Origin of the sequence: Phenylobacterium sp. LjRoot219 (assembly GCF_964252995.1) — a bacterium.
Taxonomy (GTDB): Bacteria; Pseudomonadota; Alphaproteobacteria; order Caulobacterales; family Caulobacteraceae; genus Phenylobacterium.
In genome coordinates this window covers 1986405-2042550 of sequence record NZ_CAXUQI020000001.1, presented here as the reverse complement: position 1 = coordinate 2042550, position 56146 = coordinate 1986405, and the positions used below count along the sequence as shown (strand labels likewise).

The 56146-nt window shown below is 69.6% G+C and carries 52 protein-coding genes (2 of these 52 only partly in view); 36 read left to right on the top strand and 16 right to left on the bottom strand.

The genetic code is table 11. The features are described 5' to 3' along the window. The 11 genes in view from uppS to lpxB are tightly spaced (at most 30 nt apart) and all read left to right on the top strand, a layout consistent with a single transcriptional unit that may run on beyond the window. Positions 1-490, top strand: the 3' portion of a protein-coding gene (gene uppS / locus ACSQ14_RS10030) for a polyprenyl diphosphate synthase (RefSeq protein WP_436012237.1). Its footprint begins 305 nt before the window's first position; the window shows 490 of its 795 coding nt (coding positions 306-795); its start codon lies off the left edge, out of view; its stop codon occupies positions 488-490. Continuing rightward, positions 468-1334, top strand: coding sequence for a phosphatidate cytidylyltransferase (locus ACSQ14_RS10025; RefSeq protein WP_436012235.1), 867 nt, complete (start codon positions 468-470; stop codon positions 1332-1334). Before uppS ends, ACSQ14_RS10025 begins: the two co-directional genes overlap by 23 nt. Continuing rightward, positions 1322-2521, top strand: coding sequence for a 1-deoxy-D-xylulose-5-phosphate reductoisomerase (locus ACSQ14_RS10020; RefSeq protein ID WP_436012233.1), 1200 nt, complete (start codon positions 1322-1324; stop codon positions 2519-2521). Before ACSQ14_RS10025 ends, ACSQ14_RS10020 begins: the two co-directional genes overlap by 13 nt. A 19-nt stretch (positions 2522-2540) precedes the next feature. Next, positions 2541-3758, top strand: coding sequence for a M50 family metallopeptidase (locus ACSQ14_RS10015; RefSeq protein ID WP_436012231.1), 1218 nt, complete (start codon positions 2541-2543; stop codon positions 3756-3758). A 29-nt stretch (positions 3759-3787) separates the two neighbouring features. After that, positions 3788-6268 (top strand): outer membrane protein assembly factor BamA, encoded by a 2481-nt coding sequence (gene bamA / locus ACSQ14_RS10010; RefSeq protein WP_436012229.1) that lies wholly within the window; start codon positions 3788-3790, stop codon positions 6266-6268. Between the two features lie 5 nt (positions 6269-6273). Further along, a complete protein-coding gene (locus tag ACSQ14_RS10005) occupies positions 6274-6909 on the top strand; it encodes an OmpH family outer membrane protein (RefSeq protein WP_436012227.1) in 636 nt (211 codons plus the stop codon). 30 nt (positions 6910-6939) lie between these two features. Continuing rightward, a complete protein-coding gene (lpxD, locus tag ACSQ14_RS10000; RefSeq protein ID WP_436012225.1) occupies positions 6940-7956 on the top strand; it encodes a UDP-3-O-(3-hydroxymyristoyl)glucosamine N-acyltransferase in 1017 nt (338 codons plus the stop codon). Continuing rightward, positions 7953-8423, top strand: coding sequence for a 3-hydroxyacyl-ACP dehydratase FabZ (gene fabZ, locus ACSQ14_RS09995; protein WP_436012223.1), 471 nt, complete (start codon positions 7953-7955; stop codon positions 8421-8423). Before lpxD ends, fabZ begins: the two co-directional genes overlap by 4 nt. A gap of 4 nt (positions 8424-8427) precedes the next feature. Continuing rightward, on the top strand, positions 8428-9225 hold the full coding sequence (lpxA, locus tag ACSQ14_RS09990) for an acyl-ACP--UDP-N-acetylglucosamine O-acyltransferase (RefSeq protein ID WP_436012221.1): 798 nt from the start codon (positions 8428-8430) through the stop codon (positions 9223-9225). Beyond that, the gene (gene lpxI / locus ACSQ14_RS09985) at positions 9225-10064 is read left to right on the top strand and encodes a UDP-2,3-diacylglucosamine diphosphatase (protein ID WP_436012219.1); all 840 of its coding nucleotides are present in this window, start codon (positions 9225-9227) and stop codon (positions 10062-10064) included. The genes lpxA and lpxI overlap by 1 nt, the downstream gene beginning before the upstream one ends. Continuing rightward, positions 10061-11230: a lipid-A-disaccharide synthase gene (lpxB, locus tag ACSQ14_RS09980; protein ID WP_436012217.1), complete on the top strand. Its 1170-nt coding sequence runs from the start codon at positions 10061-10063 to the stop codon at positions 11228-11230. Before lpxI ends, lpxB begins: the two co-directional genes overlap by 4 nt. A gap of 124 nt (positions 11231-11354) precedes the next feature. Here the strand turns inward: lpxB and gltA are convergent, their stop codons facing one another. Continuing rightward, positions 11355-12638: a citrate synthase gene (gene gltA, locus ACSQ14_RS09975; protein ID WP_436012215.1), complete on the bottom strand. Its 1284-nt coding sequence runs from the start codon at positions 12636-12638 to the stop codon at positions 11355-11357. A gap of 56 nt (positions 12639-12694) precedes the next feature. Further along, positions 12695-14116 carry a glutamate--tRNA ligase gene (gltX, locus tag ACSQ14_RS09970; RefSeq protein ID WP_436012213.1) on the bottom strand — a complete coding sequence of 474 codons (1422 nt, stop codon included), beginning with the start codon at positions 14114-14116 and terminating at the stop codon, positions 12695-12697. A gap of 154 nt (positions 14117-14270) precedes the next feature. On the opposite strand from gltX, the gene ACSQ14_RS09965 reads away from it, so the two are divergent. Then, positions 14271-16310: a ComEC/Rec2 family competence protein gene (locus ACSQ14_RS09965; RefSeq protein ID WP_436012211.1), complete on the top strand. Its 2040-nt coding sequence runs from the start codon at positions 14271-14273 to the stop codon at positions 16308-16310. 4 nt (positions 16311-16314) lie between these two features. On the opposite strand, the gene ACSQ14_RS09960 is transcribed toward ACSQ14_RS09965, so the two are convergent. Next, entirely contained in the window at positions 16315-16686 is a 372-nt protein-coding gene (locus ACSQ14_RS09960) for a hypothetical protein (RefSeq protein WP_436012209.1), read from the bottom strand. Positions 16687-16762: 76 nt separating this feature from the next. Beyond that, a complete protein-coding gene (gene lexA, locus ACSQ14_RS09955; protein ID WP_436012207.1) occupies positions 16763-17452 on the bottom strand; it encodes a transcriptional repressor LexA in 690 nt (229 codons plus the stop codon). Positions 17453-17680: 228 nt separating this feature from the next. On the opposite strand from lexA, the gene ACSQ14_RS09950 reads away from it, so the two are divergent. Then, positions 17681-18154 carry a VOC family protein gene (locus ACSQ14_RS09950; RefSeq protein ID WP_436012202.1) on the top strand — a complete coding sequence of 158 codons (474 nt, stop codon included), beginning with the start codon at positions 17681-17683 and terminating at the stop codon, positions 18152-18154. Here the strand turns inward: ACSQ14_RS09950 and trpC are convergent. The 3 genes from trpC to ACSQ14_RS09935 are packed head-to-tail and all read right to left on the bottom strand — an operon-like array spanning position 18151 to position 20583. Further along, entirely contained in the window at positions 18151-18960 is an 810-nt protein-coding gene (gene trpC / locus ACSQ14_RS09945; protein ID WP_436012200.1) for an indole-3-glycerol phosphate synthase TrpC, read from the bottom strand. The two genes, ACSQ14_RS09950 and trpC, sit on opposite strands and share 4 nt — an antisense overlap. Next, positions 18957-19982, bottom strand: a complete 1026-nt coding sequence (trpD, locus tag ACSQ14_RS09940) for an anthranilate phosphoribosyltransferase (RefSeq protein ID WP_436012198.1) — start codon at positions 19980-19982, stop codon at positions 18957-18959. Before trpD ends, trpC begins: the two co-directional genes overlap by 4 nt. A gap of 10 nt (positions 19983-19992) precedes the next feature. Then, on the bottom strand, positions 19993-20583 hold the full coding sequence (locus ACSQ14_RS09935; protein WP_436015397.1) for an anthranilate synthase component II: 591 nt from the start codon (positions 20581-20583) through the stop codon (positions 19993-19995). Positions 20584-20661: 78 nt separating this feature from the next. On the opposite strand from ACSQ14_RS09935, the gene ACSQ14_RS09930 reads away from it, so the two are divergent. Then, entirely contained in the window at positions 20662-20862 is a 201-nt protein-coding gene (locus tag ACSQ14_RS09930; protein ID WP_436012196.1) for a hypothetical protein, read from the top strand. A 145-nt stretch (positions 20863-21007) separates the two neighbouring features. On the opposite strand, the gene trpE is transcribed toward ACSQ14_RS09930, so the two are convergent. After that, positions 21008-22543: an anthranilate synthase component I gene (gene trpE / locus ACSQ14_RS09925; RefSeq protein WP_436012194.1), complete on the bottom strand. Its 1536-nt coding sequence runs from the start codon at positions 22541-22543 to the stop codon at positions 21008-21010. After that, positions 22540-24456: a SurA N-terminal domain-containing protein gene (locus ACSQ14_RS09920; protein ID WP_436012192.1), complete on the bottom strand. Its 1917-nt coding sequence runs from the start codon at positions 24454-24456 to the stop codon at positions 22540-22542. Before ACSQ14_RS09920 ends, trpE begins: the two co-directional genes overlap by 4 nt. 122 nt (positions 24457-24578) lie before the next feature. Between ACSQ14_RS09920 and tpiA the strand changes: the two genes are divergently transcribed. Then, positions 24579-25322 carry a triose-phosphate isomerase gene (gene tpiA / locus ACSQ14_RS09915; RefSeq protein ID WP_436012190.1) on the top strand — a complete coding sequence of 248 codons (744 nt, stop codon included), beginning with the start codon at positions 24579-24581 and terminating at the stop codon, positions 25320-25322. Between the two features lie 85 nt (positions 25323-25407). Here the strand turns inward: tpiA and ACSQ14_RS09910 are convergent, their stop codons facing one another. Further along, a complete protein-coding gene (locus ACSQ14_RS09910; protein ID WP_436012188.1) occupies positions 25408-25971 on the bottom strand; it encodes a TetR/AcrR family transcriptional regulator in 564 nt (187 codons plus the stop codon). Between the two features lie 159 nt (positions 25972-26130). Here ACSQ14_RS09910 and ACSQ14_RS09905 point away from each other — a divergent pair, with 159 nt between their 5' ends. From ACSQ14_RS09905 to ACSQ14_RS09895, 3 genes are read left to right on the top strand one after another with little or no spacing between them, the layout of a single operon-like run. Continuing rightward, positions 26131-27540 (top strand): efflux transporter outer membrane subunit, encoded by a 1410-nt coding sequence (locus ACSQ14_RS09905; protein ID WP_436012186.1) that lies wholly within the window; start codon positions 26131-26133, stop codon positions 27538-27540. A gap of 25 nt (positions 27541-27565) precedes the next feature. Beyond that, positions 27566-28711, top strand: a complete 1146-nt coding sequence (locus ACSQ14_RS09900; protein ID WP_436012184.1) for an HlyD family secretion protein — start codon at positions 27566-27568, stop codon at positions 28709-28711. Further along, positions 28708-30243, top strand: a complete 1536-nt coding sequence (locus tag ACSQ14_RS09895) for a DHA2 family efflux MFS transporter permease subunit (RefSeq protein ID WP_436012182.1) — start codon at positions 28708-28710, stop codon at positions 30241-30243. The genes ACSQ14_RS09900 and ACSQ14_RS09895 overlap by 4 nt, the downstream gene beginning before the upstream one ends. Before the next feature lie 29 nt (positions 30244-30272). On the opposite strand, the gene ACSQ14_RS09890 is transcribed toward ACSQ14_RS09895, so the two are convergent. Both ACSQ14_RS09890 and ACSQ14_RS09885 read right to left on the bottom strand, forming a co-directional pair. Next, a complete protein-coding gene (locus tag ACSQ14_RS09890; protein WP_436012180.1) occupies positions 30273-30689 on the bottom strand; it encodes a VOC family protein in 417 nt (138 codons plus the stop codon). Positions 30690-30826: 137 nt separating this feature from the next. Beyond that, positions 30827-31366 carry a GNAT family N-acetyltransferase gene (locus ACSQ14_RS09885; RefSeq protein ID WP_436012178.1) on the bottom strand — a complete coding sequence of 180 codons (540 nt, stop codon included), beginning with the start codon at positions 31364-31366 and terminating at the stop codon, positions 30827-30829. Positions 31367-31482: 116 nt separating this feature from the next. On the opposite strand from ACSQ14_RS09885, the gene secG reads away from it, so the two are divergent. The 10 genes from secG (at position 31483) to lpdA (ending at position 41946) form a co-directional block, all read left to right on the top strand. Continuing rightward, positions 31483-31917 carry a preprotein translocase subunit SecG gene (secG, locus tag ACSQ14_RS09880; protein WP_436012176.1) on the top strand — a complete coding sequence of 145 codons (435 nt, stop codon included), beginning with the start codon at positions 31483-31485 and terminating at the stop codon, positions 31915-31917. A 72-nt stretch (positions 31918-31989) separates the two neighbouring features. Next, positions 31990-33627: a CTP synthase gene (locus ACSQ14_RS09875; RefSeq protein WP_436012174.1), complete on the top strand. Its 1638-nt coding sequence runs from the start codon at positions 31990-31992 to the stop codon at positions 33625-33627. A 165-nt stretch (positions 33628-33792) separates the two neighbouring features. Further along, the gene (gene rpmF, locus ACSQ14_RS09870; protein ID WP_257818058.1) at positions 33793-33975 is read left to right on the top strand and encodes a 50S ribosomal protein L32; all 183 of its coding nucleotides are present in this window, start codon (positions 33793-33795) and stop codon (positions 33973-33975) included. Positions 33976-34274: 299 nt separating this feature from the next. Further along, positions 34275-35558 (top strand): phosphopyruvate hydratase, encoded by a 1284-nt coding sequence (gene eno / locus ACSQ14_RS09865; protein WP_436012171.1) that lies wholly within the window; start codon positions 34275-34277, stop codon positions 35556-35558. Positions 35559-35776: 218 nt separating this feature from the next. Then, complete coding sequence (locus ACSQ14_RS09860) at positions 35777-36073, top strand: FtsB family cell division protein (RefSeq protein ID WP_436012169.1); 297 nt, start codon at positions 35777-35779, stop codon at positions 36071-36073. 48 nt (positions 36074-36121) lie between these two features. Further along, the gene (gene pdhA / locus ACSQ14_RS09855; protein WP_436012167.1) at positions 36122-37201 is read left to right on the top strand and encodes a pyruvate dehydrogenase (acetyl-transferring) E1 component subunit alpha; all 1080 of its coding nucleotides are present in this window, start codon (positions 36122-36124) and stop codon (positions 37199-37201) included. Further along, the gene (locus ACSQ14_RS09850; protein ID WP_436012165.1) at positions 37198-38613 is read left to right on the top strand and encodes a pyruvate dehydrogenase complex E1 component subunit beta; all 1416 of its coding nucleotides are present in this window, start codon (positions 37198-37200) and stop codon (positions 38611-38613) included. The genes pdhA and ACSQ14_RS09850 overlap by 4 nt, the downstream gene beginning before the upstream one ends. Continuing rightward, the gene (locus tag ACSQ14_RS09845; protein WP_436012163.1) at positions 38610-39017 is read left to right on the top strand and encodes a GFA family protein; all 408 of its coding nucleotides are present in this window, start codon (positions 38610-38612) and stop codon (positions 39015-39017) included. The genes ACSQ14_RS09850 and ACSQ14_RS09845 overlap by 4 nt, the downstream gene beginning before the upstream one ends. A 105-nt stretch (positions 39018-39122) precedes the next feature. Next, the gene (locus ACSQ14_RS09840; RefSeq protein ID WP_436012161.1) at positions 39123-40451 is read left to right on the top strand and encodes a pyruvate dehydrogenase complex dihydrolipoamide acetyltransferase; all 1329 of its coding nucleotides are present in this window, start codon (positions 39123-39125) and stop codon (positions 40449-40451) included. 88 nt (positions 40452-40539) lie between these two features. Next, positions 40540-41946: a dihydrolipoyl dehydrogenase gene (lpdA, locus tag ACSQ14_RS09835; RefSeq protein WP_436012159.1), complete on the top strand. Its 1407-nt coding sequence runs from the start codon at positions 40540-40542 to the stop codon at positions 41944-41946. Between the two features lie 140 nt (positions 41947-42086). Here lpdA and ACSQ14_RS09830 read toward each other — a convergent pair whose 3' ends face one another. Beyond that, complete coding sequence (locus tag ACSQ14_RS09830; protein WP_436012157.1) at positions 42087-42482, bottom strand: DoxX family protein; 396 nt, start codon at positions 42480-42482, stop codon at positions 42087-42089. A 72-nt stretch (positions 42483-42554) separates the two neighbouring features. Beyond that, a complete protein-coding gene (locus tag ACSQ14_RS09825; protein WP_436012155.1) occupies positions 42555-44111 on the bottom strand; it encodes an AMP-binding protein in 1557 nt (518 codons plus the stop codon). 168 nt (positions 44112-44279) lie between these two features. Here ACSQ14_RS09825 and lipA point away from each other — a divergent pair, with 168 nt between their 5' ends. Together lipA and ACSQ14_RS09815 are read left to right on the top strand one after the other, a co-directional pair. Further along, on the top strand, positions 44280-45239 hold the full coding sequence (lipA, locus tag ACSQ14_RS09820; RefSeq protein ID WP_436012153.1) for a lipoyl synthase: 960 nt from the start codon (positions 44280-44282) through the stop codon (positions 45237-45239). Between the two features lie 13 nt (positions 45240-45252). Continuing rightward, positions 45253-45762: a type II toxin-antitoxin system RatA family toxin gene (locus ACSQ14_RS09815; RefSeq protein WP_436012151.1), complete on the top strand. Its 510-nt coding sequence runs from the start codon at positions 45253-45255 to the stop codon at positions 45760-45762. Positions 45763-45827: 65 nt separating this feature from the next. Here the strand turns inward: ACSQ14_RS09815 and ACSQ14_RS09810 are convergent, their stop codons facing one another. Further along, the gene (locus tag ACSQ14_RS09810; RefSeq protein WP_436012149.1) at positions 45828-46319 is read right to left on the bottom strand and encodes a CinA family protein; all 492 of its coding nucleotides are present in this window, start codon (positions 46317-46319) and stop codon (positions 45828-45830) included. Positions 46320-46407: 88 nt separating this feature from the next. Between ACSQ14_RS09810 and ACSQ14_RS09805 the strand changes: the two genes are divergently transcribed. Then, positions 46408-48660, top strand: coding sequence for a spermidine synthase (locus tag ACSQ14_RS09805; protein WP_436012147.1), 2253 nt, complete (start codon positions 46408-46410; stop codon positions 48658-48660). Between the two features lie 7 nt (positions 48661-48667). Here ACSQ14_RS09805 and ACSQ14_RS09800 read toward each other — a convergent pair whose 3' ends face one another. Next, entirely contained in the window at positions 48668-49813 is a 1146-nt protein-coding gene (locus tag ACSQ14_RS09800; RefSeq protein WP_436012145.1) for a bifunctional 2-C-methyl-D-erythritol 4-phosphate cytidylyltransferase/2-C-methyl-D-erythritol 2,4-cyclodiphosphate synthase, read from the bottom strand. 90 nt (positions 49814-49903) lie between these two features. Between ACSQ14_RS09800 and dusB the strand changes: the two genes are divergently transcribed. The 5 genes from dusB to ntrX all read left to right on the top strand — a co-directional run. Continuing rightward, entirely contained in the window at positions 49904-50911 is a 1008-nt protein-coding gene (gene dusB / locus ACSQ14_RS09795) for a tRNA dihydrouridine synthase DusB (protein WP_436012143.1), read from the top strand. Next, positions 50908-52026 (top strand): two-component system sensor histidine kinase NtrB, encoded by a 1119-nt coding sequence (locus ACSQ14_RS09790; RefSeq protein WP_436012141.1) that lies wholly within the window; start codon positions 50908-50910, stop codon positions 52024-52026. The genes dusB and ACSQ14_RS09790 overlap by 4 nt, the downstream gene beginning before the upstream one ends. Beyond that, positions 52023-53444 carry a nitrogen regulation protein NR(I) gene (ntrC, locus tag ACSQ14_RS09785; protein ID WP_436012139.1) on the top strand — a complete coding sequence of 474 codons (1422 nt, stop codon included), beginning with the start codon at positions 52023-52025 and terminating at the stop codon, positions 53442-53444. The genes ACSQ14_RS09790 and ntrC overlap by 4 nt, the downstream gene beginning before the upstream one ends. Before the next feature lie 146 nt (positions 53445-53590). Next, entirely contained in the window at positions 53591-55750 is a 2160-nt protein-coding gene (locus ACSQ14_RS09780; RefSeq protein ID WP_436012137.1) for an ATP-binding protein, read from the top strand. Between the two features lie 12 nt (positions 55751-55762). Then, positions 55763-56146: the start of a nitrogen assimilation response regulator NtrX gene (gene ntrX / locus ACSQ14_RS09775; protein ID WP_436012135.1), read on the top strand. 1008 nt of this gene lie beyond the right edge of the window; the window shows 384 of its 1392 coding nt (coding positions 1-384); its start codon is at positions 55763-55765; its stop codon lies off the right edge, out of view.

The following is a 56146-nucleotide window of genomic DNA, read 5'->3' as shown; positions in this document are numbered from 1 at the left end:
CGAAAGCGACATCGTCCGGCTCGAGCGCGACGGCGTGCGGGTGAGGGTGCTCGGCCAGCGAGAGGGGCTGTCGCCGGACCTGGTGCGGATCATCGAGGACGCCCAGGCGCGCACGGCGAAGAACGACCGCTTCGCTCTCAACATCGCGTTCAACTACGGCGGCCAGGCCGACATCGTCGAGGCCGCCCGCCGGTTCGCCGAGGAGGTCGCGGCCGGTCGAGCCCGGCCGGAGGATCTCGATACGGCGCTGTTCTCCAGCCGCCTGGCGACCGCTGAGTCGCCGCCGCCGGACGTGGTGATCCGCCCGTCGGGCGAGCAGCGCCTGTCCAATTTCCTGCTCTGGGAATCCGCCTACGCCGAGTTCGTCTTCCAGGACGTGCTCTGGCCGGACTACGGCCCCGAGCATCTCAAAGCTGCGCTTCAGGCCTTCGCCGGGCGCGAACGCCGCTATGGCGCGGTGCTGCCCGATGACGTCCTTGCCGCAGGCTAGACGCTTCGACTGGACCAACCTGGGCCTGCGCGTCGCCTCGGCCCTGGTGCTCGTTCCCGCGGTCGTCGCCGCGATCATGATCGAGGCGAGCTGGCTGTACCTGCTGCTGATCTCGATCGGCGTGGCGCTGCTGGGGATCGAGTGGGGCGGGATGAGCGCGCCGCGCTCGCCGCTGCGGGTCGCTGCGGCGGTCACCGCAGCCGTGCTGGCGGCGCTGTTCCTGACGCATCTGCAGCACCCGCTCTGGGCGTGGATCGCCATGGTCGTCGGCGCCGCGGCCGCCGCCCTGGTCGCCCGCGGGGTCGCTGAGCGGCCCGCCGACGCGGCCTTCGGGGTGATCTACCTGGCGCCGGCGGCGATCTGCCTGGTCTGGCTGCGGATGACCAACCAGGGCCAGTGGTGGACCCTGATGCTGTTCCTGGTCACCTGGTCGGCCGACATCGGGGCCTTTGCGATCGGCAGCGCCCTGAAGGGGCCGAAGCTGTGGCCGCGGTTCTCGCCCAACAAGACCTGGTCAGGCTTCTTCGGCGGGCTGGTATGCGCCAGCCTGATGGGCGTGCTGATCGCCGCGCCGTCGGCCCTGAACATCGACCTGCCGCGCGCCGTGATGCCGGCGTTCTCGCTGAATCTGTGGGCCGCCGCGCTGATCGGGGTCGCGGTCGGCCTGGCCACCATGGCCGGCGACCTCTGGGAGTCGGCCCTGAAGCGGCGGTTCGGCGTTAAAGATTCCGGCGATCTGATTCCCGGCCACGGCGGCCTTCTGGACCGGGTGGATGGTTTGATGTTCGCCGTCGTGGTGATGGCGCTCGCGCGTCTCGCCAACCAGTGGGGATGGGGTCATTGAACCTGCCGCGTAAGGTCACAGTCCTGGGCTCGACGGGCTCCGTCGGGGTCTCGACGCTCGATCTGTTCGCGCAGGCTGGCGCGCCGGTCGAGGTCGTGGCCCTGGTCGCCGGCCGCAACGCCGACAAGCTGGCCGAGCAGGCGCTGCGCTGGCGGCCCGAAATCGCGGTGATCGAGGACGAGGGGGCCCTGCCGCGGCTGCGCGAGCTTCTCGCCGGCAGCGGGATCGCGACCGCCGCAGGCCCGGCCGCGGTGACCGAGGCGGCGACGCGCGAGGCGCAGTGGGTGATGTCGGCGATCGTCGGGTTCGCCGGGCTGGCCCCGACCCTGGCGGCCGCGCGCACCGGCGCGGTGATCGCGCTCGCCAACAAGGAAAGCCTGATCTGCGCCGGTCCCGAGCTGCTGCGGACCGCGAAGCGCGCGGGCGGGGCGGTGATCCCGGTCGATTCCGAGCACTCGGCGATCTTCCAGGTGTTCGAGCCGCAGAACGCCGCCCAGGTCAGCCGGCTGATCCTGACGGCGTCCGGCGGGCCGTTCCGCAGCTGGTCGCGCGAACAGATGGCGGCGGCGACGCCGGAGCAGGCGCTGGCCCATCCCAACTGGAGCATGGGCGCGAAGATTTCGGTCGATTCCGCGACCATGATGAACAAGGGCCTCGAGGTGATCGAGGCCGCCTACCTGTTCGCCATGCCGCCTGAACGCGTCGACGTCCTGATCCACCCGCAATCGATCGTCCACAGCCTGGTGGAGTACGCCGACGGCTCGACCCTGGCGCAACTCGGCCCGCCGGACATGCGCACGCCGATCGCCTGCGCCTACGCCTGGCCCGACCGGCTGTCCTGGCCGGCCGAGCGCCTCGACCTGGCGCGGATCGGCCAGCTGACGTTCGAGACCCCCGACCCGGTCCGCTTCCCGGCGCTGGCGATCGCCAAGGCGGCGCTCGAGGCGGGCGGCGCGGCGCCGGCGGTGATGAACGCCGCCGACGAGGTCGCGGTGGCGGCCTTCCTTCAGCGCCGGATCGGCTTCCTGGACATCGCCCGGGTGGTCGCCGAAACTCTCGAGCGGATGAGTGTCGAGGGATGGGGGCGTCGCGACGAAGGCGACGTGCTCGAAAGCGCCCGGGCCGCGGATGCGACGGCCCGTCGCGTGGCGGAAGAGGTCGCGAACGGTCTTATGGCCTCTGCGTGAGGCAGACGGAGTAGCCCCCATGTTCGGCTTCCTCGACGACCTGCTGCTCTACATCGTGCCCATCGTCATCATCCTGGGCGTGGTGGTGACGGTGCACGAGCTCGGCCACTTCCTGGCCGCGAGGGCCTTCGGCACCGCGGTGGATCGCTTCTCGATCGGCTTCGGCCGGGCGATCTGCTCCTGGCGCGACAAGGCCGGGGTGGAATGGCGGATCGGCTGGATCCCGCTGGGCGGCTACGTGAAGTTCGCCGGCGACGACAACGCCGCCAGCCTGCCTGACCAGGACGATCTCGCCGAGCTGCGCCGCGACATTGTCGCGCGGGAGGGCGCCGGCGCGCTCGACCGCTACTTCCATTTCAAGCCGCTGTGGCAGCGGGCGATCGTCGTCGCCGCCGGCCCCGTGGCCAATTTCCTGCTGGCGATCGTGATCTTCGCCGCGCTGCTCATGACGCTTGGCGACCCCGTCGCGCCGGCCCGGGTCGACGGGGTCCGCGCCGGCAGCCCGGCCGAACGCGCCGGCTTCCTGCCCGGCGACGTGGTCGTGCGCGCCGCGGGCAAGGAGATCGACAGTTTCACCGAGTTGCGGATGATCGTCATGCTGCGCTCGGACACGCCGACGCAGTTCGTCGTCAAGCGCGCCGGCCGTGAAGTGCCGATCACCGCCACGCCGGTGCGGGCCGAGAGCATCGACCAGCTTGGCCACGTGCAGCGCCTCGGCACCCTGGGCCTGGAGTCCCGGCCCCGGCCGCAGGACTTCGAAATGCGGCGCTACGGCCCGGTCGCCGCGCTCGGGGAGGGCGTCGCCCGCACCTGGGAGCGGATCACCATGACGGTCCATTATCTGGGCCGGCTGATCACCGGGCGGGAGACCGCCGAGCAGCTGTCGGGCCCGCTCGGGATGGCGCAGCTTTCCGGCGACATCGCCAAAAAGACCGTCGAGGTCTCGCCGAATCTCTCGACCCTTCTGCTGAACTGGGGCGTCACGACGCTGGAGCTGGTCGCCAGCATCTCGGTGGGCATCGGTTTCCTGAACCTGTTGCCGGTTCCGGTGCTCGATGGGGGCCACCTCGTGTTCTACGCCTATGAAGCGGTCGCGAGGCGCCCTCTTACTGCCAAGGTTCAAGCGGCAGGGTACCGGGTGGGGCTTGCGCTGGTGCTTGGATTGATGTTGTTCGCGACCTGGAACGATCTGCAGCGCCTGAACGTGTTCAAATTCTTCGGCGCGCTATTCTCCTAGCGACCGACATTTCCGAAACGGCTGATTCGATGCTCAGACACCGCGCCCACAGCGCTGCGCTCTCCTCCGGTCTTGCCCTTCTTCTGGGGACGACCGCCCTGACCGCGCCGCTCTCTGCGCTGGCCCAGGAGGCGGAAGCTCCGCCGACGGCGGCGGCTCCCGCGACCGAAGCGCCCGCCCAGGCGCAGGCGCCGATCGCGGCGCCAGCCCGCGAGGGCGTGGTGCGGCGTATCGACGTCCGCGGGAACGAGCGGATCGAGCCGGCGACGGTGGTCTCCTACCTGCCGATCCAGGTGGGCGAGACGATCGACCCGGCGCGGATCGACCTGGCGCTGAAGACGCTGTTCCGCACCGACCTGTTCGCCGACGTGAAGATCGACCTGCAGGCCGACGGCACGCTGGTCATCACCGTCGAGGAGAACCCGATCATCAATCGGGTGCTCTTCGAGGGCAATAAGAGCATGAAGGAAGACAAGCTGCGCGACGAGGTGAGTGTTCGCCCGCGCGGCATCTTCACTAAATCGAAGGTGCAGACCGACGTCGCCCGCATCGTCGAGCTCTATCGCCGGTCGGGCCGGATCTCGGCCAACGTCACGCCGCAGATCGTCCAGCTGCCGCAGAAGCGCGTCGACCTGATCTTCAAGATCGACGAAGGCCCGAAGAGCGGCATCCTTCGCGTCAACTTCCTGGGCAACAAGGCCTACTCGGACAACGATCTGCGTGACGTCGTCGTCACCGAGCAGTCGCGCTGGTACAAGTTCTTCTCCAGCAACGCCAACTACGATCCGGATCGGCTGGAGTACGACCGCGAGCAGCTGCGCAAGTTCTATCGCAACCGCGGCTATTACGACTTCCGCGTCTCCTCGGCGGTCGCCGAATTTGCGCCGGACAAGAACGGCTTCGCCGTCACCTACACCCTCGACGAGGGCCGCGAATTCAAGTTCGGCAAGGTGACCATCGACACCGAGCTGAAGAAGCTGGATCCGAACGTCCTGAAGGCGCTGATCCCGTTCCACACGGGGCAGGTCTACGAGGACCAGAAGATCGAGCAGGCGACCGACGCCCTGACCTTCGCCGCCGGCGCGGCCGGGTTCGCCTTCGTCGACGTGCGTCCGCGCTACACGCCGAACCGCGAGGCCGGCACGATCGACGTCACCTTCGAGGTGAAGGAAGGTCCGCGCGTCTACGTCGACCGCATCGACGTCGTCGGTAACAGCCAGACGCTGGACTACGTCATCCGGCGCGAGATGAACCTGGTCGAAGGCGACCCCTACAACCGCGCGCTCGTCGACCGGTCGAAGAACCAGATCCGCGCGCTCGGCTACTTCAAGGACGTCGAGATCACCGAGACGCCCGGGTCGGCGCCGGACCGCACCAATCTGCAGGTGAAGGTCACCGAGCAGCCGACCGGCGAGTTCTCGTTCAGCGCCGGCTATTCGTCGGTCGACCAACTGGTCATCGACCTCGGCGTCACCCAGCGGAACTTCCGTGGCCGTGGCCAGGACGTGCGGGCGCGGCTGTCGCTGGGTTCGGTCCGCCAACAGGTCGACCTCGGCTTCACCGAGCCGCGGTTCCTCGGCCGCGACCTCGCCGCCGGCGTGGACGCCTACTACTACAAGTACGACCTCACCGAGTTCTCGGCGCCGTACAAGACCGAGACCATCGGGACCAACTTCCGGCTGAACTTCCCGCTCAGCCTCGATTCCCGTGGGTCGCTGATCTACACGCTGCGCAACGACGATGTGACGCTCGGAACCGAGTACTGCGATCCGTCGGTCTATATCTCGTCGATCTGCACCCAGCGCGGCAGCTTCCTGACCTCCCTGGTCGGCTACGGCTATCGGCTGGATCGCCGGAACGACCCGATCAACCCGACGCGCGGCTTCTACCTGCAGTTCAACCAGGACTTCGCCGGTCTCGGCGGGGACGTGCAGTACATCCGCACCGAGGCGGAGACCGGCTGGTACCGGGGCTTCAGCAAGAGCTTCATCCTCAGCGCGATCGGCTCGGCCGGCTACGTCGAAGGCTGGGGCGGGGACAGCGTCCGGATCAACGATCTCTTCTTCAAGGGCGGCAACAGCTTCCGCGGCTTCGAGACCGCCGGCATCGGTCCGCGCGACGTCACCATCCGGGGCACCACCAGCGGCAGCTTCCAGCAGGACGAGGCGCTGGGCGGCAAGGCTTACGCCATCGGCTCGATCGAGCTGACGGTGCCGACCTTCCTGCCGGAGCAGTACGGGATCAAGGCGGCGCTGTTCTCGGACTTTGGTACGCTCGGCGGACTGGACTCCGACGTGACGGGCAAGAACGGCGAACTGATCGATCCAACCAATCCAGACAGCGGCCGGTACGATATCCGCGACAACTATGCACTTCGCGCGTCGGCCGGTCTTAGCGTCTTCTGGCGTTCGCCGATGGGGCCGATTCGTTTCGACTTCAGTCACGTCTTGGCCAAAGAGGACTACGACAAGACGGAACTTTTCCGTTTCTCAACAGGGACCAGGTTCTAAACCCCATGACCACCAAGCAACTGGCGCTCGCCGCCTGCGCCGCCGTCGCGGTGCTCGCTTCCGGCTCCGCCGCCCTGGCCCAGACCGCCGAGCCCGCCATCACCTATGGGGCGCCTGTCGCCGGGGTTTGCGCGCTGTCGATCGACGGCGTGCTGGCGGGGTCGACCGTCGGCAAGTACGTCGAGAGCCGCCTGCAGCAGATCGGCCAGCAGATTCAAGGCGAACTGACCGCCGAGAAGACCGGCATCGAGAACGAGGCGAAGACCCTGCAGGGCCAGCGCGCGACGCTCGACCAGAACGCTTTCGAACAGCGCGTCAACGCGCTGCAGGGCCGGCAGACGGCGCTCGAGCGCAAGGCGGCGCTGCGCGACCGCGAGATGCAGGCCACGCAGCAACAGGCTGTCGGCCGGGTCATCAACGAGATGCGGCCGCTGATCGCCAACGCCGCCCAGGCGCAGAAGTGCGCGATCGTGATCGATCGCAGCGCCGTGGTGATGGTCAATCCGCAGATGGACCTGACGACCAGCGTGACGACCGCGTTGAATGGCAAGCTGACCCAGTTCACCTTCGACCGTACGCGCCTGGATCAACCGCAAGCGGGCGCGCCGCCGGTCACCCAGACCCCGGCCGGCCGCAAGTAAGCCCAGCGGATCGGCGTAGCGAGCCACACCATGCCCGATCCGCGATTCTTTGAAGACCTGGGACCGGTTCCGCTCCGGGAGCTCGCCGAGCTCACCGGGGCGGCGCTGAGCGACCCGAACGCGGCCGAGCGGACGATCCGCTCGGTGGCGATCCTCAGCCGGGCCGGCCCCGACAGCGTCAGCTTCCTGATCGACCGGCGGCGCGCCGAAGGCCTGGCTGACAGCAAGGCGGCGGCCTGCTTCGTCACCGCGAAGGAAGCCGCCGCGTTGCCGGCCGGGTGCGTCGCCCTGGTGACCCCGACGCCGCAGGGCGCCTACGCCCTGGCGGCGCTTCGGCTGCACCGCGCGCGCTGGTTCGGCGACAAGGCGATCGCGCCCGACGTCAGGCTGGAGCCGGGCGTGCGCCTGGGTCCCGGCGTGGCGCTGGGCCCCGGCGTGCAGATCGGCGCCGGCACCGAGATCGGCGCCAACACGGTGATCGGGCCGGGAGTGGCGATCGGCCGCAACTGCCAGATTTCGGCCAACGTCACCATCGGCTTCGCGCTGCTGGGCGACCGGGTGAAGATCCTGGCCGGCGCCGTGATCGGCGAGGCGGGCTTCGGCGCCGCCGCCGGACCTAGCGGGCTGACCGACATCCCGCAGCTCGGCCGGGTGATCATTCAGGACGCGGTGACGGTCGGCGCGAACAGCTGCGTCGACCGCGGGGCCTACGACGACACGGTGATCGGCGAAAACACCAAGATCGACAACATGGTGCAGATCGCCCACAACGTCCGACTCGGACGGAACTGCGTGATGGCGGCGCAGAGCGGCATCGCTGGAAGCGTGACGGTCGGCGACGGCGTCCAGTTCGGCGGCGGCGTGGGCATCGCCGACCATGTGACCATTGGCGCGGGCGCGCGGATCGCCGCCGCCGCCGGGTTGATGCATAACGTGCCGGCCGGCGAGACCTGGGGCGGTCTCCCGGCCCGGCCGATCAGACAGTGGATGCGGGAGACGGCGTGGCTGATGAAGCACGCCGCCCGCCGCGAAGGGGGAAGTGAATGAACTCGAAGTCGCCGGCAGGCGAGGGGGCCGCCGAGATCGACATCATCGAGATCCTGGCGCGAATTCCGCACCGTTATCCGTTCTTGCTGGTGGATCGCGCCGAGGAGTACCGCCCGCACCAGTCGATCGTGGGCGTCAAATGCGTGACCGCCAACGAGCCGTTCTTCCAGGGCCATTTCCCGGGGTATCCGGTGATGCCCGGGGTGCTGATCGTCGAGGCCATGGCCCAGACCGGCGCGGTGCTGATGTCCAAGTCGCTGGAAGTCGACACCCGCGGCAAGACTATCTTCTTCATGAGCGTCGACAACTGCCGCTTCCGCAGTCCGGTGCGGCCGGGCGACGTCATTCGCATGCCGGTCGAGGTGCTGCGCGCCCGCGGCGACGTGTTCAAGTTCCGCGGCCGGGCCCTGGTCGGCGACAAGGTCGCCGCCGAGGCGGACTTCGCGGCGATGGTGGTGGAGACCTGATCCGGTGAGCACTGAGGTCCATCCGTCGGCGATCGTCGCCAAGGGCGCGGAGCTGGCGGACGGGGTCAGCGTCGGTCCGTTCTGCGTGATCGGCGAACATGCCCGGCTCGGAGCCGGCACCAAGCTCACCTCGCACGTGGTGATCGAGGGCCGCACCCGGCTCGGCGCCGGCAACACGGTGCACGCATTCGCCGTGCTCGGCGGCCCGCCGCAGCACACCGCCTACGCCGGCGAAGACACCGAGCTGGTGATTGGCGACAACAACGTCATCCGCGAACACGTGACGATGAACATCGGCACGAAGCGCGGCGGCGGCGTGACCCGTGTCGGCTCGAACGGCTTCTACATGATCGAGAGCCACGTCGGGCACGACTGCGACGTCGGCGACCATGTGATCCTGACCAAGCAGGCGACGCTCGGCGGCCACTGCCTGATCGGCGACTATGTGATCGTCGGCGGCCTGGCGGCCGTTCACCAGTTCACCCGGGTCGGCCGTCACGCGATGATCGGCGGATTGGCGGCCGTGGTGAAGGACGTCATCCCCTACGGCTCGGTGTGGGGCAACCACGCCCACCTCGAGGGCCTGAACCTGGTCGGCCTGAAGCGTCGCGGCTTCAGCCGCGAGAGCATCAACACCCTGCGCGCCGCCTACCGGCTGCTGTTCGCCGACGAGGGCACCTTCCAGGAGCGTCTCGCCGACACGATCGAGACCTACGCCTCGTCGCCGGAGGTGATGGAGATCATCGACTTCATCCGCGCCGACGCCAACCGGCCGCTCTGCCTGCCCGAACGCGAGATCTGATGAACAAGCTCGGTCTGATCGCCGGGGGCGGCAGTCTGCCCCTCGAGATCGCGGAGCATTGCCGGCGCGTCGGGCGGCCGCTGTTCATCGTCCGGCTCAAGGGCTTTGCTGGACCGAGCCTCTCCGAATTCGACGGGGCCGACATCGGCATCGCCGAGCTCGGCAAGTGCATCAAGGCGATGAAGCGCGCCGGCTGCCAGGCCGTGTGTCTCGCCGGCATTGTCACGCGTCCGGATTTCTCTCAGCTGGTCCCTGACCTCCGCGGGATCGCCGCGCTGCCCGGGGTGATCGCCGCAGCGCGCAGGGGCGACGACGCGCTGCTGCGGTTCCTGGTCGGCGAGTTCGAGAAGGATGGCTTCGCCGTGGAAGGCGCCGACGGGGTGATGCGCGAGCTCAGCCTGCCGGCCGGCCCGCTCGGCCGCCACGCGCCGACGCCGGACCAACTGGCCGACGCCGAGCACGCGCTGAACGTGGCGCGCGCCATCGGCCGGCTCGACATCGGTCAGGGCGCGGTCGTCTGCGACGGCCTGGTGCTGGCGGTGGAGGCCCAGGAGGGGACCGATGCCATGCTGGAGCGGGTGGCGACCCTGGCGGCGCCGCTGCGCGGCCACGCCAGCGACCGGCGCGGGGTGCTCGCCAAGGCGCCGAAGCCGATCCAGGAGACCCGGGTCGACCTGCCGACCATCGGCGTCGCCACCGTGCGCGGCGCTGCGGCGGCCGGCCTTGCAGGCGTGGTCGGCGAGGCGGGCCGGCTGCTCGTGCTCGACCGGGACGAAGCGGTGGCGCTGGCCGACGAACTCGGCCTCTTCATCCTCGGCGTGGATCCGACCCGGCGATGAGTGGCCGTCCGCTCACCGTCATGCTGGTCGCCGCCGAAGCCTCGGGCGACGAGCGCGGCGCGGGCCTGGCCCGGGCGCTGAAGCGCCGGCTGGGGGAGGGCGTCCGCTTCGTCGGCGTCGGCGGAGCCCAAATGGCGGCGGAAGGCGTCGAAAGCCCGTTCGACATTGCGGAACTGTCCGTGCTCGGGCTGCTGGAAGGCCTGATGGCCTATCCGAAGGTCGTCCGGCGGGTGAAACAGACCGTCGCGCTGGCCGCCCGCGAGAAGCCGGACGTCGCCGTGCTGATCGATTCCTGGGGCTTCACCCTGCGCGTCGCGCAGCAGCTACGGCGGCTCGATCCGGCGCTGCCGCTGATCAAGTATGTTGGGCCGCAGGTCTGGGCGACCCGGCCGGGACGGGCGAAAACTCTGGCGCAGAGCGTCGACCACCTGCTGTCGATCCACGCTTTCGACGCTCCCTATTTCGAGGCCGAAGGGCTGCCGGTGACCTTCGTCGGCAACTCCGCCCTATCGCTCGACTTCTCCGACGCCCGGCCTGAGCGGCTGCGGGCCGAGATCGGCGCTGCGCCCGACGAACCGATCCTGCTGGTGCTGCCCGGCAGCCGGCCGGCGGAGATCAAGCTGGTGCTGCCGGTGTTCGCGGACGCCGTCGCGCGCCTGAAGGCCGAGCGTCCCGGCCTGCATGTGGTCATCCCGGCCGCGCCGACCGTCGCCGACATGGTCAAGGCCCAGGTCGCCGGCTGGAGCCTGCGGGCCCATGTGGTCGAGGGCGAAGCCGCCAAGCTGGACGCGATGAAGGCGGCGACCGTCGCGCTCGCCTGCTCGGGCACGGTCACCACCCAGTTGGCGATCGCCGGGGTGCCGATGGTGGTGGCCTACCGCATCGGCCCGGTGACCTACGCCCTGCTGAAGCATCTGGTCCGCACGCGCTTCGTCACCCTGTTCAACATCGCCGCCGACGCCGCCGTGGCCCCCGAGCTGATCCAGGATGACTGCAACGGGCCGGACCTGGCCGCCGAGCTCGCCCGGCGGCTGGACGACGACACCCTGCGCCGCGCTCAGGTGCGGGCGCAGTACGCGGCCCTCGACAAGATGGGCCGCGGCGGGGCCGACCCGGACGAGGCCGCCGCTGAAGCGGTGCTGCAGGTGCTGGCCGGGCGCTGCTAGAGCGACGTGTCGGCGAGCGCGCCGCTCACGTCATCACCAAGCCTGCCGGTCGCTTCCGAAGCGCTGCGCCAACGAAAAAGGCCCGCGGATCACCGCGGGCCTTCGTCGTGTCTGGCGACCTGGATCAGGCGCGCTTGTCGAGCGCCACGTAATCGCGGGTCGGGGCGCCGGTGTAGAGCTGGCGCGGACGGCCGATCTTCTGCGACGGATCCTCGATCATTTCCTTCCACTGGGCGACCCAGCCGACGGTGCGGGCCAGGGCGAACAGCACGGTGAACATCTCCGGCGGGAAGCCGAGGGCGCGCAGCGTGATGCCCGAGTAGAAGTCGACGTTCGGATAGAGCTTGCGCTCGACGAAGTACGGGTCGTTGAGCGCGATCTTCTCGAGCTCCATGGCGACCTTCAGCAGCGGGTCGTCGGAGTGACCGACTTCCGCCAGAACTTCGTGGCAGGTCTTCTGCATGACCTTGGCGCGCGGGTCATAGTTCTTATAGACCCGGTGACCGAAGCCCATCAGGCGGTACTTCCGGTCCTTCACGCCCTGGATGTACTCAGGGATGCGATCGACGGTGCCGATCTCCTTGAGCATGTTCAGCGCTTCTTCGTTCGCGCCGCCGTGGCTCGGGCCCCACAGGCAGGCGATGCCGGCCGCGATGCAGGCGAACGGATTGGCGCCCGACGAACCGGCGAGACGAACGGTCGAGGTCGACGCGTTCTGCTCGTGGTCGGCGTGCAGGATGAAGATCTTGTCCATCGCCCGGGTCAGCACCGGGTTCGGCTTCCAGTCCTCGGCCGGGACCGAGAAGCACATGCGCAGGAAGTTCTCCGAGTAGGAGAGCTCGTTGCGCGGATGGATGAAGGGCTGGCCGCGGAAATACTTGAACGCGCGGGCGGCGATCGTCGGCATCTTGGCGATTAGCCGGTGCGACGAGATCATCCGTTGTTCGGGATCATCGATGTTGGTGCTGTCGTGGTAGAAGGCCGACAGGGCGCCGACCGCGCCGACCATGATCGCCATCGGGTGGGCGTCGCGCCGGAACCCGCTGAAGAACTTGTCGAACTGGTCGTGCAACATCGTGTGGTAGGTGATGTTGTGTTCGAACTCGGCGAACTGCGGCGCGTTCGGCAGTTCGCCGTGCAGCAGCAGGTAGCAGACTTCGAGGAAGCTCGAGTGCTCGGCCAGCTGGTCGATCGGGTAGCCGCGGTGCAGCAGGACGCCCTTGTCACCGTCGATGAAGGTGATCTTGCTTTCGCAGCTCGCCGTCGAGGTGAAGCCCGGGTCGTAGGTGAAGACGTCGGTCTCGCCGTAGAGCTTGCGGATGTCGACCACTTCCGGGCCGATCGTGCCCTTCAGGATCGGAAGCTCGACCGCCTTGGCGCCGATGTTGATCTTCGCCGTGTCGCCCATGCCATCCCCTTTCAGTTCAAAATCGTAACGCTCGTTTGAGCGCGCCTTTAGCCGGTTTACGGGGCCGGCGAAAGCACATCGTCGAGCCGCGCGAGGCTTTCGTGTTTCCCGAGTGAAACCAGGGCCCCTGCGAGGTCCGGCGCCGGCGAACCACCGGACAGCACGGCGCGCAGCGCCGGGCCGAACTTGCCGATCCCGACGCCTTCCGACTCTGCAAAGGCGCGGATCTCTGCCTCCAGGCCGGGGACCTCCCAAGCCTCATTCGCTGCAATGCGGTCTCGCAGGCGCGAAAGGCGGCCGCGTGTCTCTTCGGTGAGCATCGCCTGCGCTTTTTCGGGCAGCTCCAGCGGCCGCGCCTTCAGCACGAAGACCGTGGAATCGGCCAGTTCGAGCAGGGTCTTGGCGCCGTCGCGCACCAGCGGAATGGTCCGCTCGAGCAGCGGCAGGTCGCCGTCGCGCAGCTTCCAGTCGCGGCTCTTGTGGATACCCGCGACAAGTTGCGTCAGCCGCGGGGCGTCCGTCTGGCGGATGTAGTGGTTGTTGAGGTGATTCAGCTTGGCCCAGTCGAGGCGGGCCGGCGCGCCGACCACGTCCTTGATGTCGAACCAGCTGATCGCCTGCTCGTCGGAGAAGATCTCGTCGTCGCCATGGCCCCAGCCGAGCTTGGCCAGGTAGTTGCGCATGGCTTCGGGCAGGTAGCCCATGTCGGCGAACTCGCCGACCGCCTGGGCGCCGTGACGCTTGGAGAGCTTGGCGCCGTCCGGACCGTGGATCAGCGGCAGGTGCGCCCACACCGGCGTCGCCCAGTCCATCGCCTGGTAGATCAGCGTCTGACGCGCGGCGTTGTTGAGGTGATCGTCGCCGCGAATGACGTGGGTCACGCCCATGTCGTAGTCGTCGACCACGACGGCGAGGTTGTAGGTCGGGTTGCCGTCGGAGCGCAGCAGGATCAGGTCGTCGAGCTGGCTGTTCTGGAAGCGCACCTCGCCCTTCACCTGGTCGGCGATCAGCGTTTCGCCGGACAGCGGGCTCTTCAGGCGCACGGCGAAGGGCCGGTCCGGCGCATCAGCGGCCGCCGCGTCCCGCCAGGGCGAGCGCACGACCCGGCCCTCGGCGCGGGCGCGCTCGCGCTCGGCCTCCAGCTCCTCGCTGGTCATGTAGTCGCGATAGGCCTCGCCGCGCGCCAGCAGGGCCTCGACCACCTCGCGGTGGCGATCGGCGCGCGCGAACTGGAAGACCGCGGGCTCGTCGGCCTCAAGGCCGAGCCACTTCAGGCCCTCGAAAATCACCTGGACGGCGCCCTCGGTCGAGCGCTCGCGATCGGTGTCTTCGATCCGCAACAGGAACTTGCCGCCGGTGTGGCGGGCGTAAAGCCAGTTGAAAAGCGCCGTGCGGGCCGTGCCAATGTGCATCGAGCCGGTGGGCGAGGGGGCAATCCGGGTGACGACGGGACGGCCAGAAGTCGTGGGGACGGACATCGAGGCTGATTTGAATGAGGTTGCGCCCGCCGGCGGCGGCCGGGCGGCGCCTCTTAGCACGTGGATTCGGCCACCTTCCACCCTTGGCGCGCCCCTGAAGTGGATATCGGGCCAGTTCGCCGCCCAGGGCGCGCGCTGGAAGCTCTGGACGCCGGTGGCGTTCGGCGTCGGCGCGGCGGTCTATTTCGCCCTGCCGCGGGAGCCGCAGGCGTGGCTGGCCTGGGCTCTGCTGGGCCTTGGCCTCTCCTTGCTCGTCGCCGCGCGGCGGCTCGGTCCGCCGCTGGCGACCGCGGCGGCGGTGCTGGCGGCCTGCGGCCTTGCGGGTTTCGCCGTCGCCAAATTGCGGATCGAACAGGTCAAGGCGCCAATCGCCGTGGAGGCCGCCGGCCCGCAGCGCCTGGAGGGCTGGGTGCTCGACGTGGCCTCGCCCGGCCAGGGCGGCCAGCGGCTGCTGATCGCCCCCTATCGCATCGAAGTGCTTGCGCCCGAAGCCACGCCGATCCGGGTGCGCATCACGCTGCGCGAGGGCGCGCGCATTCCGGCGCCGGGCGAAGCCGTCCGGCTGCTGGCGATGATCAACGCCCCACCGCCGCCGGCCAGCCCGGGGGCCTATGACTTCGCCCGCGACGCCTTCCTGGACAGCGTCGGCGGTGTGGGCTTCGCGCTCGGCCCGCCGCAGGCCTGGGTCGCCGAGGCCAAGCCGCCGTGGCGCTTGCGGCTGGCGATGCAGGTCAATCGGCTGCGCTGGGAGATGACCGAGCGGATCGTCAGGGTCCTCGGGCCGGAGACCGGCGGGCTCGTCGCGGCCATGACGACCGGGCAGGCCGCGTTTGTGCCGCCGGAGCAGGTGGAGAATCTGCGGGCCTCTGGGCTGGCTCACATCATCTCGATCTCCGGCGTGCACATGGCGATCGTCGGCGGCTTCACCTTCGCCGCCCTGCGCCTGCTGATCGCCGCCTGGCCGTGGTTGGCGTTGCGGATCAACGGCAAGAAGGCCGCGGCCTGCGTCGGGCTCGCCGCGGTGCTGACCTATCTGGTCCTGTCCGGCGCGCCGCCGCCGGCGGTGCGCGCGGCGATCACCGCCAGCATCGCCTTCGCGGCCATCCTGGCGGATCGCCAGGCGATCAGCCTGCACGCCCTGGCGGTCGCCGCTTTCGTCGTCCTGCTGCTGCAGCCGGAGGCGGTGACCCAGCCGGGCTTCCAGATGTCGTTCGCCGCCACCGCGGCGCTGGTCGCCATGGCCGGCGTCTGGCCGCAACCGGTCAAGGAGATCAACACGCCCTGGCCGATCCGGCTGGTGCAGGGCGCCGCCAGCTGGATCGTCGCCGGCGCGGCGATCAGCTTCGTGGCCGGGCTGGCGACCGGGCCGTTCGCCATGCAGCACTTCAACCGGATCTCGACCTGGGGGCTGGTCTCCAACCTGCTGGTCCAGCCGATCTCGTCGCTGTTGATGATGCCGGGACTGGCGCTCGGCGCGGTGCTGATGCCGTTCGGGCTGGAGGCCTGGCCTTTGCGGCTGGCCGGCTACGCGATCGACCTGACCAACCGGATCGCCGCCGCCGCCGCCGCCGCGCCCCATGCCCAGGTGGTGATCGCAAGCGGGCCGGCCTGGACCTTGCCGGTCACCTTCCTCGGCCTCTTGTGGATCTGCCTGTGGCGCGGGCCGCTTCGTTGGCTCGGCGCGCCGCTGGCGCTGGCCGTGGCGCTGACCCCGAAGCCGCCGACGCCCGACGCCTGGATCAGCGCCGACGGCGCCGCCGTGGCGGTGCGCAGCGGCCGCCAGGCGATCCTGCTGCGCCCGGACGTGAAGCTGTTCGGCGCCGAGCTATGGTCGCGCCGGCGCGGGCTGGAACCGCTGGTGAGCGAGGCGGCGCGCGACGCGGCCTTCGCCTGCGACCGCCAGAGCTGCGCGCCCGGCGCGAGCGCGCCGGCCCCGATCGCCGCCGCCTGGAACCTGAAACGCCCGCTGCCGCCGGGGCGGCTGGAGGCCCTGTGCACCAGCGCCGAGGTCGTGGTGCTGCGCAACGATTTCCGGCCCGAAAGCTGCGCCGCGCAGCTGGTGCTCACCGGCGCGGACTTCCGGCGTGGCGGCGCAGCCGAACTGCACCGCCAGCCGGACGGCGGCTGGCGGGTGATCTGGGCGCAGGAGGGGCGCGGGCGAAGACCCTGGACCTGGGGCCTGGACCTTCGCTGAGGCCCTAGCGCTGGGCGTCCTTGGCCGCGTCGCCGGCGTCCTTCGCGGCCTCGCCGGCTTTCTTGGCGGCGTCGGCCGAGTCCTTGGCCGCTTCCTTGGCCGCGCCACTGGCGTCCTTGGCGGCGTCGGCCGCGGCGGATCCGGCGTCCTTGGCCGCATCGCCGGCCTGTTCGGCGTGCTGGGTGGCGTCCATCGCGCTGGAATTGGCGGCGCCAGGGATCGACGTGACCTGGCTGGCGTCGGCGGCGGCCTGGGCGGCGGCGGCCTCCTGGCCAGCGGTGCTCGCGCTCTCTTCGGCCTTCTGGGCGGCCGGCTTGCCGCAGGCGGTGACGGCGAGCGCTAAGGCGGCGACCGTCGCGGCGGTGATAATGCGCATCCGAGGGCTCCTCTGAAGCCGGACGTGCGGTCCGGATTCGCCCTAAAGCCCTGGGACGCGCAAAAGTTCTCGCGAATTAGTGATAGCGGCGGATCAGGCCGACCAGCTTGCCTTGCACGGCCACCTGGTCCGGACCGAAGATGCGGGTCTCGTAGGCCGGATTGGCGGCCTCCAGGGCGATCGAGGCGCCCTTGCGACGGAGCCGCTTCAGCGTTGCTTCCTCGCCCATCACCAGGGCAACGACGATGTCGCCGGAATTGGCCGCGTCGGTGCGCCGGATCACCACGTAGTCGCCGTCGAGGATGCCGGCGTTGATCATCGAATCGCCCTGCACCTCGAGCACGAAGTGTTCGCCCGCGCCGAGCATGGTCTCCGGCACCGGCAGGCGGTCGCGTTCCTGCTGGATTGCCTCGATCGGCGTGCCGGCGGCGATGCGGCCAAGCACCGGCAGCTCGCGGCTGTCGTTGGCGGCGGCGGGAGCGGCGTGACTGGGCTCGACCAACTGCGGCTTGAAGGGAGCGCGGCCCTTGGGGGGAGCGGCGGTCGTCGCCTGCTGCGGCAGCTTCACCACCTCCAGCGCCCGGGCCCGGTGCGGCAGCCGCCGCAGGAAGCCCCGCTCTTCCAGCGCCGTGATCAGCCGATGGATGCCGGACTTGGAGGCCAAATCCAGCGCCTCCTTCATCTCGTCGAAGGACGGCGAGACGCCGGTCTCCTTGATGCGCTCATGAATGAACATGAGCAATTCGTGCTGCTTGCGGGTGAGCATGACGACGACACCTTACGACCTGTGCGCTTCGAGAACAAAGCGCAAACGCTTCAAATGTTCTCTAAGCGTTCTCTATTAATGTCAAGTTACTGGCCGACGGGCTGAATTCTCGTGGGTTTTCCGGCGTTTTGCTCGCCGAGCGAGGCGCCGTGCGTCCCCGGAGAGTCGGAATCGGCGCCGCCCCGACGTCTGGGGGGAGGCCGACCGCGAGAGGAGAAGGAGAAGCCCATGATGACCGTCACCCAACACCTGTGGTTCGAGAAGGACATGGAAGCGGCTCTGCGGTTCTACACCGAGCTGATTCCCGGATCGGCGATCACCTGGCTCGCGCCGATGCTGGCCGACACGCCGAGCGGTCCGGCCGGCAGCGTGACGGTGGCGGCTTTCCAACTCGGCGATCAGCGGTACGAGGCGATCGAGGCGGGCCCGCTAGACCCGTTCAACCACAGCTTCTCGATCGTCGTGGAATGCGACGATCAGGCCGAGATCGACCGGCTGTGGGACGCCCTGAAGGAAGGGGGTTCGGTCGAGCAGTGCGGCTGGCTGCGGGACCGCTGGGGCCTGTCGTGGCAGATCACGCCGCGGCGGCTCGGCGAGTTGATGCGCGATCCCGACCAGGCCAAGGCCAAGCGGGTGACCGAGGCGATGCTGAAGATGGTGAAGCTCGACGTCGCCGCACTGGAAGCGGCGGCGCGCGGCTAGCCCGCTGGCGCTTCGGCCTTGCTCAGCAGCGCCCGGGTCGCGGCGGTGACGTCGGTCTGGCGCATCAGGCTTTCGCCGACCAGCATCGCCTTGGCGCCGGACCGCTCGAGCCGCGCGGCGTCCTCGGCGCTGAACAGGCCGCTCTCGGTGACCAGCAGGGCGTCCTTCGGCGTCTGGCCGGCGAGCCGCTCGGTGACCGCCAGATCGGTGACGAAGCTGCGCAGGTCGCGGTTGTTGACGCCCACCAGGTCGGCGCCCAGCGCGCCGGCGCGGGCCATCTCCGCCTCGTCGTGCACCTCGACCAGGGCGTCCATGCCGAACCGCTGGGCCTCGGCCATCAATGCCGCGGCGGTCGCATCGTCGATCATCGCCAGGATCACCAGGATCGCGTCGGCGCCGAGCGCGCGGGATTCGGCGACCTGCCAGGGATCGACCAGAAAGTCCTTGCGGATGCAGGGCAGGGCGACGGCGTCGCGGGCGGCGACCAGATAGTCGTCGGCCCCCTGGAAGCTCGGCGCGTCGGTGAGCACCGACAGGCAGGCTGCGCCGCCGGCCGCATAGGCGCGGGCGAGTTCCGGCGGATCGAAGTCGGCGCGGATCAGCCCCTTGGAGGGCGAGGCCTTCTTGATCTCGGCGATCAGGGCCAGCCGGCCCGGGCCGTGGGCGCGCTCCAGCGCGGCGCGGAAGCCGCGAGGCGTCGACGCTGCGCGGGCGGCGGCCTCGACCTCGGCGACCGTGCGCGCGGCCTTCCGTTCGGCCACCTCGTCGCGCTTGTAGGCGGCGATCTTGGCGAGGATGTCGCTCATGCGGGCTCCGGGGCCGAAGTGACGGCGATGAGGCGTTCTAGCGCCTGGGCGGCGCGCCCGTCGTCGAGGACCGCGGCGGCCAGCTCGACGCCTTCGCGCAGGGTCTCGACCTTGTCGGCCACCAGGAAGGCGGCGGCGGCGTTGATCAGCACGATGTCGCGGTAGGGCCCTTTGGCGCCGCCAAGCAGCGCCTTCAGCGCCTCGGCGTTCTGCGCCGGTGAGCCGCCGGTCAGGTCGGCCAGCGCCGCGCGCGGCAGGCCGACCGCCTCCGGGGTGAGTCGGAACAGCCGCACCTGACCGTCGCGCCATTCGGCGATCTGGGTCTCGCCGGTGATGGTGATCTCGTCCATGCCCTGGCCGTGCACCGTCCAGGCCTTCTCGGCCCCCAGCGCGCCGAGCACCCGGGCCAACGGCTCGACCCAGCGGCTGTCGTAGACCCCGAGCAGCTGACGCCGCGCGCCGGCCGGATTGGTCAGCGGCCCCAGCAGGTTGAAGATGGTGCGGAAGCCGAGCTCGGCGCGGATCGGCGTCACGTGGCGCATGGCCCCGTGATGCGCCGGGGCGAACATGAAGCAGATCCCGGCCGTCTCCAGCGCCTTCAGCTGCTGGGCCGGGGTGGCGGCGATGTTGACTCCCAGCGCGCTCAGCACGTCGGCCGCGCCGGATTTGGACGACAGCGCCCGGTTGCCGTGCTTGGCGACCTTCAGCCCGCCGCCGGCGGCGACGAAGGCCACGGCGGTGGAGACGTTCAGAGTGTGCAGGCCGTCGCCGCCGGTGCCGCAGACGTCGACCGTCTCGAACGGATGGTCGAGCATGACCGCGGCGCGGCGCATGGCCCGGGCGCAGGCGGTGATCTCGCCCACGGTCTCGCCGCGCATGCGCATGGCGGTGACCGCCGCGGCGACCTGGGCCGGGGTGGGCTCGCCGCGCAGGCAGGCGGCGAAGAACTCGCCGGCGTCCTCTTCGGAGAGGGTCGCGCCGTCGGCAAGACGGCTGAGCAGCGGCTTGAAAGCGTCGGACATGGCGGGCGGCTCAGACCTGCGCCAGGCGCCTCACGCCGGCGATGTCGAGGAAGTTGTCAAGCAGCTCGTGGCCGCATTCGGTGGCGATCGATTCCGGATGGAACTGCACGCCGTGGATCGGCCGGGTCTTGTGCTGGACCCCCATGATCTCGCCGTCGTCGGTCCAGGCGGTCACTTCGAGCACCTCGGGCGCGGTTTCACGCTCGATGCACAGGCTGTGGTAGCGGGTGGCGGTGAAGGGGTTCTTCAGTCCCTTGAACACGCCCTTGCCGGTGTGATGGATCGGGCTGGTCTTGCCGTGCATCAGCTCGCGGGCGCGGATCACCTTGCCGCCGAAGGCCTGGCCCATGGCCTGGTGGCCGAGGCAGACGCCGAAGATCGGCAGTTCCTGCGGCGCGGCGGCCAGCAGGTCGAGACAGATCCCGGCCTCGTTCGGCGTGCACGGGCCTGGGGACAGCAGGATGCCCTGTGGCTTGAGCCCCAGCGCCTGCTCGACGCTCAAGGCGTCGTTGCGGTGGACGAGCGTCTCCGCCCCCAACTCGTTCAGATAGTGGACGAGGTTGTAGGTGAAGCTGTCGTAGTTATCGATCACCAGGATCATGGGCACTCTGTAGGCTCTGAGAACGGCTGCGCCAAGGGCGCCATGGCGCGCCTGGGCCGATGGCGCGATCCTCGACATATGGCGATGAACGATTCGGCGTTGAACCCGGAAGAGACCGCGCGGATCCGCGCGCTGCTGACGGCCAAGCCGAAGACGGAGCGGATGTGGCCGGTGCTGGCCGCCGCCTTCTTCGCCGCCTTCTGCGCATTGGCCTTCGCCACCGCCATGATCCTCGCCCCGCCGGTCGTCACCACCCACGTGGTGCGCAGCGCGAAATAGGCGCCACCTCTCTCCCGCTCGTCCCCGCGAAAGCGGGGATCCAGGCGTTTTGCGTCCAGCGGCGGGTCGAACAAAAACGCCTGGCCCCCCGCTTTCGCGGGGGTGACCGGTGTAGGGGCAAGCCGTGTGGGCTCCCCCGCCGGGCCTACTCGAACCGCCAGCTCTCCTCGGCCGCACGGCGCAGGGCGCGGGACTTGTGCAGGGTCTCGTCGTACTCAGCGTCGGGATCGGAATCGGCGACCACGCCGCCGCCGGCCTGGACGTACATGGTCCCGTCCTTCACCAGCGCGGTGCGCAGCACGATGCAGGTGTCGACCGAGCCGTCGGCGCCGAAATAGCCGACGCCGCCGGCGTAGCCGATGCCGCGCTTCTCGATCTCCAGCTCGTCGATGATCTCCATCGCCCGCACCTTCGGCGCGCCCGACAGGGTGCCGGCGGGCAGGGCGGCCATCACCACGTCGACCGGATCCAGGCCGTCCGGGGCGTCGCCCTCGACGTTGGAGACCAGGTGCATGACGTGGCTGTAGCGCTCGATGAAGAAGCTGTCGGTCACTCGCACCCGGGGTGCCCGCACGGCGGCCGCCGGCGCATTGGTCACGTTGTCCTTCAGCATGGCGACCCGGCCGACGTCGTTGCGGCCGAGGTCCAGCAGCATCAGGTGCTCGGCCCGTTCCTTGGGATCGGCCATCAGCTCCTGTTCGAGCGCCAGGTCTTCCTCCGGCGTGGCGCCGCGCGGCCGGGTCCCGGCGATCGGGCGGATGGTGATCTTGCCGTCGCGCAGCCGCACCAGGATCTCCGGCGAGGAGCCGACCAGCTGGAAGTCGCCGAAGTTCAGGAAGAACAGGAACGGCGAGGGGTTCATGCGCCGCAGCGACCGGTAGAGCGCGAACGGGTCGCGTTCGAACGGCGTGCGGAACCGGTGGCTGGGCACCACCTGGAAGATGTCGCCCGCGCGGATGTACTCCTTCGCCCGCTCGACGACCGCCTTGTAGTCGTCGCGCGAAACCGGAGTGGTGAAGCCGTCGGGCGCCGGCGCGCCCTGGCCGGACAGCCGCGGCGCCGGCCGGCCGAGGTCGGCGAGGACGTTTTCGATCCGCTCGCGGGCCGCGTCGTAGGCCGCCTTCGCCGATCCGCCGTTCGGGCGCACCGGCGTCACCAGGACGATTTCCTGGGCGATGGCGTCGAAGATCGCGACGATCGACGGGCGGGTCATCACGCCGTCGGGCAGGCCGAGGGCGTCCGGGTTGATGTTCGGCAGGCGCTCGACCAACCGGATCATGTCGTAGCCGATCGCGCCGAACACCCCGGCCGACGGCGGCGGCAGGCCGGCGGGCAGCTCGATCCGCGAGGCCGCCACCAGGTCCTTCAGCGACTCCAGCGCGCCGCCCGGCTGCGGCGTGAAGCGGCCGGCGGCGATCGCCTCGGCGCCCTCGGCGATCTCGGCCTGGTCGCCACGGCAGCGCCAGACGAGGTCGGGGCTGAGCGTGATGATCGAGTAGCGCCCGCGCCAGGAGCCGCCCTCGACGGATTCGAAGAGGAAGGCGTAGGGGCGGCCGTGGCCGATCTTCAGATAGGCGGAGACCGGGGTCTCCAGGTCGTCGATCAGCCGCGTCCAGACCAGCTGGGGCGCGCCGGCGTCATAGGTCGACTGAAAGGCCTCGAACTCAGGCTCAAGCTTCACTTCGCCGGCTCCGGCTGACCCTTGGCGTTCAGCGGGGGAAGGCCGATCGCCGTGCGGGCGCGGTTGTAGTCCACCTTGACCTTCATCTCCTCGCGAGCCGCCGTCTGGGCGCTTTGACCGATCTCGCGGAAGACCGTAGCGGTCATCTGCTGGCGGGTCTGCTCGGTCAGGGCGGCCAGCTGGGCGGGATCGCCGACGTGGGTGGCCTCGACCTTGCCGACCGTCATCGCGAAGTTGCGGGCGCGGGCGACGAAGACCTCGCCGGACTTGCCGCCGAACACATGGCCGAGCATCTCCGGCGACACCAGCGGGTTCTGCGGGCCGGTGCGGCGGTCGACCGCCGGGACGCGGGTCACCCGGGCGCCGGCGCTGGCGGCGACGGCCTCCAGGCTTTCGCCCTTGCGGACGCGGGCGGCCAGCGCATCGGCCTTGGCCTGCATCGCCTTGCCGACTTCGCGCATCATCCAGGCCTGGCTCAGTTGCGGCTTGATCTCGGCCAGCGGCGGCATCGCCGGCGGCACGATCTTTTCGACGCGCACGGCGAAGTACTCGCCTTCGCCCGCATCGACGACCTCGCTCTCGCCGCCGGCGGGCAGGTTGAAGGCGGTGTCCATCAGCTTCTGGTTCAGGCCGCCGACCGGCTGGCCCTGCTGGTCGCGGCCGTCCTTGGCGACCGGACCGAGGGTGGTCGACGCGACGCCAGCCTTCTCCGCCGCTTCGGTCAGGTTCGCGCCCTTCTGGTGCGCCTCGTCATAGGCCTGGGTGAGCGCATAGACCTTCTCGGCGGCGGCGTCCTTGCGCAGCTCGGCTTCGAGCGCCGGGCGGGCCTGCTCGAAGGAGACGGTCGAACCAGGGGCGACCGCCAGGACCTTGACCACCGCCGTGCCCAGGTCACCCTGGACCGTGCTGACCTGGCCGGGCTGCAGTTGGAAGGCGGCGGCGGCCAGCTTGCGGTCAGCGATCGCGGTTTGCGGGCGGTTGTCGTAGCTGATCGCGTCGACGCCCAGCGCCTTGGCGATGGCGGCCGGGGCCTCGCCGGCCTGCAGGCGGGCGGTGATGGCCTTGGCGGCGGCGGCGTCCTTGGCCGGGATCTGCACCAGGCTGCGGGTCTCCGGCGTCGACAGCGTGTCCTTGCGGAACTCGTAGCGCTTCTTCAGCTCGGCCTCGTCGACGGCCAGGTTGGCGCCGACCAGCTGCGGGCTGAACCGCACGACCGTCAGCACGCGGAACTCCGGCAAGGTGAGCTGCGCGGCGTTTTCCTTCATGAAGGCGGTCAGCTGAGTGTCGGTCGGGGCGGCCGGCTGCGGCACGCTGGTCGGATCGACGGTCAGATAGGCCACGTCGCGGCTTTCGAGCGCATAGATCGCCGCCAGCGCCGAATAGGCGCGGGGAACCTCGAGCGCCTGGGTGAGCGCGCTCACCAGGTGCTGCTGCGCCATCTCGTCGCGCAGCATGGCTTCGAACTGCTCGGGCCGCATTTCGTTCTGCGCCAGGCGCTGCTGATAGAGCGCCTTGTCGAACTTGCCGGACACCGGATTGAAGAAGGCCGGGATCTTGGCGATCTGCGCGACCACCTCCTTGTCGGACGGGCGGATGCCCATCCGGTGCAGGAGCTCGGCGAAGGCTTCGCGGGTGGCGAGGCCCTGCAGCACCTGGCGATCCAGGCCGTTGGCGGCGGCGACCTCGGCGGTGACGGGCTGGCCCATCTCCTGCTCGGCGCGCTTGCGCACGGACTCGAATTCGCGGCGGAACTCGGCGGGCGAGACCTTCCGCGAGCCGGCGACGATGACGGAATCGCCCAGCTTGTTGCCGAAGACGTCCTGAAGGCCAAACACGGCGAAGGCGACGATCAAAAGCCCGATCAGCACAGCGGCGACCCAGGACTTCGCGAAAACGCGGAAGGCGGCGAGCATCAAATCCCTTTCCCGGGCGTAAGAGCGTCTCGGTATAGTGGAGGCCGCTTGCGCGCCGCAAGCGCGTGACAGACGCGCCGGCTTGGCTTAACCGCCCTGCGGTTTGCAAGAAAGAGAGGCCCATGAAGTCGCCGACGCCGCTGATCGCCGGAAACTGGAAGATGAACGGGCTGGCCAACTCGCTGGCCGAAGCCAAGGCCGTGGCCCAAGGCGTGGGCGCGACGCAGGTGCGCGTGGCGATCTGCCCGCCGTCGATTCTGATCGCGCAGATGAGCGAGGCGCTGGCGGGCTCCAAGGTGCTGGTCGGCGGGCAGGACGCCCACGCCGACGACACCGGCGCCTTCACGGGGGACATTTCGGCCGAGATGCTCGCCGACGCCGGGGCCAAGCTGGTGATCCTCGGCCACTCGGAGCGTCGCGACGCCTACCGCGAAAGCGACGCACTGGTGGCCAAGAAGGTGCTGGCCGCCCTGCGCCATGGCCTGGAGCCGATCATCTGCGTCGGCGAGACCCTGGAGCAGCGCAACGCCGGCAAGGCGCTCGAGGTCGTCACCGGGCAGGTGAGGGGCTCGCTGCCCGCCGAACTCAAAGGCAAGGCGTTCGCCGTGGCCTACGAGCCGGTCTGGGCGATCGGCACCGGCCTGACCCCGAACAATCCGCAGATCGAGGAGGTGCACGGCGCCATCCGCGAAACGCTGAAGGCGATGTTCGGCGAAGAAGCCGAGGTCGTTCCGATCCTCTACGGCGGCTCGGTGAAGCCGAGCAACGCCGCCGAGATCCTGCACGCGCGTGAAGTGGGCGGCGCGCTGGTCGGCGGCGCCTCGCTGAAGGCCGCCGACTTCCTGGCGATCATTCAGGCGGTCTGACACAAAACCAAACCCGTCATCCCGGACGGCCTGAAAAGGCCGATCCGGGACCCAGGGGCCGCAACGCCCCGCTCCTGGGTAGAGACTACGGCGCGTAGGCGCGCAGAAAGGTGTCGACCGCCGTTTCGGCGCGCGCGGCTCGCTCGGCGGGCGTGGGATCGGCGATGACGCCCCAGAGGCGCAGGTTGAACACTCCCGACAGCGCCAGGTCCTTGAACTGGTGGGCGGCGAGCACCGGGTCGTCGGAGCGCAGCACGCCTTCGTCCATCAGCGCCTTCAGCAGCGCAGCTGTCTTGGCGATGCCGGTGCGCGGACCAGCCTCGTAGAAAAGCCGCGCCAGTTCGGGGAATCGCTCGCCTTCGCCGACGACGACTCTGTAGATGGCGATCGCGTCCGGCGAGAGCAGGTGATCGAGGAAGTCCCGGGCGATCCGCACCAGCCGCTCGCGCGCATCGCCGTCGCCTGGCTGCGCCTCAAGCAGCCCCTGCAGGCGTGAGCACGACCGCCGGACGAAAGCGTCGAACAATTCTTCCTTGGATTTGAAGTAGTTGTAGAGGGTGCCTTTCGATCCGCCGAGGCGCGCGGCGATGGTCGACATCGAGGTCGAGCCATAGCCCTCGGCGACGAAACACTCGTGCGCGACGTCCAAGATGGCGTCCCGACGGTCCTCCCGCTTCAACTCCCGCGCTGCCGTGGCCATTCCGCTCCCACTGATTTTCGAACTTGACCGCGAGCTTGTAGCACGATTATTGGTGACCGTACAGTACGGTCATATATCGCCTCGGCCATGCTCCCCACCAGAGGCTCCATGAACAGGCTTATTCTCACTCTCCTCGCCGCGAGCGCGCTGAGCGCCTGCGCCGCGGTTCCGCGACTCGGTCCGGAGCCGCAGGCCAAGCCGGCCGCGGGCTACGCGACCACGCAAAGCTTCCAGGCCCCGCAGGCCGCCTGGCCGGAGGACGGCTGGTGGCGACGCTACGACGACCCGCAACTCGACGCCCTGATGGACGAAGCGCTCAAGGGGTCGCCAAGCCTGGTTCAGGCCGAGGCCCGGGTGCGCCGCGCCCGAGCGCTGGCTGAACAACAGCGCGCCGCCGGCCTGCCCAGCCTGAGCGCCAACGCCCGGGTCGCGGAGACTCGCCAGAGCTACAATCTCGGCATCCCGCCGGATTTCGTGCCGCAGGGCTACAACGACACCGGCCGCGGCACGCTCGACCTGGCCTGGGATCTCGACCTGTTCGGCCGCAACCGGGCGAGCCTCGCGGCGGCGACCTCCGAGGCCGAAGCCGCGCGCATGGACGCGGCCGAGGCGCGGTTGATGCTGACCACCAACATCGCCGCGGCCTACGCCGACCTCGCCCAGCTGTTCAGCGAGCGTGAAGCAGCCGACCAGGCCCTGGCGAACCGCAAGGCGACGGCGCAGCTGGTCAAGCAGCGTGTCCAGTCGGGCGCGTCCAACGAGGGCGAAGCGCGGCAGGCCGAGGCCAACGCCGCGGCCGCCGCCCAGGACCTCGCCGCGGCCGACGAACAGCTCGGCCTGGCGCGCAACCGCCTGGCGGCGCTGGCCGGGCAGGGACCCGACCGCGGGCTGCGCCTGCAGCGGCCCTCCGGGGCGATCGGGACGGATTTCGGCCTGCCGCAGAACCTCGCCGTCGACCTGGTCGGGCGACGGCCCGACGTGCAGGCCGCGCGACTGCGCGCCGAAGCGGCCAGCGGCCGCATCCGTGCGGCGCGGGCGGACTTCTATCCGAACGTCAATCTCGCCGCCTTCATCGGCCGCGAGGCCCTGGGCCTCGACCTGCTGCGCGACCCGGGCTCGCAGATCGGCCAGGCCGGACTGGCGCTGAGCCTGCCGATCTTCTCCGCCGGGCGATTGGAAGGCGCCTACCGCGGCGCGCGCGCCGACTACGACGCCGCCGTCGCCGCCTATGACGAGACCCTGGTGCAGGCGCTGCAACAGGTCGCCGACGCCGCCGTGAGCGCCCGGCAGCTGCAGACGCGGCTCACTGAGGCGCGACGGGCGGTGGCCGCAGCCGAGGACGCCTATCGGATCGCCAAGCTCCGCTACGAGGGCGGGCTTACCAACTATCTCGGGGTGCTGTCGGCGGAAGACACGCTGATCGCCCAGCGCCGCACCGCAGCGGCGCTGGAATCCCGCACGCTCGCCGTCGACGCCGCGCTCACCCGGGCGCTGGGCGGCGGCTTCTACAACAGCTGACGACCGCCTCGATCGAGGGACACCCATGAAGCACGAACCCACCATCGAGCCGTCCGACGCCGCGCCCGCCGACAAGGCCAAGGCGACCGCCGCCCGGCGCAAGCGCCTGTTCAGCCTTCTGGCCGCCGCGATCCTGGTGATCGCAGTGCTCTGGTTCGCCTACTGGCTGCTGATCGGTTCCCGGAAGGTCACCACGGAGGACGCCTACGTCGGCGCCGACAGCGCCCAGGTGACCGCCCAGGTCGCCGGTCCGATCGTCGCCACCCCCGTCAGCGAAACGCAGCTGGTCCGCAAGGGCGAGGTGTTGGCGGTGATCGAGCCGGCCGACTACCGGCTGGCGCTGGCTAAGGCCGAGGCCGAGCTCGGCCAGGCGGAACGGCGGGTGCAGGGCTACTACGCCAACGAAGACGTCGCCGCGGCCCAGACCGAGGCGCGCAGCTCCGACCTGCACCGCGCCGCGGCGCAGCTGGACTCGGCGCGCGCCGACCTGTCCCGCGCCAAGGCCGAATACGACCGCCGCCGGGCCCTGGCCGGCACCGGCGCAGTCTCGGCCGACGAGATGACCCAGACGCAGAACCAGCGGCAGACCGCCCAGGCCGCGGTGACCGCCGCCGAGGCGGCGCTGAAGCAGGCCCACGCCAACGTCACCGCTGCCGGCGCGCAGCGCGAGGCGGCGGCCGTGCTGGTGCGCGGGGCCGATCTGCAGTCCAACCCGGAAGTGGCCGCGGCCCGCGCGAAGCTGCATCAGGTGCAGCTCGATCTCGAGCGCACCATCGTCCGCGCGCCGGTCGACGGCATCGTCACTAAGAAGACCGTGCAGATCGGCCAGCGGGTGCAGGCCGGCGCGCTGATGATGAACGTGGTGCCGGTGCAGAGCGCCTTCGTCGACGCGAACTTCAAGGAAGTGCAGCTGCGCAAGATCCACGTCGGCTCGCCGGTCACCCTGACCAGCGACCTCTACGGACATGGCGTGAAATACCAGGGCAAGGTGGTCGGCATCGGCGGCGGCTCCGGCTCGGCCTTCGCGCTGATCCCGGCGCAGAACGCCACCGGCAACTGGATCAAGGTGGTTCAACGGGTGCCGGTGCGGATTGCGCTCGACCCGAAGGAGCTCGCGAAGCATCCGCTGCGCGTCGGCCTGTCGATGGAAGCGGTGGTCCAGGTCCCATGAACCAGCCCGGCCCGTCGGCCGAGCCGCTGACGGGGCTGCGCCTGCTGGGCGCAGCCGTGCTGCTCAGCCTCGCCAACTTCATGGTGGTGTTGGACACCACCATCGCCAACGTCTCGGTGCCGCACATCGCCGGCGGCTTGGCCGTGTCCCCCTCGCAGGGGACCTGGGTCATCACCTCCTACGCGGTGGCCGAAGCGATCACCGTGCCGCTGACCGGCTGGCTGGTGCAGCGGTTCGGCGGGGTGAAGGTCTTCATGGTCTCGATGGTCGGCTTCGGGATCTTCTCCCTGGCCTGCGGCCTGGCGCCCAGCTTCGGCGCGCTGGTCTTCTTCCGCGTGCTCCAGGGGCTCTGCGGCGGGCCGATCATGCCGACCTCGCAGACCCTGCTGCTGCAGATCTTCCCGAAGGAGAAGAGCGCCCAGGCGCTCGGCATCTGGTCGATCACCCTGGTGGTGGGCCCGATCGCCGGGCCGCTGCTAGGCGGGATGATTTCCGACACCATCGGCTGGCACTGGATCTTCTTCATCAACATCCCGGTGGCGATCGGCATCGTCATCGCGGCCTGGGCGATGCTGAGGGCGCATGACAACCCGACCCGGCGAGTGCCGGTGGACTATGTCGGCCTGCTGCTGTTGATCGTCTGGGTCGGCGCGTTCCAGATCATGCTCGACAAGGGCAAGGAGCTGGAGTGGTTCGAATCCAGCACCATCGTCGGCCTCGCGATCGTCGCCGCGATCGGCTTCGCCTGCTTCCTGATCTGGGAGCTGACGTCCGAGAACCCGATCGTCGACCTGAGGATCTTCCGCCACCGCGGCTTCACCGCCGGCGTGCTCACGCTCAGTCTGGTGTTCGGGACCTTCTTCTCGACGGTCGTGCTGATCCCGCTCTGGCTACAGACCAGTCTCGGCTACACCGCCACCTGGGCCGGCTACGCCAGCGCCTTCAACGGCGTGCTGGCGGTGATGATGTCGCCGTTCGTCGCCAAGATGCTGGGGGCCAAGGTCGACCCGCGGCGGCTGGTCACCTTCGGGATCATCGGCCTGAGCCTGGTGTCGTTATGGCGCGGCCACTTCACCACCGACGTGACTTTCTGGGGGATCGCCGCGCCCTTCCTGGTGCAGGGCTTCTTCCTGCCCTTCTTCATGGTGCCGATCACCGCGCTGACCCTGTCGTCCGTGCGGCCGGAGGAGACCGCCTCGGCGGCGGGGCTGTCGAACTTCCTGCGCACCTGCGCCGGCGCGTTCGCCACCTCGATCATGACCACCACCTGGGAGAACACGGCGACCGAGAAGCGCGGCCTGCTGGTCGGACATCTCAACGACGTGCCCGGGACCGTGCAGGCGCTTGGCGACCGCGGCGTGCCGGCGGAGCAGGCGAGGGGGCTGATCGACCAGCTGGTTCAGGTCCAGGCGACGATGCTGGCCACCAACCACCTGTTCCTGATGGCCACGGTGCTGTTCCTGCTGGCGGGAACCGTCGTCTGGCTCGCGCCACGGCCGAAAGGCGGCATGCAGATGGGCGGCGGCCACTAAAGGATCCCCGAGGCCGCCGTTGCGCGACGTCAGGCCCCGGGCGGGCCTTTCAGTTCGATCGTGTTGCCTTCCGGATCCTGCAGATAGATCGAGGGCCCTTCGCCTTGGGCGCCGTAGCGCGGGCCGGCCTCCGTCACCGCAACGCCGTGCCGGGCGAGGTGCGCGCGAATGGCCGCCTCGTCGAACGGCGCGACCTGTAGGCAGAAATGGTCGAGGTTGCGACCTTCGATCCCCGGCCCCTCGCCACCCATCCGTCCAAGCGGTCCGTCGAGGGTGACCAGGTCGATCAGATCGCGGCCGGCCCGCAGGTGGGTCAGCCCCAACTCCGGCCGGTCCCGATCCACCGAACAGCCCAGCACGTCGACGTAGAAGCCGACCATTCGCGGCTTGTCGCCGATCCGCAACACGATGTGGTCGAAGCCCTGGAGGCGGATGGGATGGGTCATCGGTCCACTCCTACACCGGTCATCCCCACGAACGCGGGGACCCAGGCTTTTTCTCGCCCAGGCGGGCAGGATGCAAAGTCACAAATAAGACGCCTGGATCCCCGCTTTCGCGGCGACGAGCGGCGGAAGGTCGGCGCTCAGAGCAACAGCCCGAACAGCCGGCAGTCGCGGCGTTCGCCGTCGCGCAGCACGTAGCCGCGCAGCAGGCCTTCCTGTTTGAAGCCGAGCTTTTCCAACAGGGTGTCGGAGCGACGGTTGCCGAGGTGGGTGCGCGCGCCGAGCTTGCGCAGCCCGCTGGTCGCGGCGTAGGCGACGACCGCTTGCATCGCCTCCAGCGCATAGCCCCGGCCCCAGGCGTCGCGCCCGAGCACGAAGCCGACCTCGGCCCGCTTGTGCCAGCGGTCGATGTCCGAGAGGCTGCAGCAGCCGAGAAAGGCGTCGTCCGCCAAGCCCCGCAACGTCCAGTGCAGCGCCTGTCCGGCGGCCATCGCGGCGATCTGGTGCTCGGCGATCGTGGCGACCAGCGCCGGCTCTTCGATCACCGGCACGTCCCAGTAGGCCATCACCTCCCGGTCATCCATCAACGGAATCAGCGCAGCAACGTCCGCCGCCGCCAGGGGCTGGAGGCGTAGTCGCTCGGTCTCGAGGATGGGAAGTCGTTTTGGGTCCGGAATCATCGCTTGCGACGCGGCTGCGACCACCTAGGTATGGCGCTGCCGCGCGCGCAGTGATAGAGCGCGCGCTTCATTTCGGCGCGGTGTGACCGCCCGAGCGCACCGGATGCTGATCACGCATGCTGCTCAATCTTCTGCTCGTCGTTGAGATCCTCATCGGCATCGCCTTGACGATCGTGGTCCTGCTGCAGCGCTCCGAAGGCGGCGCGCTCGGCATGGGCGGCGGCCCCTCGGGCTTCATGACCGCGCGTGGGGCAGGGGACCTGCTCACCCGGACCACCTGGATCCTGGGCTCGTCCTTCTTCGTCATCGCCTTGGTGCTCACCGTGCTGTCTGGCCGACAGGCCGGCGCCTCCTCGGTCGTCGACCGGCTGAACATCGACGCGATCGACCCCAGCACCCTCAATCAGCCGGCGCCGCAGGCCCCGGCGGGGACCGCCCAGCCGACCGCGCCCGCGCCGCTGCAAGCGCCGCGTCCGACCATGCACGACCCCTTCACCGGCCAAGGCGCCGCGGCTCCCGCGCCCGCCCCGGCGCCGGCCCCGGCGAATTAAGCCGTGGACGAAGGCGCTCATCGCCCGCCGCAGAGCGGCGAATCACGACCAGTTCGATTAATCTGAGCGCCCATGGCCCGGTACATCTTCATCACCGGCGGCGTGGTCTCTTCCCTTGGCAAAGGTCTCGCGTCCGCCGCGCTCGGCGCGCTTTTGCAGGCCCGAGGCTACAAGGTCCGCCTCCGTAAGCTCGACCCGTATCTGAACGTCGATCCGGGGACGATGAGTCCCTATCAGCACGGCGAGGTCTTCGTGACCGACGACGGCGCTGAGACCGACCTCGACCTCGGGCACTACGAGCGCTTCACGGGCGTCAACGCGACGCGCCGCGACAACATCACGACCGGTCAGATCTACAAGACCATCATCGAGAAAGAGCGCCGCGGCGACTATCTCGGTGCGACGGTCCAGGTGATCCCGCACGTCACCGGCGAGATCAAAGACTTCGTCCTGTCCGATCCGGGCGAGGGCGTGGACTTCGTGCTGGTGGAAGTTGGCGGCACGGTCGGCGACATCGAGGGCCTGCCGTTCTTCGAGGCGATCCGCCAGCTCGGCCAGGAACTGCCGCGCGGCCACGCCTGCTACATCCACCTGACGCTGCTGCCGTACATCAAGACGGCCGGCGAGATGAAGACCAAGCCGACGCAGCACTCGGTGAAGGAGCTGCGCTCGATCGGCATCCAGCCGGACATCCTGATGTGCCGGGCGGAGCAGCCGATCCCGGAAGGCGAGCGGCGCAAGATCGCGCAGTTCTGCAACGTGCGGCCGAGCGCGGTCATCCAGGCGCTGGACAGCGCCAACATCTACCACGTCCCGCTCGACTACCACGAACAGGGCCTGGACACTGAAGTGCTCGACGTCTTCGGCATCCACGACGCGCCGAAGCCGGACCTGAGCCGTTGGCAGAACATCAGCCATACGCTGAGCCACCCCGACGGTGAGGTGAACATCGCCATCGTCGGCAAGTACACCGGCCTGACCGACGCCTATAAGTCGCTGGTCGAAGCGCTGGTGCACGGCGGCGTGGCCAACAACGTGCGCGTCCGCTTCGACTGGATCGAGGGCGAAGCCTTCGAGGAGGACGAAGAGCTGATCGGGGTGCGCCTGGCCTCGGTGCACGGCGTCCTGGTGCCGGGCGCCTTCGGCGAACGCGGCTCCGAGGGGATGATTCGCGCGGTGCGCTTCGCCCGCGAGCACGCCATCCCGTACTTCGGCATCTGCTTCGGCATGCAGATGGCGATGATCGAGGCGGCGCGAAACCTGGCCGGCATCCATCAGGCCTCGTCCACCGAGTTCGGTCCGACGTCGGAGCCGATCGTCGGCCTGATGACCGAGTGGGTGCGCGGCAACGAGAAGGAAACCCGCGCCGCGGGCGGCGAGCTGGGCGGCACCATGCGCTGCGGGGCTTATGACGCCACGCTGCTGCCGGGGTCGCGCGTGGCCGAAATCTACGGCGGCGAGACCATCTCCGAGCGTCACCGTCACCGCTACGAAGTGAACATCGGCTACCGTGAACGGATCGAGGCCACCGGCCTCAAGTTCACCGGCCTGTCGCCGGACGGCCTGCTGCCGGAGATCTGCGAGCGGCAGGACCACCCGTGGTTCGTCGGCGTGCAGTTCCACCCGGAGCTGAAGAGCCGGCCGTTCGAGCCGCACCCGCTGTTCGCCAGCTTCGTCGGCGCCGCCAAGGAGCGCAGCCGCCTGGTGTAGGGCGGCCGAGGCTCCCCCCAGGGGGAGTTCCCGCATAGCGGGCGAGGGTTCGCGGGAGAGGGTCGTTCACGGCTTGATCCTGCGCGACTCTTGAGGCATACACCGCCGCTCACATCGGCGGCCGATTGGCCGCCGTCATAGTTTTCATGCCTGCCGAGATTTCCAATGGCCGTTCCTAAGCGAAAAACCTCGCCGTCCCGGCGGAACATGCGCCGGTCGCACCACGCCCTGGGCCCGAACTCCTTCGTCGAGGACAAGGAAACCGGCGAGCTGAAGCGTCCGCACCACGTCGACCTGAAGACCGGCATGTACAAGGGCCGCCAGGTCCTGACGCCGAAGGAAGACTAAAAGCCTTCCAGCTCTGCTGAGCTGTCGACGCCGGTCGCGCCATGCGGCCGGCGTTTTGATTCGTGGCGGGCCGGCAAAACTCCCTCCGCTCACCCCCGCGAAGGCGGGGGCCCAGGCTTTTCCCGTCTATGGGCCGGCGGAAGTCGCAACGCAAAACGCCTGGATCCCCGCTTTCGCGGGGAAGAGCGTGACCAAGGACGTTCGCGCCCCGCCCAGCTTGACCGTCACGCTTCCAGGGTTGTTTGCGGGCCAGCGGGTCGTTAAGCCGCTGCACGCTTAAAAAAACGCACGAGGACCCGATGACCGAGATCGTCGACATCAACGCCCGCGAGATCCTGGACAGCCGCGGCAATCCGACCGTCGAGGTCGACGTGGTCCTGGAAGACGGCTCGATGGGCCGCGCGGCGGTGCCGTCGGGCGCCTCCACCGGCGCCCACGAGGCGGTCGAGAAGCGCGACGGCGACAAGAGCCGCTACCTCGGCAAGGGCGTCCGCCAGGCCGTCGACGCCGTGAACGGCGAGATCTACGACGCCCTGGCCGGCAATGACGCCGAAGACCAGCGCCGCGTCGACAAGCTGCTGATCGAGCTCGACGGCACGCCGAACAAGAGCCGCCTGGGCGCCAACGCCATCCTCGGCGTCAGCCTGGCCGTCGCCAAGGCCGCCGCAAGCTCGGCGGCCCTGCCGCTCTACAAGTACGTCGGCGGCGTCTCCGCCCGCGTGCTGCCGGTGCCGATGATGAACATCATCAACGGCGGCGCCCACGCCGACAATCCGATCGACATCCAGGAGTTCATGATCCTGCCGACCGGGGCCGCGACCTTCGCCGAAGGCCTGCGGATGGGCGCGGAGATCTTCCACGGCCTGAAGAAGGCGCTGCACGACGCCCATCACAACACCAACGTCGGCGACGAAGGCGGCTTCGCGCCGAACCTGAAGAGCGCCGAAGAGGCGCTGGCCTTCATCGTCAAGGCGGGCGAGGCGGCCGGCTACAAGGCCGGCGACGACTTCCTGCTGGGCCTGGACGTCGCTTCCACCGAATTCTTCAAGGGCGGCAAGTACGTGCTCGAAGGCGAGGGCAAGACCTTCGACGCCGGCGGCATGGTCGACTACCTGGCCGGCCTGGTGGCCAAGTTCCCGATCATCACCATCGAGGACGGCTGCGCCGAGGACGACTTCGAGGGCTGGAAGCTGCTCACCGAGCGCCTGGGCAACAAGGTGCAACTGGTCGGCGACGACCTGTTCGTGACCAACCCGGCGCGCCTGGCCGAAGGCATCGAGGCCGGCCTGGCCAACTCGATCCTGGTGAAGGTCAACCAGATCGGCAGCCTGTCGGAGACGCTGGACGCCGTCGATATGGCCCACCGCGCCGGCTACACCGCCGTCATGAGCCACCGTTCGGGCGAGACCGAGGACTCGACCATCGCCGACCTCGCGGTCGCCACCAACTGCGGTCAGATCAAGACCGGCTCGCTGGCCCGTTCGGACCGCACGGCGAAGTACAACCAGCTGCTGCGCATCGAGGAAGAGCTGGGCGACCAGGCCATCTACCTCGGCAAGAAGGCGCTCAAGCAGCGCATCTGATCCGGAGATTCGCCGCCGCGCGGGGCCTTGCACCCCGCGTTGCGGCGGAAATTCGCTGAAACCATGGGCGCCGGCGCCTGACGAAGGGGCGCCTGCGCCGCTGCGGGCCGCTTTTAAGCGGCGCCGTAGAAACTCGGACCTTAGCCGCACCTTAACCACGAAGGCGCGAGAGTACGGCGCATCCTACCGAGGGATTCGCCCTTCCTGGGGACTCGCCGTTGCTCGCCCGCCTACGCCCCTACCTGCCGACCGCCGCCCTGGCGTTCCTGATCTTCTACTTTGCTTTCCACGCCTTCACCGGCGACCAAGGGCTGCTGACCTCCGGTCAGCGCAGCGCGACTCTCACCACCAAGACCCGCGAACTGGCCGGCCTGCGCGCCCAGCGCCAGGACCTCGAAGTGCGCGCCAAACTGCTCCGGGACAAGAGCTTGTCGGCTGATCTCCTGGAGGAAAGGGCGCGCTCCCTGCTAGGCTTCGCAGACCCTAGGGACTATGTCATCCGCATGAAGCCGTAGGCCCCCATTGGGGGTTTCAGTGGCGTTTCAAAGAGAGTGGAGGGACGCATGGCGCGTGGGCAGACTGGCGCGGCCGGTCGGCGCAAGGTGAACGGTGCGGCGGCTCGAAAAGCTTCGACCACCCGCGCCCCATCGGCTGCAGGCAAGACTGCGGCCACCGCTGACAAGGAAGAGCTGCTCAAGCTCTATCGCGACATGCTGCTGATCCGCCGCTTCGAGGAGCGGGCCGGACAGCTCTACGGCATGGGCCTGATCGGCGGCTTCTGCCACCTCTATATCGGCCAGGAGGCCGTGGCGGTCGGCGTGCAGTCGATCCAGCAGCCTGGCGACCAGGTGATCACCGGCTACCGCGACCACGGCCACATGCTGGCGTCCGGCATGGATCCCCGCGAAGTGATGGCCGAGCTCACTGGCCGCTCCGGCGGCTCGTCGCGCGGCAAGGGCGGGTCGATGCACATGTTCTCGACCGAGGCCAACTTCTACGGCGGCCACGGCATCGTCGGCGCCCAGGTGCCGCTCGGCGTCGGCCTGGCGTTCGCCAACCGCTACCGCGACAACGGCAAGGTCAGCTTCACCTACTTCGGCGACGGCGCCGCCAACCAGGGCCAGGTCTACGAGGCCTTCAATATGGCCGCGATCTGGAAGCTGCCGGTCGTGTTCGTCATCGAGAACAACCAGTACGCCATGGGCACCTCGATCGAGCGGTCCTCGTCCGAAACGCAGCTCTACAAGCGCGGCGCCTCGTTCCGCATCCCGGGCGAGGAAGTCGACGGCATGGACGTGCTGGCGGTGCAGGCCGCGGCGAGCAAGGCCGCCGAGCATGCGCGCACCGGCCAGGGCCCCTACATCCTCGAGATGAAGACCTACCGCTACCGCGGTCACTCGATGAGCGACCCGGCCAAATACCGCACGCGCGACGAGGTCGACGAAATTCGCAAAACCCGCGACCCGATCGACCACCTCGAGGAACTGCTCGAGAAGAAGGGCTGGGCCGACGAGGCGACGCTCAAGGGCATCGACGCCGATGTGAAGCGCATCGTCGCCGACGCGGCGGAGTTCGCCCGCACCTCGCCGGAACCCGACCCGTCGGAGCTGTACACCGACGTCTACTCGGAGGCGCGCGCGTGACTGAGGTATTGATGCCCGCGCTGTCGCCGACCATGCAGGAAGGCACGCTGGCCAAGTGGCACGTGAAGGTAGGCGACACGGTGAAGAGCGGCGACGTGATCGCCGAGATCGAAACCGACAAGGCGACGATGGAGGTCGAAGCGGTGGATGAAGGCGTCGTCGAGGCCATCCTCGTGCCGGAAGGCGCGCAGGAAGTGAAGGTCAACACGCCGATCGCCCGGCTCGCCGGCGAGAACGGACAAGCGCCTTCCGCCGCCGCGCCCGCCCAGCAGATCGACGCCGTTTCGCAACAGCCGGTCGCCAAGGCGCCGGCCGGCGACGAGGAGAAGAAGGGACCGTCCGAGGCCAAGGGCCGCCCCGAGGGCGAGGGCCCGGCGGCGGTCACCCCGCAAGAGTCGCTGAAGGATCCCGAGCTTCCGGCCGGGACCAATGTGATCCGCCAGACGGTCCGCGACGCGCTTCGCGACGCCATGGCCGAGGAGATGCGCCGCGACGGCGACGTCTTCCTGATGGGCGAGGAAGTCGCTCAGTACCAGGGCGCCTACAAGGTCAGCCGCGACCTGCTGCAGGAGTTCGGCGAGCGTCGCGTGATCGACACGCCGATCACCGAGTATGGCTTCGCTGGCCTCGGCGTCGGCGCGGCGATGGCCGGCCTGAAGCCCATCGTCGAGTTCATGACCTTCAACTTCGCCATGCAGGCGATCGACCACATCATCAATTCGGCGGCCAAGACGCTCTACATGTCGGGCGGCCAGCTAAAGACATCGATCGTGTTCCGCGGCCCGAACGGCGCGGCCTCGCGCGTCGCCGCCCAGCACAGCCAGGACTACGCCTCGTGGTACGGCCACGTGCCGGGCCTGAAGGTGATCGCGCCGTATGACGCGGCCGACGCCAAGGGCCTACTGAAGGCCGCGATCCGCGACCCGAACCCGGTGGTCTTCCTCGAGCACGAGATGCTCTACGGCCAGGAGTTCGAGGTCCCCGAGGGCATCGACTGGGTGCTGCCGATCGGCAAGGCCAAGGTCCGTCGCGAAGGGACCGGCGTCACCATCGTCGCCTATTCGCGGATGGTCGGCTTCGCTCTCGAGGCGGCCGAGCTGCTCGCCAAGGAAGGCATCGAGGCGGAGGTCGTCGACCTGCGGACCATCCGGCCGATGGACCACGAGACCGTCGTCGCCAGCGTCAAGAAGACCAACCGGCTGGTGACCGTCGAGGAGAGCTGGAGCCCGATGGGCGTCGGCGCCGAGATCGCCGCCCGGGTGATCGAGCACGCCTTCGACTACCTGGACGCCCCACCGGCGCGGGTCACCCAGGCGGATGTGCCCTTGCCCTACGCGGCCAATCTGGAAGCCCTGTCTCTGCCGTCGGTGGAGCGGATCGTCCAGGCCGCCAAGGCGGTGAGCTACAAGTGAGCGTCGACGCCTTCACCTGGCGCGCGGGCGGCTGTCATTGCGGCGGGGTCCGCTTTGAGGTCGCCTTGCCGCCTGAGGTGGAGGCGCAGACCTGCAACTGCTCGATGTGCGCCAAGACCGGCTTCGTGCACCTGATCGTGCCGGAGAGCCGGTTCCGGCTGACCAAGGGCGCCGAGCGGCTGTCGGAGTACACCTTCAACACCCGCGTGGCGAAGCACCTGTTCTGCGCCGAATGCGGGGTGAAGAGCTTCTATCGCCCGCGCTCGAACCCTGACGGCTGGAGCGTCAACGCCCGCTGCCTCGACAGTCTCGACGGCGTCGCCCTGCAGGTCGAGGCGTTCGACGGCCAGAACTGGGAGGCCCATGCGGGCTCCCTGGCCCACCTGTCCAAGGAGCCGGGATGACGGCTTCCGCGCCCATGCCCTTTGACGACCGCCCGAGCTTGGCGCAAGACGCGCGCAAAGGCTGCGTCTTTGTCGCAGCCCTGACCAACGCCTGAGAAAGTTCCCATGACGACCGACGTCCTGATGCCCGCGCTGTCGCCCACGATGCAGGAAGGCACGCTCGCCAAATGGCACGTGAAAGTCGGCGACATGGTCAAGTCCGGCGACGTGATCGCCGAGATCGAGACGGATAAGGCGACGATGGAGGTTGAAGCGGTGGACGAAGGCAAGGTCGAGGCGATCCTGGTGGCGGAAGGCTCGCAAGGCGTGAAGGTCAACACCCCGATCGCTCGCCTGGCGGAGGAGGGCGCCCAGCCCGCGCCGGCGCCGAAGGCCGCCGCGCCGGAAGCCAAGGCCGCGCCTGCGCCGGCCGCTCAGCCGGCGGCAGCGCCTGCTCCCGCAGCCGCCGCTGCGGCCCCGGCCGCCGCCGCGACCGGTGATCGCGTGTTCGCCTCGCCGCTGGCCCGTCGCCTCGCCGAGCAGCAGGGCGTGGATCTCGCCGCCGTGCAGGGCTCGGGCCCGCACGGCCGTGTCGTCGCCGGCGATCTGGAAGCCGGCAAGCCGGCCGCCGCTGCGCCGAAGCCGGCCGCCGCTCCGGCTCCTGCGGCTGCAGCCGCTCCGGCCGCCAAGCCCGCGGCTGCGCCCGCCGCCGCCCCGGCGGCGAAGCCCGGCACGTCGTCGATCGAGCAACTGGGCATCCCGGCCGGCAGCTACGACCTCAAGCCGCTGAACATGATGCGCAAGACCGTCGCGCGTCGCCTGTCTGAGTCGTTCCGCGACATCCCGCACTTCCCGCTGACCGTCGACCTGGAGATCGACGCGCTGCTGGAGGCGCGGGCGAAGATCAACACCTCGCTCGCCAAGCAGGGCGTGAAGGTCAGCGTCAACGACCTGGTCATGAAGGCCTGCGCGATCGCCCTGAAGCGGGTGCCGGACGCCAACGCCTCGTTCAGCCCGGAGGGCATCGCCTACCACCACAACGCCGACATCTCGATGGCCGTGGCGATCGAAGGCGGTCTGATCACCCCGATCATCCGCAAGGCCGAGCTCAAGAGCGTCGCCGAGATCGCCGTCGAGGCGAAGGACCTGGCCGAACGCGCGCGGACCATGAAGCTGAAGCCCGAGGAGTTCATGGGCGGCACCTTCTCGGTCTCCAACCTCGGCATGTTCGGCATCAAGTCGTTCGGCTCGATCATCAACCCGCCGCAGGGCTGCATCCTGTCGGTCGGCGCTGGCGAAAAGCGGCCGGTGGTGCGCGGCGATCAGCTGGCGATCGCCACGGTGATGACCGTCACGCTCACCTGCGACCACCGGGTGGTGGACGGGGCCGTCGGCGCCCGTTGGATCGAGGCGTTCAAGGGTCTGATCGAAGACCCCATCACCATGATCGTCTGATCAGGAACCCGCCGCCCTGCGCCGAGCGGGGCTTTACACGACGATTCAGTATGGAGCCCGGCCTCGCGCCGGGCGAGCGGAGCAGAGTATGGCGACCGACTTCGACGTTCTGGTGATTGGCGCGGGCCCTGGCGGCTATGTGACGGCGATCCGTGCAGCGCAGCTGGGCCTGAAGGCGGCCATCGTCGAGCGCGAGGCCCTGGGCGGCGTCTGCCTCAACTGGGGCTGCATCCCGACCAAGGCGCTGCTGAAGTCCGGCGAGGTCTACGAGACCCTCGACCATCTGGCCGACTACGGCCTGTCGGTCGAGAAGCGCGCCTTTGACCTCACCAAGGTGGTCGAGCGCTCGCGCAAGGTGTCCGCCCAGCTGAACGCCGGCGTCGGCTACCTGATGAAGAAGCACAAGATCGAGGTGATCGAAGGCTCCGCGCGGCTGGAGACGGGCGAGGGCGCGCCCAAGGCGGTCATCGCCCTGAAGGCCGGCGGCGAACGCACCGTCCAGGCCAAGCACGTCATCCTGGCCACCGGCGCGCGCGCCCGGACCATTCCGGAGATCGGCCTGGAGCCGGACGGCGACCGGGTCTGGACCTACCGTGAGGCGATGGTGCCGAAGGCTGCGCCGAAGTCGCTGATCGTTATCGGCTCGGGCGCCATCGGCATCGAGTTCGCCAGCTTCTATCGCGCGCTCGGCGCCGAGGTGACGGTCGTCGAAGCGCTGCCGCGCATCGTGCCGGTCGAGGACGAGGAAGTCTCCGCCGCCGCCAAGAAGGCGTTCGAGAAGCGCGGCCTGAAGTTCCGCGTGCCGGCCACCGTCAAGAAGCTCAGCAAGTCGAAGACCGGCGTCGCCATCGACATCGAAGTCGGCGGCAAGGCCGAGACCCTGGAGGCCGAGGTGGCCATCGTCGCGGTCGGCATCGTCGGCAACGTCGAGGACCTCGGGCTGGAGGCGCTCGGCGTGAAGGTCGAGAAGACCCACGTCGTCACCGACTCCCACGGCGGCACGGGCGTGCCCGGCCTCTATGCGATCGGCGATCTCGCCGGTCCGCCCTGGCTGGCGCACAAGGCTAGCCACGAAGGCATCCACTGCATCGAGCACATCGCCGGGCTGAAGCCGGTGAACGTCAACTCGCCGATCCCGGGCTGCACCTATTCCAACCCGCAGATCGCCTCGGTCGGCGTGACCGAGGCCCAGGCCAAGGAGCAGGGGCGCGAGATCAAGGTCGGCCGCTTCCCCTTCAAGGTGAACGGCAAGGCCATCGCCTCGGGCGAGATGGAAGGCTTCGTGAAGACCATCTTCGACGGCAAGACCGGCGCGCTGATCGGCGCGCACATGATCGGCGCCGAGGTCACCGAAATGATCCAGGGCTTCACCCTGGCGATGACCCTGGAGGCCACCGAGGCCGAACTGCAGGCCACGGTCTTCCCGCACCCGACGATGAGCGAAGCCATGCACGAGGCCTCGCTCGACGCCTACGGCCGCGTCCTGCACATGTAGGATGGGGGCGAACGCCCCCTCCGGCTCGTCGCTGTGCGCCGATCCACCTCCCCCGCTTCGCAGGGGAGGAGCGGCGCCCGAGCTGCTCCCCCGCATGCGGGGGAGCTGTCAGCGAAGCTGACTGAGGGGGCGTTTCGCTCTCAGTCCGCCTTCCTCACCGCCCGGTCCAGGCTCCAAGCGCCGCCGCCAGCGAACACCAGGTAGAGGAAGACGAAGCAGAACAGGATGGCCCCGTCGCCGCCGTTCAGCGCCGGCCAGAAGCCCTGCGAGGCGTGGGCGATGAAATAGGCCGCCGCCATCTGGCCCGAGCAGACGAAGGCGGCGGCGCGGGTGAACAGGCCGAGCGCGATCAGCCCGCCGCCGACCACCTCGATCCAGGCGGCCGCCAGCAACATCGGCGGCAACGGGTCTGGGGCGCCTGGCTGCGGGCCCGGGAACTCGAACAGCTTCATCAGCCCGTGCTCCATGAACAGCAGGGCGGTGACGATCCGCAGGATGCTCAGCACCTGCGGCGACCAAGCCGTCAGTTTCGGCATGTTTCGCTCCATCGTTGCAGAGCCCACAGCTCCGCCAACGCTGAAGCTTAACTCCGAGTCGCCCGTTTTGGGTCAGGCCACCCGGCGCAGCTCGGCCTCGACGATTCGCTCGAGCGCCGGGTAGTCGGTCTTGCCGGTGCCGAGGAGCGGGATCTCCGGCACGTGGATGATCCGCTTGGGCGCCAGCAGCTCCGGCGCGCCGACCTTCTTGGCGTGCGCCAGCAGCGGGGCCGATTCGGCGCCGCTGCGGTCGGTGACCAGGATCAGCCGCTCGCCCTTCTTCGGATCGGCGACCGCGACCACGGCGTGGCGGAACTCCGGCCACACGCCCGCAGCGAGGTCTTCGGCGGCGGTCAGCGAGACCATCTCGCCGCCGATCTTGGCGAAGCGCTTCACCCGCCCGAGGATCTTCACCCAGCCGTCGTCGCTGACCGCGACCACGTCACCGGTGTCGTGCCAGCCGTCGACCGGGGCCTCCAGCCCGCCGCCCGGGGCGAGGTAACCAGCCATGACGTTTGGGCCGCGGACAAACAGCCGCCCGCCGCCAGGAATGCCGTCGACCACCTCGGTGCGCGTCTCGACGCCCGGCAACAGGCCGCCGACGGTCCCACGGCGATTGTCGTCGGGTTTGTTCACCGCGATCACCGGCGAGGCTTCGGTCGCGCCATAGCCCTCCAGCACCGGGATCGGGCCGAACCGCTCGGCGATCAGGTTGTGCGTCTCGTCGCGCACCTTCTCGGCGCCGCAGACGATGAACTTCAGGCCCGACAATTCGCCCGGGGCGGCGGCGCGGGCGTACTGGTTGACGAAGGTGTCGGTCGCCAGCAGCACCGCCGCGCCGGAGTCCTTGATCAGCGGCGGGATCTGCTTGGTGTGCAGCGGCGAGGGGTATTGGAAGGTCTTCAGCCCGCTCAGCAACGGCAGCAGCACCCCGCCGGTCAGGCCGAAACAGTGGAAGACGGGCAGGGGATTGAAGAACCCCCAGGACGGATCGAGCTCGATGTGGGTCGCCACCTGCCGGGCGTTGGCCACCAGGTTCGACTGGGTCAGCACCACGCCGCGCGGCGCGCCGAAGCTGCCGGAGGTGAACAGGATGACGCCGGGATCGCTCGGCCGGGTGCGCGTCCGGAATCGCTTGGGAAAGGCCGCGGCGGTCAGCGCGAACAGCTTGTCGGCTGTGTTCACGCTGCGGCGGACGTCCTCCAGATAGGTGATCGCCGCCAGCGGCTCGAGCGCGTCGACCACGTCGTGCAGCTTGGCCTGCTCGACGAACCGATGGGAGGTCAGCACCCGCTTGACGCCGGCAAGCTCGCAAGCGGCGCGAAGGTTGCGCAGCCCGGCCGTGAAATTGAGCATGGTCGGCACGCGGCCGAAGGCGTGCAGGGCGAAGAAGGTGACCACCGCTGCATTGCTGGACGGCAGCATGACCCCGACATGCTCGCCCGGCTCGGTGAGCGCAGAGAGCTTGCGGCCAAGCGCGAAGGCCGCACGTATCAGCGCCTCGTAGGACAGCGGCTTGCGCTCCTGGTCCTCCAGGATCGGTTTCTGGCGGCCGTACTGGCGGCTGGCGTCGACGAGCGCGTCGAACACGGTGCTCTGCGCCAGTTTCGGGTCGAACCTACGCGTCACGGTGAAATACCTCCCCGGACCGGTCCGGCTTTTCTGATTATTGCGGAAGGTACAGAGCGGCCTCGCGCTTGAAAAGATTGGACACACGGCGTGATGCGCGCGGCCTTATCCTGCCGCTGGGGCAATTCGCGGCTTGATCCCGAGCGCCCGACCGCCGATTTAGGGCCCATGGCCGTGGTGATCGATACCGTGGGCGGGACACGTCCCCGCCATCCGGAAAAGCAAAACCGTCCCGACACCCCGATTCTCAAGAAGCCGGATTGGCTGCGCGTGCGCGCGCCGGGCTCCAAGGGTTATCGCGCGACCGAGCAGATCGTGCAGGACCACAAGCTGGTCACGGTCTGCCAGGAGGCGGCGTGTCCCAACATCGGCGAGTGTTGGGAGAAGAGCCACGCGACCATGATGATCATGGGCGAGGTCTGCACCCGGGCCTGCGCCTTCTGCAACGTGACCACCGGCAAGCCCGAGGCGCTCGACGCCGACGAGCCGCGCCGCGTCGGCGACGCCGTGGCCAAGATGGGCCTGGCGCACGTGGTGATCACCTCGGTCGACCGCGACGACCTGGCCGACGGCGGCGCCGCCCACTTCGCCGCCGTGGTGCGGGCGATTCGCGAGGCCTCGCCGACCACAACCATCGAGATCCTGACGCCGGATTTCCTGCGCAAGCCGGTCAGCGCGGCCGAGCTGGTGATCGACGCCAAGCCGGACGTCTTCAACCACAACCTGGAGACCGTGCCGCGGCTCTACCTGAGCATCCGGCCCGGCGCGCGGTACTATCACTCGCTGCGACTGCTCGAGCGCGTGAAGGAACGCGATCCGACCCAGTTCACCAAGTCGGGGATCATGGTCGGCCTAGGCGAGACCAAGGAAGAGGTCATGCAGGTGATGGACGACATGCGGTCGGCCGGCATCGACTTCATCACCATCGGCCAGTACCTGCAGCCGACCCGCAAGCACGCGGCGATCGACCGGTTCGTCCATCCTGACGAGTTCCACGCCCTGGAAGAGATCGCCAAGGCCAAGGGCTTCCTGATGGTGTCGGCCAGCCCGCTCACCCGCTCGTCGCACCACGCCGGCGAAGACTTCGCGCGCCTGAAGGCCGCCCGGCTCGCGCGCGAAGCCCGCTGAGGAACGCCCCGTCGTGCGCCATCACGTCTCCAAGGTCCTGCCGTACGCCCCCGATCAGCTGTTCCGGCTGGTGGGCGACGTGGCGACCTATCCGGACTTCGTGCCCTGGCTCACCAGCATGCGGACCTGGAACACGCGGCGGCTGAGCGACGGGGTCGACGCGGTCGACGCCGAGGCCTCGGTCGGCTTCTCGTTCCTGCGCGAGAAGTTCGCCACGCGCGTGCGGCGCGACGCGCATAACCGCCAGATCGACGTCAGCCTGCTGCACGGTCCGTTCCGCAAGCTGGAGAACCGCTGGCGCTTCATCGACGCCGGCCACGGCTGCACCCGGATCGAGTTCGACATCGACTTCCTGTTCAAGTCGCGCCTGCTCGAAACCCTGCTGCGCACCAACTTCAGCCACGCCGTCGACAAGCTGATCAGTTGCTTCGAGGCTCGCGCGAAGACGCTGTACGGCGACGAGGCGGCCGCCCTGCCGCCGCCGCCCGCCGAATCCGTGGCCAGCGGCGCGATCGCTCAATAACCACCGTCATGGCCCGGCTTGTCCGGGCCACGTCTTTGAGATGGACGTGGGATTTCGGCGCGCCGTCAGTTGATCCGGTCGCGCAGCGCCTGCAGCGCCGACTGCACCGCCGCCAGTTGGATCGCCTCGCGGGTCGGCTCGGGGAAGAACTCCTCGCGGTGAATCAGTCCCTGGTTCGACCGGGCGGTGGCGATGTGGACCGTGCCGACCGGCTTCATCCGGGTGCCGCCGCCGGGCCCCGCCACGCCGGTGATCGCCACCGAGACGTGGGCGTTGGACGCTTCCAGCGCGCCTTCGGCCATCATCCGCGCGACCGGCTCGGAGACCGCGCCCATGTCGGCGATCAGGTCGCCCGGGACGCCGAGCAGTTCCTGCTTGGCGCGGTTGGAATAGGTGACGAAGCCGCGCTCGAAGACCTCCGACGCCCCCGGCACCGAGCAGATCGCCGCCGCCACCAATCCCCCGGTGCAGCTCTCGGCGGTCACGATCCGAAGCGAACGCTGGCCAGCCTCGTCGACCAGCAGACGGGCGAGGGTGGCGATCTCAAGCGAGAACATGGGGACCAACTCCGAAGCGGAATCCGACTAGCCGCAGCGCGGATCCGACCACACCATCGGGCCTGCGTCGCATCAAGGGGTTGGATCGATGACGGCAAGCCTCGTCGCCGACCGCGCGGAGCGGCCCGCCGCGGTTCTGTTTGCGGCCACCGTCTTCGCGAGCGCGACGCTGGTCTTCCTGCTCCAGCCGATGGCGGCCAAGCTGGTCCTGCCGCTGCTGGGCGGCAGCCCCTCGGTGTGGAACACCAGCGTCGCCTTTTTCCAGGCGGCGCTGCTCGTGGGCTACGGCTACGCCCATCTGCTGCAGCGGCTGCCGAGCCTGCGGGCGCAGGCATTTGTGCACGGCGGCGCATTGCTGGCCGCGGCGGCCGTCCTGCCGCTGGCCATTCGCCAGCCGTTCGGTCCGCCGTCAGTCGAGCATCCGGGCCTGTGGCTGCTGGGCGTACTGGCGGTCTCGATCGGCGCGCCCTTCGCGGTGCTCTCGGCGACCGCCCCCCTGGCGCAGGCCTGGCACGCCCGCACCTTCGGCGGGGGGCCGGACCGGGAGCCTTATGTTCTCTACGCGGCGAGCAACCTCGGCAGCCTGCTGGCCCTGGTCGCCTATCCGCTCCTCGTCGAGCTCCATCTGACGCTCAGCGCCCAGCGGGTCGGCTGGAGTCTCGGCTACGTCGCCTTCGTCCTGTTGATCGGCGCCCTGGCGCTGGTGACGCTACGCGCCAACCCGGCGCCTCCGCTCGCCGCAGGTGTTCAGCCTGCGCCGCGGAGCGGCTGGAAAGACCGGCTCAGCTGGCTGGCGCTGGCGGCGCTGCCGTCGAGCCTGATGCTCGGCGTGACCGCCCACATCACCACCGACGTCGCCTCCGCCCCGTTTCTGTGGGCGGCGCCGCTGGCGCTTTATCTCGCCACCTTCGTGCTCGCCTTCGCCGCCAAGCCGCCGATTCCGCCCGCCGCGACGCTCGCGCTGCAGGCCGCGACCGCGGCGGCGAGCGCGGTGCTCATCCCATTCAGCGCCGCGCCGCTGACGCCGCAGTTCGCGGCGCACCTGTCGGCCTTCTTCTTCACCGCCCTGATGTGCCACCAGGCGCTGGTCGCGCGGCGGCCACCGGCGAACCAGCTGACCGAATTCTATTTCTGGATGTCGTTGGGCGGGGTGATGGGCGGCGCGTTCAACGCCTTCCTCGCCCCGGCGATCTTCAACAACGTCTGGGAGTATCCGTTGGTGCTGACGCTCTCGGCGTTGGTGCGGCCGCAGGGGCGGGGCCCGGTGCGCGCGCAGAGCTGGGTGATGTTCGGCCTGGCGGCGGCCGCCGCGTTGGCGGCGATGGTGCTGGCGACCTTCCGCGGCCGCGTCTCCGACGCCGCGACGATCGGCGTGGTCGACCCAGCCCAGCTCGGGGTGATCGCGCTCTTGACCGCCGCGGCCGTCGCCGCCGTGCGCCTACGGGGCGACGGGCTGCTGTTCTGCGCCGCGCTGGCGGCGCTGTCGATCGGCGCGCACGCGGCGTCGGAGCACGCGGTCACGGTCAAGAGCTGGCGCAGCTTCTTCGGCGTGCTGCGCATCACCGAGACCTATGCGCCGGCGCTGGGCGGTCCGGTCCGGATGCTCACCCACGGCACCACCCTGCACGGCGCCCAGGCGCAGCACCCCGCCTTTCGCTGCCGCCCCTTGGTCTACTACACGCCGGCTTCGCCGATCGGGCAGGTGTTTCAGGGCCTGGCGGCGCAGCGGCCGAACTTAAGGATCGGAGCGGTCGGGCTCGGCGCCGGCTCGGTCGCGGCCTATGTGCGCCCGGCCGACCGCATGACCTTCTTCGAGATCGATCCGCTGGTCGTGCGCGTGGCCACCGACCCGCGCCACTTCACCTACACGACCCGCTGCGCCCGCGGCCCGGTGGACTATGTCACCGGCGACGCCCGCCTGACCCTGGCCGCGCAGCCCGCCGACGCCTTCGACATCCTGCTGATCGACGCCTTCTCGTCGGACGCGGTGCCGGCCCACCTGCTGACGGTGGAGGCGGTCCGCGGCTACCTCACTCGGCTCAAGCCCGACGGCGTGCTGATCCTGCACCTGTCGAACCGCCACCTCGACCTGCTGGGCCCGGCGCAGGCGGTGGCCGCGGCCGCCGGCGGATCGGCCCTGGTGCAGCAGCGGCGCATCCTCGGGTCGACCGGCGGCTGGGAAGCGGACGAGGACGCGGTGATTATCGGCCGTTCGCCCGCCGCCCTCGCGCCTTTCGCGCAGGACGGGCAGTGGCGGCGCGCCGACCCGCTAGCCGTGCGCCCATGGACCGACGACTACGTCGACCTGCCCGGCGCGCTCTGGCGCAAGCTGCGGCCCTGAGATCCGCTCAGAGCGGCGTCTCGACCGACACCACGGCCTGGGCCAGCAGGCCTTCCTCGCGTCCGGTGAAGCCCATGCCCTCGGTCGTCGTCGCCTTGACGCTGACCCGGTGCACCGGAAGCCCGAGCAACTCGGCGATCCGCCGCCGCATCGCCTCGCGGTGCGGCTTGATCTTCGGCCGCTCGCAAACCAACGTGACGTCGGCGCTGAGGATCTCGCCGCCCTGGGCGGCGACGCGCTGGACCGCGTGGATCAGGAACTGGTCCGAGGACGCGCCCTTCCAGCGCGGGTCGGTCGGCGGGAAATGGTCGCCGATGTCGCCGTCGCCGATCGCCCCCAGCACCGCGTCGGTCAGCGCGTGCAGGCCGCAGTCGGCGTCGGAATGGCCGACCAGCCCGAAGTCGTGCTCGATCCGCACGCCGCAGAGCCAGACGACGTCGCCCGGGCCGAACCGGTGAGCGTCGATGCCCTGGCCCATCCGTACGATGCGGCGGGAGGCGGCGAGTTGCTCGGCCATCAGGAAGTCCTCCGGGTAGGTCAGCTTCATCAGCATCGGATCGCCAGGCGTCATGGCGACGCTGCCGCCGGCGCGCTCCAGCACCGAGGCGTCGTCGGTCGGCTCTTCCGACGCGGGCCACAGGCGGTAGGCGGCCTTCAGCCGGCCGAAGCGAAACGCTTGCGGCGTCTGGGCGCGCCACAATCCATCGCGCGACACCGTCTCCTCGACCAGGCCGTCGCCGCGTTTCAGGGTGTCCGGGACGGGCAGGGCGGGGACCGCGCCGTCCGCCAGCTCCAGGGCGTTCAGCAGCCGCTCGACATGGGCGCGGCTGACGAACGGCCGCGCCGCATCGTGCACCAGCACCGCGTCGTTGCGGCCGCAGCTCAGCGCCGCCAGCCCCGCCTGGACCGATTCCGCCCGGGTGCGGCCGCCGGTCACCGCCCGCCAGCCGACCAGGCCGGCCAATGCGGCGTCGACCTGGGCCAGGCGATCGTGCGCCACCACCACCACGACCTCGTCCGCGCCGGCGGACAACAAGCCCTCGACCGACCAGCGCACGATCGGGCGCGCGCCCAGCATCCGCCACGCTTTCGGTTCGCCCGGACCGGCCCGCAACCCCGAGCCCGCCGCCACCACAACTGCTGAAAACGCCATGCCGCTTGTTTAGGGCCGCGAGCCCTTACGTTCCAGCTTTACGCCGCCTCCAAATTTGCCTAAAAACAGTGCGGTGAGGGTGACTACAAAATGAGCACGTCGCTGAGGATCGGCTCCGTCGAGGTCGGCGGCCAGGCCTGGATCGCGCCGATGACCGGCGTGTCCGACCTGCCGTTCCGTCGCGCCGCCAGCCGCCTCGGCGCCGCCTACGTCGCCACCGAGATGGTCGCCTGCGCCGAGCTGTCCCGCGGCCGTCCCGACGTGGTCCGCCGCGCGGCGGTGGGCGAGGGGCTGCCGCTGATGGTCATCCAGCTGGTGGGCCGCGATCCGGCGCACATCGCCGAAGGCGCGCGCACGGCGGCGCGGGCCGGCGCCCACATCATCGATCTCAATTTCGGCTGCCCGGCCAAGGAAGTCACCGGCGCGCTGTGCGGCTCGGCGCTGATGCGCGAGCCAGAGCTGTCGGCCCAGCTGATCTCCGCCGCGGTCGAGGCGGTCGATGTGCCGGTGACGGTCAAGATGCGGCTCGGCTGGGATGACGCAAGCCGCAACGCACCGCAGTTCGCGGCCATGGCCGAAAGCCTGGGCGCCGCGGCCGTCACCGTGCATGGCCGCACCCGCAGCCAGTTCTACAAGGGCCAGGCGGACTGGCGCGCCGTGGCCCCGGTGAAGGCGGCGGTGAACATCCCGGTGATCGTCAACGGCGACATCGTCGACGGCGCGAGCGCGCGCGCCGCGCTGGACGCCTCCGGCGCCGATGCGGTGATGGTCGGCCGCGCCGTCTATGGCCGCCCGTGGATCGCCGCCCAGATCGAGGCCGAGCTGGCCGGGCGCGAGTTTCGCGAGCCAGGGCTCGAAGACCGCCTGCAGATCGCGCTCGACCATTTCCGGGACAGCCTCGCCTTCTATGGCGAGCGGCTGGGCCTGAAGATCTTCCGCAAGCACCTTGCGGCCTACATCGAACAGGCCCCGCGGCCCGTCAGCCCGGAAGCTCGGCGCGAGGCGCGCAGTCGCCTCTGCCGGCTCGAGGAAGCCGCCGCGGTTGAACGCGGCCTGGAAGCCCTCTGGACCCGAGATCAACCCAGGCTCGCCGCATGACAAGCCCGAACAAACGCCAACCGCCGGGGATCGGCGTCGACGCCTTGAAGGCCGCGGCCTTCGACCTCAGTCCCGACCCCGCCTTCGTGGTTGACGCCGAAGGCGCGTTGAGCGCGGTCAACGAGGCCGCCGAGGCGCTGTTCGGCCAGGGCCTCGGCCTGCTCGCCCGCGGGCGCTTCAGCGCAGCCCTGCCGCCGGGCTCGGCCCTGGTGCACCTGCTGAGCCGCGCGCTGGAGCAGGATGCTCGGGTTCGCGAGCGCGGACTGCAGATCAGCCTGTTCGGCCTGCCGCCGTTCGAGGCTGATGGCGCAGCCGCGCCCCTGGGCGATGGCTCAGTGCTGCTGACGCTCGCGGTGAAGACGGGCCTCGGGCCGGAGCGAAGCGCCGCGGAGGCCGCCGGCCTGCGCTCGGTCGTCGGCCTCGGCCGGATGCTGGCGCACGAGATCAAGAACCCGCTCGCCGGCATTCGCGGCGCGGCCCAACTGCTGAAGACCGGCGCCAAGGCCGAGGACGTGCCGCTGGCCCAGCTGATCGTCGACGAGACCGACCGGGTCCGCCGCCTGGTCGAGCGGATGGAGGCCTTCTCCGACGACCATCTGCCGGACCGCCAATCGATCAACATCCACCAGGTGCTCGACCGGGTGCGGGCGCTCGCCGCCAACGGCGTCGCCGACGGCCTGACCCTGAAGGAAAGCTACGACCCCTCGCTGCCGCCGGCGCTCGGGGACGAGGATCAGCTGATCCAGATCTTCCTCAACCTGGTGAAGAACGCCGCCGAGGCGGCGCACGCCCGCGGCGACGGCCGCGGCGAGATCAGCATCACGACCGCCTACCGTCACGGGGTGCGGGTCCGCGCTGCGCAAGGACAGTCGCTACGCGGCGCGCCGCTTGAGGTGCGCATCCAGGACAACGGTCCGGGCGTGCCGAGCCATCTGCGCGACCACCTGTTCCAGCCTTTCGTGAGCTCCAAGGCCAACGGCGCCGGTCTCGGCCTGGCCCTGGTCGCCAAGCTGGTCGCCGGTCACGGCGGCCTCATCGATTTCGAGTCGGAGCCAGGCCGCACGATCTTCCGCGTGCTTCTGCCGATCGCTTCCGAGGGGGACCTGACTGCATGAACGCCGTTCAGAAGAAGATCCTGATCGCCGACGACGACTCGTCGATCCGGCTTGTGCTCAGTCAGGCGTTCACCCGCCTCGGCTATCAGGTACGGGCCACCGGCAACGCCACGACGCTGTTGAAGTGGGTGTCCGACGGCGACGGCGACCTGGTGGTGACCGACGTCGTCATGCCGGACGAGAACGTGTTCGACGTGCTGCCGCGCATCCGCAAGGAGCGCCCGAAGCTGCCGATCATCGTCATGAGCGCCCAGAACAACCTGGTGACGGCGGTCAACGCCGCCGAGGTGGGCGCTTTCGACTATGTGCCGAAGCCGTTCGACCTCGACGACATGACCTCGGCGGCCAAGCGGGCGCTGTCCCGGCCCGCCGACGCCGAGGCCGCCAAGGCCCAGGCCCGGGCGGTGCGCGACGACCGGCTGCCGCTGATCGGCCGCTCGGCGCCGATGCAGGACGTCTACCGGACCATCGCCCGGCTGGTCGGCGCCGACCTCACCGTGCTGATCACCGGCGAGTCCGGCACCGGCAAGGAGCTGGTCGCCCGCGCCCTGCACGACATGGGCCGGCGCCGCGACGGCAAGTTCGTCGTCATCAACCTCGCCGCCACCCCGCGCGAGCGGGTCGAGGCCGAGCTGTTCGGCAAGGACGACGGCGACTACGGCAAGCTGGTCGAGGCCGACGGCGGCACGCTGTTCCTCGACGAGATCGGCGACATGCCGCTCGACGCCCAGACCCGGCTCTTGCGGGTGATCGACGGGTCGGAGCCGGCGCTCAATCCGAAGACCAACCGCCGGCCCAATGTGCGGATCATCGCGGCGACCAACCGCGACCTGCGCGGCCTGATCCAGCAGGGCCTGTTCCGCGAGGACCTGTTCTTCCGCCTGAACGTCGCTCCGCTGCGGCTGCCGCCGCTGCGCGACCGGGCGGAAGACATCCCCGACCTGGCGCGCGCCTTCCTGTTGCGCGCCAACCGCGAAGGGCTGCCGGCGAAGACCATCGACGCGGCCGCGCTGGACCGGCTCAAGCTGCATCGCTGGCCGGGCAACGTCCGCGAGCTGGAGAACCTGATCCGCCGGGTCTGCGCGCTCTACGCCGAGGACCTGATCACCGCGCGGATCATCGAGCGCGAGCTGGCCGACCAGCAGCCGTCGGTCGACGGCCAGCAGGGCCCGGAGACGCTATCGCAGCTCGTCGAGCGCAAGCTCGCCGCCTACTTCGCCGACGAACCGGACGGCCTGCCGCCGGCAGGGCTCTACGACCGGGTGCTCGAGGAGGTGGAGCGGCCGCTGATCCAGCTGACCCTCGCCGCCACCCGCGGCAACCAGCTGCGCGCGGCGGAGATCCTCGGCCTCAACCGCAACACCCTGCGCAAGAAGATCCAGGACCTCGGCGTGGAGATGGCCCGCGGCCGCCGGTAGGAGCGGCGCGCTTGTGTCGCGGGCGAGCTGACGCACGCCCGCCACAACGCTGTTGAATTTGGGGCACAGTGCCTTAGGGTTAACCCCCAATGGCGTGGCTGGCTGACCGCATCCAGAAGAGCTCCAGCGTTCAGCGAGTCTGGCGCGTGTTGCGCTCGCGTGTCGCCCTGGGCATCGGCTACGGCACCGCCGTCGTCCTGACCGCGCTGAGCGTCATGCTCGCCGCCTCGCCGCCGACGAGCGGACCGGTCGGTCCGGCCTCGCGGCTGATCCTGACGGTGCTGGGCTTCAACCTGGTGCTGATCCTGGCGCTGGCCACGGTCGTGGCGCTGCAGTTCGTCGGGCTGATGAACGCCCGGGCGAGCGACGCCGGGGCCCGATTGCACCTGCGGTTCGTCACCCTGTTCGCGGTCGCCGCCGTGGTGCCCGCGGTCGTCGTCGCGCTGTTCATGGGCGTGCTGGTCAATCAGGGCGTCGAGCGCTGGCTGGGCGGGCGGGTGCAGACCGTGGTGGAGAATTCCGCCACCGTCTTCCGCTCCTACGTCGACGATCAGAAGCGCTACATCGGCGACCACGTCACGGTGATGGGCGCGGACCTCAATCGCGAAGCGCCGCACCTCCGCTCCAGCCCGATCAGCTTCAGCCACTATCTGGCGGTGCTCGCCTCCTATCACGCCTTCCCGGCGGCCTATCTGGTGGACCACGAGGGCAGGGTGCTGGCGCGCGCGGAAAGCGCCGACGCGCCGCCCTACGTCGTGCCGCCGGCGTCCAGCTTCCAGGCCGCCGACGAGGGCGACATTTCGGTCCGCGCGGTCGAGCAGCAGGACCTGATGCGGGCGGTCTACCGCCTCAGCGCCTATCCCGACGCCTACCTCTACGTCGTCCGGCCGGTGGAGAAGGGCATCCTCAACCACCTGCGCGAGGCCGAGGGCTCGATGGTCGCCTATCGCGAGGCCGCCGCCAGCCGGGCGCGCATCCAGACCATCTTTGGGCTCAGCTACGTCGAGACGGCGCTGCTGGTGCTGCTGGGCGCGGTGTGGCTCGGCATGGCCGCCGCCAGCGCCATCTCCGCGCCGGTCGCGCGACTGGTGCAAGCGGCCGGACGGGTCGCCAGCGGCGACCTCAGCGCCCGGGTCGATGCTGAAGCAGATCCTGAAGAGATCGCGGTCTTGTCGCGGGCTTTCAATAGCATGACGCACGATCTTCAGGCGCAGCAAGAAGCCTTGCGGCGCGCCCGCGAAGAGGCCGAAAGCGACCGGCAGTTCATCGAGACCGTGCTGGCCGGGGTCAGCGCCGGGGTCATCGGGCTGGATTCCCAGCGCCGCATCTCCGCCGCCAACAGCCAGGCCGCGGCGCTGCTCGGCCTCACCGCCAGTCCGCGTGGCCGGCCGCTGGCCGAGGTCGCCCCGGAATTCGCCGCCGTGCTGGAGGCCGCCGACGCCGGCACCGGGGCCGAGGAGGAAGTCGACGTCATCCGCGGCCGCGAGACCCGCCGCCTGCGGGTGCGGGCGAGCCGCTCGGAGGCCGGCCTGGTGCTGACCTTCGACGACATCACCCGGCTGGTCACCGCCCAGCGCAACGCCGCCTGGCGCGACGTCGCCCGCCGCATCGCCCACGAGATCAAGAACCCGCTGACGCCGATCCAGCTGTCGGCCGAGCGGCTGCGCAAGAAGTACCGCAAGGACGTGCCGACGACCGAGCTGGAGACTTTCGACCGCTGCACCGACACCATCGTGCGCCAGGTGGGCGACATCGGCCGGATGGTCGACGAGTTCTCCGCCTTCGCCCGGATGCCGACGCCGAAGTTCGCCGAGCAGGACGTCGCCGAACTGCTGCGGGCGGCGGTGTTCGCCCAGCGGGTGGCCACCCCCGACGTCGACGTCGAATTGGAGGAGCCGCCGGCGGTCACCCTGCTCGCCGACGGCCGCATGCTCGCCCAGGCGCTGACCAATGTGCTGAAGAACGCCGCCGAGGCGGTCGAGGCGCGCCGCATCGGCCATCCCGAGCTGGACGGCCGCATCCGCGCCCGGCTCGTCGCCGAGGACTGCGGCGTCATGTTCGAGATCGAAGACAACGGCGTAGGCTTGCCGGCGAAGGATCGCGACCGCCTGACCGAGCCCTACGTAACCACTCGCGAAAAGGGTACTGGCCTTGGCCTCGCAATCGTAAAGAGAATCTTGGAAGACCATGGCGGCGAGCTCGAGCTGACCGACGCGCCCGGGGGCGAAGGCGCGCTCGCCATTCTGAAACTGCCCGCCAGCGCGCGGGTGCGTCCGCAATCCGCGGCCCGAACCGTGACCGCTTAGAGGATTAGTTGCATGGCGTCTGACATTCTGGTGGTCGACGACGAGGCCGACATCCGCGATCTGGTTGCGGGCATCCTCTCCGACGAAGGTTATTCGGTCCGTACGGCGGCGAACTCCGAGGAGGCGCTGGCCGCGGTACGCGCGCGCAAACCGGCGCTGCTGATCCTCGACATCTGGATGGCTGGCGGCGGCATGGACGGGCTGGAGTTGCTCGACCTGGTCAAGGCGCTGGACGCCGACCTGCCGGTGATCATGATCTCCGGCCACGGCAACATTGAAACCGCCGTCTCGGCGATCAAGCGCGGGGCCTACGAGTTCCTCGAAAAGCCGTTCAAGTCCGATCGGCTCATGCTGGTCGTCGAGCGGGCGCTGGAAGCCACCAACCTGCGGCGCGAG

Coding starts and splice junctions, on each gene's coding strand:
- ACSQ14_RS10025 (WP_436012235.1), top strand. CDS start 468: ATGACGTCCTTGCCGCAGGCTAGACGCTTCGACTGGACCAACCTGGGC.
- ACSQ14_RS10020 (WP_436012233.1), top strand. CDS start 1,322: ATGGGGTCATTGAACCTGCCGCGTAAGGTCACAGTCCTGGGCTCGACG.
- ACSQ14_RS10015 (WP_436012231.1), top strand. CDS start 2,541: ATGTTCGGCTTCCTCGACGACCTGCTGCTCTACATCGTGCCCATCGTC.
- bamA (WP_436012229.1), top strand. CDS start 3,788: ATGCTCAGACACCGCGCCCACAGCGCTGCGCTCTCCTCCGGTCTTGCC.
- ACSQ14_RS10005 (WP_436012227.1), top strand. CDS start 6,274: ATGACCACCAAGCAACTGGCGCTCGCCGCCTGCGCCGCCGTCGCGGTG.
- lpxD (WP_436012225.1), top strand. CDS start 6,940: ATGCCCGATCCGCGATTCTTTGAAGACCTGGGACCGGTTCCGCTCCGG.
- fabZ (WP_436012223.1), top strand. CDS start 7,953: ATGAACTCGAAGTCGCCGGCAGGCGAGGGGGCCGCCGAGATCGACATC.
- lpxI (WP_436012219.1), top strand. CDS start 9,225: ATGAACAAGCTCGGTCTGATCGCCGGGGGCGGCAGTCTGCCCCTCGAG.
- lpxB (WP_436012217.1), top strand. CDS start 10,061: ATGAGTGGCCGTCCGCTCACCGTCATGCTGGTCGCCGCCGAAGCCTCG.
- gltA (WP_436012215.1), bottom strand. CDS start 12,638: ATGGGCGACACGGCGAAGATCAACATCGGCGCCAAGGCGGTCGAGCTT.
- gltX (WP_436012213.1), bottom strand. CDS start 14,116: ATGTCCGTCCCCACGACTTCTGGCCGTCCCGTCGTCACCCGGATTGCC.
- ACSQ14_RS09960 (WP_436012209.1), bottom strand. CDS start 16,686: ATGCGCATTATCACCGCCGCGACGGTCGCCGCCTTAGCGCTCGCCGTC.
- lexA (WP_436012207.1), bottom strand. CDS start 17,452: ATGCTCACCCGCAAGCAGCACGAATTGCTCATGTTCATTCATGAGCGC.
- ACSQ14_RS09950 (WP_436012202.1), top strand. CDS start 17,681: ATGATGACCGTCACCCAACACCTGTGGTTCGAGAAGGACATGGAAGCG.
- trpC (WP_436012200.1), bottom strand. CDS start 18,960: ATGAGCGACATCCTCGCCAAGATCGCCGCCTACAAGCGCGACGAGGTG.
- trpD (WP_436012198.1), bottom strand. CDS start 19,982: ATGTCCGACGCTTTCAAGCCGCTGCTCAGCCGTCTTGCCGACGGCGCG.
- ACSQ14_RS09935 (WP_436015397.1), bottom strand. CDS start 20,583: ATGATCCTGGTGATCGATAACTACGACAGCTTCACCTACAACCTCGTC.
- ACSQ14_RS09930 (WP_436012196.1), top strand. CDS start 20,662: ATGGCGATGAACGATTCGGCGTTGAACCCGGAAGAGACCGCGCGGATC.
- ACSQ14_RS09920 (WP_436012192.1), bottom strand. CDS start 24,456: ATGCTCGCCGCCTTCCGCGTTTTCGCGAAGTCCTGGGTCGCCGCTGTG.
- tpiA (WP_436012190.1), top strand. CDS start 24,579: ATGAAGTCGCCGACGCCGCTGATCGCCGGAAACTGGAAGATGAACGGG.
- ACSQ14_RS09905 (WP_436012186.1), top strand. CDS start 26,131: ATGAACAGGCTTATTCTCACTCTCCTCGCCGCGAGCGCGCTGAGCGCC.
- ACSQ14_RS09900 (WP_436012184.1), top strand. CDS start 27,566: ATGAAGCACGAACCCACCATCGAGCCGTCCGACGCCGCGCCCGCCGAC.
- ACSQ14_RS09895 (WP_436012182.1), top strand. CDS start 28,708: ATGAACCAGCCCGGCCCGTCGGCCGAGCCGCTGACGGGGCTGCGCCTG.
- ACSQ14_RS09890 (WP_436012180.1), bottom strand. CDS start 30,689: ATGACCCATCCCATCCGCCTCCAGGGCTTCGACCACATCGTGTTGCGG.
- ACSQ14_RS09885 (WP_436012178.1), bottom strand. CDS start 31,366: ATGATTCCGGACCCAAAACGACTTCCCATCCTCGAGACCGAGCGACTA.
- secG (WP_436012176.1), top strand. CDS start 31,483: ATGCTGCTCAATCTTCTGCTCGTCGTTGAGATCCTCATCGGCATCGCC.
- ACSQ14_RS09875 (WP_436012174.1), top strand. CDS start 31,990: ATGGCCCGGTACATCTTCATCACCGGCGGCGTGGTCTCTTCCCTTGGC.
- rpmF (WP_257818058.1), top strand. CDS start 33,793: ATGGCCGTTCCTAAGCGAAAAACCTCGCCGTCCCGGCGGAACATGCGC.
- eno (WP_436012171.1), top strand. CDS start 34,275: ATGACCGAGATCGTCGACATCAACGCCCGCGAGATCCTGGACAGCCGC.
- pdhA (WP_436012167.1), top strand. CDS start 36,122: ATGGCGCGTGGGCAGACTGGCGCGGCCGGTCGGCGCAAGGTGAACGGT.
- ACSQ14_RS09840 (WP_436012161.1), top strand. CDS start 39,123: ATGACGACCGACGTCCTGATGCCCGCGCTGTCGCCCACGATGCAGGAA.
- lpdA (WP_436012159.1), top strand. CDS start 40,540: ATGGCGACCGACTTCGACGTTCTGGTGATTGGCGCGGGCCCTGGCGGC.
- ACSQ14_RS09830 (WP_436012157.1), bottom strand. CDS start 42,482: ATGCCGAAACTGACGGCTTGGTCGCCGCAGGTGCTGAGCATCCTGCGG.
- lipA (WP_436012153.1), top strand. CDS start 44,280: ATGGCCGTGGTGATCGATACCGTGGGCGGGACACGTCCCCGCCATCCG.
- ACSQ14_RS09810 (WP_436012149.1), bottom strand. CDS start 46,319: ATGTTCTCGCTTGAGATCGCCACCCTCGCCCGTCTGCTGGTCGACGAG.
- ACSQ14_RS09805 (WP_436012147.1), top strand. CDS start 46,408: ATGACGGCAAGCCTCGTCGCCGACCGCGCGGAGCGGCCCGCCGCGGTT.
- ACSQ14_RS09800 (WP_436012145.1), bottom strand. CDS start 49,813: ATGGCGTTTTCAGCAGTTGTGGTGGCGGCGGGCTCGGGGTTGCGGGCC.
- dusB (WP_436012143.1), top strand. CDS start 49,904: ATGAGCACGTCGCTGAGGATCGGCTCCGTCGAGGTCGGCGGCCAGGCC.
- ACSQ14_RS09790 (WP_436012141.1), top strand. CDS start 50,908: ATGACAAGCCCGAACAAACGCCAACCGCCGGGGATCGGCGTCGACGCC.
- ntrC (WP_436012139.1), top strand. CDS start 52,023: ATGAACGCCGTTCAGAAGAAGATCCTGATCGCCGACGACGACTCGTCG.